Here is a 57233-nt window from a genome sequence, read left to right as displayed (position 1 = left end):
CCACGGTGCGGGACAGCCCGAACAGCCGGGAGACCGCCTGGTCCAGGCGCATCCCGTCGAGGCCGTCGGGGACGGGCAGCGACCGGCGTTCTCCGGCGGGACGCAGTTGGCCGGCGTCGTGCGTGGAGGTCACGACCGGCCTCCGGCGTCGTCGCCGGCGGACAGCCGGCTGTCGGCGTCGTCGCCGGCGGACAGCCGGCTGCCGTCGCGCTGCCGGCCGGTGAACTCCAGCAGGATGGCCAGACCGACGCCGGTCATCAGCGCGCTGTCGGCGAGATTGAACACCGGCCAGACCTGGCCGTGCGGGTCGAAGAGGCTGACCATGTCGACGACGTGCCCGACGAAGGGGCCGGGCGCCCGGAATATCCGGTCGATGAGGTTCCCCAGCGCCCCGCCGAGCACGAGCCCCAGCGAGAGCGCCCACGGGATCGAGCCGAGCCGGCGCGCCATCCACCCGATCCAGCCGATCACCGCGACGGTGACCAGCGGAAAGATCCAGGTGTAATCGGAGCCCAGACTGAACGCCGCGCCGCTGTTGCGGGTGAGGGTCAGATAGACCGCGCCACCGAGCAGCCGTAGCGGTTCGCGGTCCTCCAGCGTGACCAGCGCGAGATGCTTGGTGCCCAGATCGGCCGCGACCGCGAGCAACGCGGTCGCCATCAGAACCTGGATGCTGCGACGCCGCCGGCCCCCGGCCACCGGCTCGCCGGCCGGATCCGCCGCCGCGGCGGGCCGCGGCGCGGTCATCTGCTCCCCATCGGCGCTCAGCTGCCTATCCCTCCGCCTCGTGCGGCGGTGTCGGCGAGCTTCGCCCTCGCCCCGGCGCGGGCGCGTGTGACGCGCCCGCCCCGGAAGGCTCGCCCGCGCCTACCGCCGCTCCTCCAGTTGCTTGCACGAGACACACAGTGTCGCGGACGGGAACGCCGCGAGGCGTTCGACGGGGATCGGGGTGCCGCACCGCTCGCACCAGCCGTAGTTGCCCTCGTCGAGCCGCTCCAGCGCCCGTTCGACCTGCGTGATCCGCTCCAGGATGCTGTTGGCGAGGGAGATCTCCTGCTCGCGTTCGAACGTCTTGGTGCCGGTGTCGGCCTGGTCGTCGCCCGCCGAGTCCGTCAACCGGTCCCGCTGCAGCTCGGTGATCTCGCTCAGCGTCTGATCGTACTCGGTGCGCAGTTCGTCACGACGGGCCGCCAGCGCGGCCCGGATCTTCTCGGTCTCCGCGGCGCTGCGGCTGGTCTTGGCGGCCACCGGCTTGCGTCCGGCGGTCTTCGTCTCGGCTGACTTGGCCATCGTCGCTCCCTTGGCCGCGGTCCCCGCGGCGATCGGCGGTGCCTGATCCGGTGCCTGCACCAGGGCCCGGCGGTCCTTCGGGGCTGCCACGTCGCTGAACGTGGCGGAGCTCGTGGGGGCCGTGACGGGCGACCGGGAAGTGCCGGGATACCCCGCTGTCCGGCCGGCCGAACCTCGGCTGACCGCTCCGGCCGCCGATGTCGCGGTCGCGCCGACCCCGTCGGGGCGGCTCACCGCGACCCTCCCCCGTCGACGTGCCCGATCGACACGCCGGCGTCCGCTGCCGCCTTGCGCGCGTCGTGCGCCCGCTCGGCCATAGCGTCCCCCACTTGCAAAACGGGCGCGCGGCGGGACGCCGCGCACTCCGGAGATTGGCAAGAATACGGAACGTGAGCACGTCCCACAACATGCCGCACCGGTGCTACCCATGCCGGTACGGAATAATCCTTAAACCGGGCAAAAGGACGCTAGCAGATCATTCGTCCCGCTCGTCGCCGTACTCGTCGAACCAACGGGCCAACCGTCCCCGCCGGCTGACGGCCCGCAGTCGACGCTCGGCGACGTCGCGTACCGCCGCGGTCGCCACGATCAACAGGCTGTCCCCCACTTTCAGCCGGGTGTCCGGAACGGGCACGAAACCCGCGCCGTCGCGCAGCACCAGCGTCACCGACGCGCCCACCGGCAGCCGCAGCTCGTCCACGTGCACACCGGCCAGCCGCGACCCCTCCGGCACCTCCAGCTGCAACAGATCCGCCTGCATCCGCTCCAGCGGCGCCGTCTCGACCCGGATCTCCGCCGGCTCGGCGGGCGCGGTCACCCGCAACCGCCGCGCGACCGGCCCCAGGGTGCCGGTCTGCAGCAGCGTGAAGATCACGACCAGCACGAAGACCGCGTCGAAGAGCCGGCCCGCGCCGGGCAGGCCCGCGGAGAGCGGAATCGTGGCGAGCACGATCGGCACCGCACCGCGCAGCCCCGCCCAGGAGAGGAAGACCTGCTCGCGCGGCCGGACCCGGAACGGCAGCGCCGAGACCGCCACCGACAGCGGGCGGGCCAGGAACAACAGCGCCAGCCCCGCGACGATCGCCGGAAGCACGGCGGCGTCCAGCCGGCTCGGCGAGACCAGCAGTCCGAGCAGGACGAAGAGCCCGATCTGCGCCAGCCAGGCGAGCCCGTCGGCGAACCCGAGGATGGCCTGGCGGTGCGGCAGCCGGGCGTTGCCGAGCACGACGCCGGCGACGTAGACCGCGAGGAACCCGGAGGCGTGCAGCACCGCACCGGCGGCGTACGCCAGGACCGTGAAGCCGACGGCCGCGATCGGATACAGCCCCGCCGACGGCAGGGCCGCACGCCGCAGCGTCCACCGGCCCGCGACGCCGACTCCGAACCCGACCGCCGCGCCCGCCGCGAGCTCGTACCCGAGCAGCAGCGCCTCCTGCCACCACGGGTGCGCGCCCGGGCCGTGCGTGGCGAGCAGGACGACCAGCAGCACGACGGGGGCGTCGTTGAGGCCGGACTCCGCCTCCAACGCCGCCACCAGCCGGGGCGGCAGGCGCAACCGGCGCAGGGTCGCGAAGACCGCGGCGGCGTCGGTGGAGGAGAGCACGGCTCCATAGAGGAGGGCGAGACGCCAGTCCAGGCCGAGCAGGAGATGCACCGCCACGCCGACGACCGCGATGCTCACCACCACGCCGACGGTGGCCAACGCCGCGGCGAGCCCGAGCACGGGGCGCAGGGTGCTCCACCGGGCGGTCAGGCCCCCCTCCGCGATGATCACGATCAATGCGCAGAAGCCGAGGGTACGGGTCAGTTCGGCGTCATCGAACCGGATGCCGAGCCCGGACTCGCCGATGGCGACGCCGAGCGCCAGGTAGACCAGCAGGCTCGGCACACCGAGCCGGGTGGAGAGCCGCACCGCCCCGACCGCGACGAGCAGCACCGCCGACCCGAGCAGCAGTGCGATGTCCAGCGACCCGGTCATCGCCGGCCCGGCTCGTCGACCCTCACCGCGCCGATCCGGCGCGCAGGCGACGCAGTCGGGCGTCGAGCGCCGCCCCCGCGGGCGCGACGCCGAAGAGCTTATCCCGGCTGGCCGCGCCGGCCCGCAGCTCCACGGCGCCGGGACGGAGCTCCAGCGCGTCGGCGAGCGCGCGACGGGCGGCCTCGGTGGCGCGGCCGTCGACCGCGGGCGCGGTCACCGCGATGATCAGAGCGGACCCGTACGGCCCCTCGTAGCTGCCGCCGACCCTGGTTCGCGACGCGCCGGGCTTGACGCGCACGGCAACCGTGGCCGGCGCGTCGGATCCCGGCGTCTGAGCCGCGGGATCGACGCCGCGGCGGCTGGGGCGAGGCACGGGGGGTCGCCCGCGATCAGCCGCGGCGGGCGTCGGAGAGAAGCGCGTGGTCGGGCTCGCAGCGGCCGCACGGGGTGAACCCCAGCTCGACCGCCTCACGCACCGGCAGCGGCTCGCTCTCCCGGTCGCGCAGGTGGGCGCAGCCGGCGAGATGGTAACGGGGGCGCGCGTCGACGACGAGCACCTCGGTGAGCAGTCGGGCGACCCGCGCCGCGTCGACCGGGCTCACCTGCTGCGGCGGCGGCTCGTCCGCGGGCTCCGCGTCGACGAGCACATCGGACGCCCCGGCCTGCCCGGACCGCGGCTCCACCGGATCGGCGAACCCCGGCGGGGCCGCGCCGAACGCCGTGGCCGTCGGGCGGGCGCCCGGCTCGCCGATCCGGGCCGCCCGATGACGCCGGTCGGTGTCATCCTCGTCGCCGGCACGCAGGTCCGGCTCGTCGTCGCCCGGCGCCGGTCCGGCGCGTCCGGCGGCCGCCTGGCGGGCACCCACCACCAGCGCGACGGCGGCGAAGAGGCTCGCCGCGATCGAGCTGATCAGCAACGCGCTCGAACCGCTGGCCAGGCCGAGCACCAGCAGCGTGACGGCGACGAGGATGAGCAGCAGACTCGCGACAATCACGGCTCACCCCCGCCGCATCGGCTTCCTGTCGTCTTCCGTGACCGCGCGGGGTCAGCGGCCGGCTTCGAGCGCGCCGGAGCGGCCGCCGTAGGAGCCGGCGAGCCCCGCCGTGGCCAGGCCGCCGGAGCCGGAGACCGCACGGTTGCCCTCGGCCCGGGTCATCTCCGCCTCGAGGCCCTGCCCACGACCGTCGAGGTCGCGCAGCTGGCTCTCCAGGTAGGCCTTCAGCCGCGTCCGGTACTCCCGCTCGAACTGCTTGAGCTCCTCGATGTGCTTCTGCAGCGCCGTCCGCTTGGCGTCCAGGCCGCCCATCGCCTCCTGGTGCCGCTGGCGGGCGTCGCGCTCCAGCGCGTCGGCCTTGGCCCGCGCCTCACGCGTGACCTCCTCGGCCTTGGAGCGCGCGTCGGACAGGAGCTTGTCCGCCTCGCGCCGGGCGTCCGACACGTGGTCGTCGGCCGTGCGCTGCGCCATCATCAGCACCCGCAGGGCCTGCTGCTCGCCGTCGCCGCCGGCCGCGACCACGGCGCCGCCCTGGGACCGCACCTGCTCCAGCTCGGCCTGCATCGCACGGGCCGCCTGCTCCGCCGCCGCCTTGTCGCGCTGCGCCCGGTCGAGCTGGGTCTTCATGTCGTTGAGCTCGGCGGCCAGTCGAGGGTCGGCGCCGGGAGCGGCTGGAGCGCCGCCACGGCCGCCGCGCTCCACCTGGGCACGCAGCTCGTTGTTCTCCTCGATCAGACGGGCGAGCTCACGCTCGACCTCGTCCAGGAAGGCGTCGACCTCCTCCTCGTCATACCCCCGCTTGCCGATCGGAGGCTTTTTGAAGGCGACGTTGTGGACGTCGGCCGGGGTAAGCGGCATCGAAACTCCTCGGGTCAGTTGCGGCCGCGTAGCGCGCTGGTCAGAACAAGCTGATCAGCCGCTTCACCACGAACTCCATCAGCACGAACAGGATAACCAGGAGCACAAGGGAGGCCAGGTCGAAGCTCACGGTACCAATTCGCAGTGGTGGGATCACACGCCTCAACGCCTTGAGGGGCGGATCAGTGACGCTCCACACCGATTCCATTCCTGCGGCAGCCCCCCGGCCGGGTTGCCACCGGCGACTGTACTGCAGGACAGCACCCAGCACGAAACGCGCCAACAGCGCCAGGAAGAAGACGTAGAGCAGCAGGTACAGCACCTGGAACAGGATCGACAACACGGCAGACGGCGTCCCTCGTTCAGACTAGCTCAGACTGAAAAAACCGCCCTCAGCGATCTTGGCCTTGTCCTCGGCGGTGACCTGGACGTTGGCCGGTGAGAGCAGGAACACCCTGTTGGTCACGCGCTCGATCGTACCGCGCAGCCCGAACGCCAGACCGGCCGCGAAATCGACCAGTCGGCGGGCGTCCGCCTCGTCCATCTCGGTGAGATTGATGATGACCGGGACACCGTCGCGGAAGTGCTCGCCGATGGTGCGGGCCTCGCGGTAGGTCGTGGGATGCAGCGTGGTGATCTGGTACCGCTGCTCGTCGTCGGCCACGGGGGCGCGCTCGCGCAGCTGCACCTGCGGCGCGAGCGCGAGGTTGTCCCGGGTGGAGTACGTGAGCGCCGACGACGGCTCGGGAGCGCTCGGCCGCGTGATCGAGCGCACGCTGGAGCGCTCGGGCGGCTCCGCGTCGCCACGGTCCACGTCGGCTGCGCGGCCGCTCAGCCGGTCCGAGTGGCGCAGCCGCTCCGACGAGCGGACCCGGGTGAGGACCGGTCCGTCATCCGGCTCGTCCTCATCGTCACCGAAATCGTCCGCGTACCGGCTGTCCCGGTACCGCGACTCACGGTAACCACCCTTGTCGTACGCACCGTCGTCGTACGCCCGGTCGTCCTCGTCCTCGACGAGGCCGAGCCAGACCCCCGCCTTGCGCAGTGCACCCATCGCCGCGCCCCTCCGTCCGCCGTGCGGCACGCCCCCCGTGCCGTGCCACTGTCACGCGCGTGAACACCGCAATGCCCACCGGCCTGAAGACTTCTCCCCCCGGCCCGGCCGCCAAACGACCGGAACCGTGACCCCCGACCAGGGAAGCGCCGCCTCAAACAACACGGATGTAGTTTGGTGTCCCGGCCGTCAGGCTACCGCAGCGTGCTACGCATTCCGAGCAATGCGCTGCCGACGCGCACATGTGTCGCGCCGTGCGCGATCGCCGCCTCGAGATCGGCGCTCATGCCCGCGGAGAGCAGCGTGGCGCCGGGGAAATCGGCGCGCACCCGCGCCGCGATCGCCGCCAGCCGGTCGAAGGCCGACTCCGGCGGCCACCCCAGCGGCGCGACCGCCATGAGCCCGGCCAGCCGCAACGCGTCGGTCCCGGCCACCGCCTCGGCCACCGGCCACAGGCCACGGTCGGGGTCGGCGGCGTCCGGCAGGGCCCCGCCGCGCGCCGGGTCTCCGTCGATGCTCACCTGCACCAGCACGTCCAACGGCGGCCGCGACGCCGGTCGGTGCCGCCGCGCCGCCTCGGCGAGCGCGGCCGCGAGCCGCACGCTGTCGACCGACTGGACCACGTCGGCGTAGCCGACCACCGACCGGGACTTGTTGCGCTGGAGCTGGCCGACGAAGTGCCACCGCACCGTCGCCCCGGCCGCCGCGACCGCGGCCGCCTTGGCGGCCGCCTCCTGGTCGCGGTTCTCCCCCACGTCGGTCACGCCGAGCCCGGCGAGCAACGCGACGTCGCTCGCCGGGTACGTCTTGGTCACCGCGATCAGCGCCACCGACGCGGGATCGCGGCCGGCCGCCGCACACGCGTCGGCGACGCGGGCGCGCACGCCGGCCAGATTGTCCGCCAGCTCCGCGCGTCGCCGTTCCGACGGATCCGTCGATGCCCCGATCATCTCCGCGACGCTCAGGAGCCGTTCTTCAGGAAGTCCGGCACGTCGACGTCGTCGAAGAGAACACGGCGCGGCTGGTTGCTGGTCGCCGGGGGCGTCGTGGGCGTCGACGGGGTCGCGGGCACGGCCGGCTGCTGGGGGGCCGGCGGCGGCGCGACCTTGCGGGCGGGCTCGGCCGGCTTGTACGCCGGCGCCCCACCGTCGAAGCCCGCCGCGATGACCGTCACCCGCACCTCGTCGCCGAGCGCGTCGTCGATGACCGCACCGAAGATGATGTTGGCGTCCGGGTGCGCCGCGTCGGTGACCAGCTGCGCCGCGTCGTTGATCTCGAACAGGCCGAGGTCGGAGCCGCCGGCGATGGAGAGCAGCACGCCGCGCGCGCCGTCCATGCTCTGCTCGAGCAGCGGGCTGGAGATCGCCGCCTCGGCGGCCTCGACCGCGCGGTTGTCGCCACGGGCGCTACCGATGCCCATCAGCGCGCTGCCGGCGCCGCTCATCACGCTCTTGACGTCCGCGAAGTCCAGGTTGATCAGACCCGGCGTCGTGATCAGGTCGGTGATGCCCTGGACACCGGAGAGGAGGACCTGGTCGGCCTGCCGGAAGGCGTCCATCATGCTGATGCCGCGGTCACCGAGGGCCAGCAGCCGGTCGTTGGGGATCACGATCAGCGTGTCGCACTGGTTGCGCAGCTCGTCGATCCCGGACTCGGCCTGCACCTGCCGGCGCTTGCCCTCGAAGGAGAAGGGCCGGGTCACGACGCCGATGGTCAGCGCGCCGAGCTTGCGGGCGATGTTGGCGACCACCGGGGCGCCACCGGTGCCCGTGCCGCCGCCCTCGCCACAGGTCACGAAGACCATGTCGGCGCCCTTGAGGACCTCTTCGATCTCGTCGCGGTGATCCTCCGCCGCGCTCTTGCCGACGTCCGGGTTGGCCCCGGCGCCGAGCCCGCGAGTCAGTTCACGGCCCACGTCGAGCTTGACGTCGGCGTCGCTCATCAGCAGCGCCTGCGCGTCGGTGTTGATCGCGATGAACTCGACGCCCTTCAGGCCGACCTCGATCATGCGATTGACGGCGTTGACTCCGCCGCCACCGATGCCGACGACCTTGATGACCGCCAGGTAGTTGTGCGGAGGTGTCACCGGTTGCCTTCCCTTCCGAGTTCGGCGGTTGTCGACCCGTGCGACCCGGCCTGACCGCGATCGACAACCGCTCGGTACGAGAGGACGAAGGGGTAACCCTCACCCTCTACTAGAGGCTTAGAGTTATGTCAACCTCTGAAAGCCTCGGGGGCAACGTAAGCGGACCGTCCGCGCGATCCAAGAACCGACGCGGCGTGTCGGCAACTCACTGCCCACTGGCGGCCCCGGACGACCGCGCGACACGCCGGATCCGACCGCCGGGCCGCGGCGCACGGATTCCCCCGGTCAGCGGACCGTGACCACGTCCGGCGCGCTCACGTCGATCGTCCTGCCCTCGCGGGACAACAGCGCGCCGGCCACCCGCGCCTTGGTCTCGTTGTCCGAGGCATCGCCCCAGACGATCGTGCGGCCGCCCCGCAACTTCACCGTGATCCGCGCCGGCCCGGCCACCGCCACCTCCTGCAGCTGGCTCCGCAGCTCCGGCGTCAGCGCGCCGAGCACCTGCAGCGCCGCACGCGTCGCCGGATCGTCGCGGCCCGGCGCGACCACCCGCGCCAACGGCAGCTCGGCCGGCCGCTCCGCCAGCGTCCGGAACGGCACGCCCGCGGCGTCGACCACGACGAAGCCCTGCCGCTGCGGCACCACCGCCACGGGGGTGCGTTCCACCACCTGCACCAGCACGGTGCGCGGCCAGTCGCGTACCACGGTGACCCGCTCCACCGGCGCCAGCGCCGCGACGCGCTCACGCACGGCGGCGACGTCGACCCGCGCCAGCGACACACCGTCGGGCACCGCGGCCGCGTTGCGCACCTCGACCGCGGTCAGGATCTGGCCTCCGGTCACCCGCACCTCGCGAACCCCGAAGACGGCGGTGCCGAAGACGATCCAGGCGACCAGCCCGGCGAACGCCAGCACCCCGCCGACGACCGCCCACGGCATCGCGGCCCGCAGCCGCCGCTGCCGGGCACGACGCATGAACCGCCGCACCGAGGGCGGCACGGCGTCGGTGCCGGCGCGTACCAGCCGCCAGCGACGGGCGCCGTGCGCCTCCGAGCCGCCGCGGCCACCGCGACCCGTCGGACCCGTCGTCCCCGACGCCGACGCGCGGCCACCGGGTCCGCCGGGTCCGACCCGGGCAGGCGTCATCCGGCATCCAGCGTCGCCGCGCCCGGACGCGTCGTCTCCGCCCCCACCGCCCCGTCGGCGAGCGCGGCCAGCAGCTCGTCGCCCATCAGCGAGATCGGCGGCGCGCCCATCGTCACGACCACGTCTCCCTCGCGCGCCCGGCGGACGACCTCGCCGGGCACGTCCTCCCAGGACGGCACGAAGATCTTGCGGTCCGCCGGCAGCGGGACCGCCGCGGTCAGCGCGACCCCACCCTCTCCCGGCTGCCGCATCTCCCCCGGCCCGAAGACCTCCAGGATCACCACCTCGTCGGCGATGGCGAGCGCCGCGGCGAGCTCCGCCTCCAGGTCGCGGGTCCGGTAGACCCGGTACGGCTGGAACACCACGATCAGCCGCCCGTCGCCGGCGACCTCCCGCAGCGTCTGCAACGCCGCGGTCATCGAGGTGGGGTGGTAGGCGTACTCGTCGTAGACCTGGATGCCGGCGACCGTCCCCTTGCGCTCGAACCGCCGCCGCACCCCGGGGAACGAGGCGAGCGCGGTCACCGCGGCCTGCAGCGGCAGGCCCAGCTTGAGGGCGGCGAGCACGGCGGCCGCGCTGTTGAGCCCGAGGTGACGTCCGGGCAACGGCAGGAAGATCTCCCCCAGCGACTCGCCGTCCAGCTCGGCCAGGTAGCGCACGCCGTGCCCGGAGGAGACGACCTCCGACATCCGCAGGTCGGCGTCGTGCGCCGTCCCGTACGTGTAGACGGTGCGCCCCTCGGCGCGCAGCGTCTCGGCCATCGCACGGGTGCCCGGGTTGTCGGCGCAGGTGACCACGAAACCGTCCGGGTCGGTGAGCCGGGCGAACTCGGCGAACGCCGCCGACAGCCCGGCGAGGTCGCCGTACGTGTTGAGGTGGTCGGCGTCGATGTTCGTGATGATCGACACGTGCGGCCGGTAGAGCAGGAAGGACCGGTCGCTCTCGTCGGCCTCGGCGACGAAGAACTCGCCGCTGCCGTGGTGGGCGTTCGAGCCCACCTCGGAGATCTCCCCGCCGATCACGAAGGACGGGTCCTGCCCGGCCTGCTGCAGGATGAGCGTGGCCATGGACGTCGTCGTGGTCTTGCCATGGGTGCCGGCCACCGCGATGGTCTGCCGCCCGGTCATGGCGGCGGCGAGCGCCTCGGAGCGGTGCAGCACCCGCAGGCCACGGCGGCGGGCCTCGGCCAGCTCGACGTGGTCGGCCGGGATCGCGGTGGAGTAGACGACCGTGTCCACGCCGTCCAGGTTGGACGGTTCGTGGCTCATGTGGATGGTGCCGCCGAGCGCCCGCAGCCCGGCCAACGCCGGCCATTCCCGCAGCTCGCTGCCGGAGACCGGGATGCCCCGGGTCAACAGCAGCCGGGCGAGCCCGCTCATGCCGACGCCACCGACGCCGATCAGGTGGACCGTGCCCAGCTCCTCGGCGGACACCGTCCCGACCGGCGCGAACTCCGCGGTGTTCACAGGATCACCTTTCCGTTGCCCGCCGCCCGGCACGCCCGGGGCGCCCGTGCGGCACTTTCCTGGCCGGGCCGCGTCATCGCGACACCGCCTCGTACACGAAGTCCAACAGTGCCTCGTCGCCGTCACGCCGCCCGTACGCCGCCGCGGCGCCCGCCATCGCGCCGAGCCGCTGCGGATCGCGCACCAGCGGGATCAGGTGCTGCTCGATCCAGCCCGGCGAGATCTCGGCGTCCTCGATGAGCAGCCCGCCACCGGCCTCCACCACGGGCAACGCGTTGCGCTTCTGCTCCTGGTTGCTGTGCGGGTACGGCACGTAGACCGCGGGCAGCCCGACCGCGGCGACCTCGGCGCAGGTCATCGCGCCGCCGCGGCAGAGCATCACGTCCGCCGCGGCGTACCCGAGCTCCATCTCCGATAGGTACGGCAGCGTGACGTACGGCACCGGCAGATCGCTGGGGACCGAGACGGGCTCGTTGCGGGCACCGATCACGTGCAGCACCTGCACGCCGGCGCGGGCCAGCTCCTTCGCCGCCCCGGCGACCGCGAGGTTGATCGAGCGGGCCCCCTGGGAGCCGCCGGAGACGAAGACGGTCGGCAGGTCGGGGTGCAGGCCGAAGTAGGTCCGGGCCTGGGCGCGCAGCGCCGCGCGGTCGAGGTGGGCGATCGACTGCCGCAGCGGCACACCGACGACGCGCGCGTCGCGCAGCGACTCCGCCTGACCGGGCTGGTGCGGAAAACCGACCGCCACATGCTTGGTGAACTTCATCCCCAGCCGATTGGCAACGCCGGGCGGCACGTTGACCTCGTGGATGACGATCGGCAGCTCGCGGCGCCAGGCGGCCAGGTAGGCCGGCACGGAGACGTACCCGCCGAAGCCGACGACCACGTCGGCGCGGACCTCGTCGATCACCTTGCCCGCCGCGCGCGCCGCCTTCCACATCCGGTCCGGGGTGCGCATCAGGTTCATGTTGACCGATCGGGGCAGCTGGTGCGCCGGGATCTGCCGCAGGTCGTAGCCGCGCGGCGGGATCAGCTCCGCCTCCAGCCCCTTCGCGGTCCCGACGCAGGTGATCCGTACGCCCGGATCGTGTCGGCGCAGGCAGTCCGCGAAGGCCAGCAACGGGTAGACGTGTCCGCCCGTGCCACCTCCTGCCAGCACGACCGACCGTAGCGGACCCATCAGCGTCTCCTCTCGCTCTCTGCCGTCGCGGCACGCGGGCGCGGGCGCCCGGGGTGGACGGCGCCGGTGAGGACGCCGCCGTCAGTCGCGCCGCTTCGCCGACCCGCGCTCGGCTCCGCGCGCCGGCGCGGCGGCGGGCTCCTCGCGCCGACGGTTGTCGGGATGCGGCGGCAACGGGGCCCAGAGTAGTCGGACCCACCGGGCCGGGGGACGCGCGTGTAGGGCGCGGGCCGCATCGGGCTCGGCGCGGGCGAAGGAGGCGAGCATGCCGACCGCCGCCATCGTCACCACCAGGGCGCTTCCGCCGTCGGAGATGAACGGCAGCGGCAGACCGGTGATCGGGAGGAGTCCGACCACGCCGCCGATGTTGATCGCGGCCTGGCCGACCAGCCACGCGGTCACCCCGGCGGCGGCGAGCCGGCGGAAGGGGTCGTCGACCCGGCGGGCGATCCGCAGCCCGGTGTAGGCCAGCACGGCGAAGAGCGCGAGCACCACGGCGCAGCCGACCACCCCGAGCTCCTCGGCGAGGATCGCGAAGATGAAGTCGTTGTGCGCCTCCGGCACGTAGCCCCACTTCAGCCGGCTCGTGCCCAGGCCGACGCCGAACCACCCGCCGTTGCCGATCGCGTACCGCGCCTGCAGCGCCTGGTAGCAGCCGGCCGCCTCGCAGTCCTCGCCGGGGGTGAGGAACGAGGTGAGCCGGGCGAGCCGGTAGTTCTCGTCCTCGGTGGACCCGGATCCCGCGCCCAGCGACGCGGCGGCGATCAGCAGGCCGATGCCGACCAGGCCGACCGCCGACAGCGTGCCGAAGACCTGCAGCCGCACCCCGGCGGCCCAGAGCAGCCCGACCAGCAGCGCGAGCAGGCAGAGCATGGTGCCGAGGTCGTTGTAGCCGACCAGCAGGAAGAACAGGAAGACCACCGGGAACAGCGGCATCGACAGCTCGCGCCACCAGCCCAGCGAATCCCCCTTGCGGGCCAGCACGTCGGCGCCCCAGATCACCAGGGCGAGCTTGGCGACCTCGCCGGGCTGCAGGCCGATCGGGCCGAACGTCAGCGACAGCAGACCGCCGCCGAGCGGGCCGACCTGCACGTGGTCGGTCTTCAACATCGAGGCGGCCACGGTGAACAGCCCGAGCACCACCAGCAGCCCGACCGCCAGCCACAGCAGCGGACGGGCGATCGCGCGGTAGGTGCGCAGCGGCAGCCGCTGGCACACCCAGAACACGACCAGCCCGATGACCGCGTACACCGCCTGCTTGCTCAGCTGCGCGAAGACGCTGCCGTCGTTGACGTAGGCCTGGACGCTGCTGGCGGAGAAGACCATCGTCAGCCCGATCAGCAGCAGCAGACCGGCGCTGGAGATCAGCAGATAGTACGAGGCCAGCGGGCGCGCCAGCAGGCCGCGCAGCGCCGCGAGCCCACCGGTGACGTCGAACCCCCGCGCCACCGCCGCGGACGTCGTCGCCGCGCCGCCGCGATCGGCGCCCCGATCAGGGGCCGCGCGGTCCGCGCCGGCCGGGGTACGCCCGCCGTCCGCCCCCACGGCACGCTCAGACCCCGCGGCACGCTCCGTCCCCCCGGCACGCTCCGCCGCCGTCACCCCGTCGACCCCGCCCTCGGCCACCCTCCCATCATCGACGCTCCCGGGACCCCACCCGCGCAGCACCCCCGGCGTGTCCCCGCCGATCTTGCAGTTGTGGTGGGGCGGCTAACCGACGGCGGTGAGGAACTCGCTGTAGAAGAGGCCGAGGCCGATCGCGACGCCGATGCCGGCGATGATCCAGAAGCGCACGACGATGTTGACCTCGCTCCAGCCGGCCAACTCGAAGTGGTGCTGCAGTGGCGACATCCGGAAGACCCGCTTGCCGGTGGTCTTGAACGAGATGATCTGGATGACCACCGACATCGTGATGATGACGAAGAGACCGCCGATGATCGGCAGCAGCAGCATCGTGCGGGTCGACATGGCCATGCCGCCGATCAGACCGCCGAGCCCCAGCGCCCCGGTGTCCCCCATGAAGATCCTCGCGGGCGAGGTGTTCCACCAGAGGAAGCCGACGCAGGCCCCGGCGGCGGCGCCGGCGATCAGGGCGATCTCCAGCGGGTCCCGCACGGAGTAGCAGTAGGCGCCGCCCCGGCTGTAGTTGAGGTCACCGCACCAGTGGCGGTACTGCCAGAACGCGATCAGGCCGTACGCGGCGAGCACCATGACGGAGGCCCCGGTGGCGAGCCCGTCCAGCCCGTCGGTGAGGTTCACGGCGTTCGTCGTGGCCATCACCACCGCGATGAAGATGATCACGGAGGCGACCTTGCCGACGTCGAGCCAGGAGATGTCCCGGATGAACGAGATGGTCGTGCTGCCGACGGTCTGGCCGTTGGTGCTCGGGAAGTAGAGCGCCACCACCCCGAAGAGGGCGCCGACCAGCATCTGCCCGACGAGCTTGCCGCGGGCGCTCAGCCCCAGGCTGTTGCGCTTGCGGACCTTGAGGAAGTCGTCGATGAAGCCGACCGCGCCGGCGAAGACCATCAGGCCGAGCAGCACCAGCGCGGTGATCGTCGGCCCGATCTGCGCGATCTGCGCCTCGGGGAGCGTGGTCAGCGCGAGGTGCCCGGCCACGTACGCGATGACGGTGGCGATGATGAACACCACGCCGCCCATCGTCGGCGTGCCCTTCTTGCCCTGGTGGGTCGCGGGCCCGACGGCCCGGATCGGCTGGCCGGCCTTCAACGCGGTGAAGACCCGGATGCCGACCGGGGTGAGGAACAGCGAGACGATGAAGGCCACCGCCGCGGCAACGATGACCGCCCTCACGCGATGCCCTCCGCGTCGGCGCGCAGCGCGTCCGCGACGTCCCAGGTGCGGTACCGCGAGCCCTTCACCAGGACGACGTCACCGGCGCGGAGCTCGCCGCGCAGCGCGTCGATCGCCGCCTCCTGATCGGTCACCAGCACCGATTCTCCTCCCCATGTCCGTTCCGCCCGCGCGCCGTCGTGGATCGGGGCGGCGGGCTCGCCGACCACGATGAGCCGGTCGACGCCGAGCTGGGCGGCGAGCCGCCCGACCTCTTCGTGCCCTTCCCGCTCGAACTCGCCGAGCTCGGCCTGGTAGCCGAGCACCGCCAGCGTGCGGCGGCCCTGCCCCATCGCGACCAGCGCGCGCAGCGCGGCCGCGGTGGAGGCGGGGTTGGCGTTGTACGAGTCGTCGATGACCGTGACGCCGTCGGCACGGTCGAAGACGTCCATCCGCCGGCTCGACACCAGCCGCAGCTCACCGAGCGCGGTCGCCAGCTCCGGCAGCGGCATCCCGAGCCGCAGCGCGACCGAGGCCGCGGCGAGGGTGTTGCCGACCTGGTGCCGCCCGGACACCCCGAGCCGTACGGCGGCTCTCTCCTCTTCGCCGGCGACCGCGGGGCTCGCCGGCCCACTTTCCGCGCCCGCGGTCCGCTCCCGGGCGACCACCAGCGTGTACGCCGCGCGGCCCCGCTCGTCGAGCGTCACGTCCGCCGCGCGCACCTGCGCGTCGTCGGCCTCGCCGACGAGCACCACGCCGGCGGCGGTGCGCCCGGCCATCCCGCGTACCCGCGGGTCGTCGGCGTTGAGCACCGCGACGCCGTCGGCCGGCAGCGCCTCGACCAGCTCGCCCTTGGCCACCGCGATCCCCTCGACCGAGCCGAACTCGCCGATGTGCGCGACGCCGACGTTGAGCACGACGCCGATGCGCGGCGGCGCCACCTGGCACAGGTAACGGATGTGTCCCGGCCCCCGCGCCCCCATCTCCAGCACCAGGAACCGGGTCTCCGCGGTGGCCTGCAGCACCGTGTACGGGTGCCCGAGCTCGTTGTTGAACGAGCCGGCGGGGGCGACCGTCGGTCCGAGCCGGGCGGCGAGCTGCGCGATCAGGTCCTTGGTGGTGGTCTTGCCGGACGAGCCGGTCAGCCCGATCACGGTCAGTCCCGGCAGCCGGTCCAGCACCGCGCGGGCGAGCTTCGCCATCGCCGCGAGCGCGTCGGCGACGAGCACCATGGGCACGCCGGGCACCTCGCGGGTGCCCAGCGCGGCCACCGCGCCGTCCGCGACCGCCCCCGCGGCGTAGTCGTGGCCGTCGACCTTCTCTCCCGGGAAGGCGACGAACAGCCCGCCGGGGCCTACCTTGCGGGAGTCGAACTCGACGGCGCCGGTCACCCGGGCGTCCGGGTCGGCGGCGACGAGCCGCCCGTCGACGGCGGCGGCGATCTCGGCCAGCGTCAGCGGGATCATCGCTGTCCCACCAGGTCATCGAAGCGGGCGGCGAGCGCGGCGGCCAACTCGACCCGGTCGTCGAACGGAGTCAGCTCCCCGGCGATCTCCTGCCCCCGTTCGTGCCCCTTGCCGAGCAGCGCGACGACGTCGGCGGGGCCGGCCATCCGGACCGCCTCGTCGATCGCGGCCCGCCGTCCGGCGACCTCCACGATCCGTGCCCCCGTTCCCGCCTCTTCGGCGCCGCGCCGCACCTCGGCCCGGATCAGCGCCGGGTCCTCGGTGCGCGGGTTGTCATCGGTGATCACCACAACGTCCGCGCCGCGCGCGGCGCCGGCCCCCATGATCGGCCGCTTGCCGCGGTCGCGGTCGCCGCCCGCACCGATCACGCAGATCAACCGCCCCCCGCGGGCCGCGGTCAGCTCCCGCAGCGCGGCGAGCGCGGCCACGATCGCGTCGGGCTTGTGCGCGTAGTCGACCACGCCGAGCACCGGGCCCGGCGCATCGATCCGCTGCAGCCGGCCGGGCACCCCGGCGCAGGCGGCGACGCCGGCGGCCGCGGTCGCGGGGTCGACGCCGACCGCGACCAGCGCCGTGATCGCCAGGAGCGCGTTGGCGATGTTGTGCCGCCCCGGCAGCGCGACCCCGGCCTCGACGGCCACCCCGGCGGGCCCGATCGCGGTGAACCGCTGCGCGTAGCCCGTCCCGGTCGCGTCGGCGGCCCGCCAGGTCGCGTCCGGGTCTCCGGCGGCGGAGTACGTCACCGTGGCGGCCTTGCGCAGCGGGGTGAGCGCCGGGTCGTCGGCGTTGAGCACCTCCACGGCGCAGCGCCCGTCGAAGAGCTTGGCCTTCGCCGCGAAGTACTCGGCCGCGTCGGCGTGGAAGTCCAGGTGGTCCTGGCCGAAATTGGTGAACCCGCCGACCGCGAACCGGACCCCGCCGACCCGCCCCATCGCCAGCGCGTGGCTGGAGACCTCCATGACGACGGCGGTGACGCCGCGCTCGCGGGCCGCGGCGAGCATCGCGTGCAGGTCGGTCGCCTCGGGGGTGGTCCGGACGCTGTCGAGGACCACGTCGCCGAGGCGGGTCTCGACCGTCCCGATCAGCCCGGTGACGTGTCCGGCGGCCCGCAGCCCGGACTCGACGAGGTAGGCGGTGGAGGTCTTGCCGGCGGTACCGGTGATGCCGATGACGATCAGGTCCCGGGTGGGGTCGCCGTAGACGGCCGACGCGACCGCGCCGAGCACCGCCCGCGGGTCCGGCACGACCAGCGCCGGCAGCCCGGCCTCGCCGGCGGCCGCCGCGCCCGCCGGGTCGGTGAGCACGGCGACGGCGCCCGCGGCGGCGGCGTCGGCGACGAACGCGGCGCCGTGCCGCCGGGCGCCGGGAAGCGCCGCGTAGAGATCACCGGGGCGCACCTCGCCGCTGGCGTGGGTCACCCCTGTGACCTGCACGGACGCGGTGTCGGGGGCCGGATCGACCGCCAGCAGACCGGCGATGTCGGTGAGCCGGATCGGGGACGCGGTGCGGGGACGCGGATTGCCGGGCACGGCGTCAGACCCTACCCCGTCACGCCGCGCGCATGGCACGGCCCGCCCCGGTCGTCTTCCTTTCACGGGCCGTTCCCCCGTCCCCGCCCGGCGGTGCCTATCGATGCACCACGAACGCGGGCGCCTTGCTGCCCGACGGCGGCACCCGGTAGTGACGCAGCGTGTACGCCATCATCTCCCGGAACGCCGGCGCGGCGACCGCCCCGCCCGTGCCGTTAGGGGTGTGCGCGAAGACCGCGATCACGTACCGCGGGTTGTCCGCCGGCGCCATACCGATGAACGACGCGACCTCCTCCGAGGTGTACCGCCCGTTGACGATCCGCTTGCCGGTGCCGGTCTTGCCGGCGATCCGGTAGCCCTCGATCGCCGCCGACAGCCCGGTCGCGTTCGGGACGGTCGTCACCGCCTCCATGATCGTCCGCGTCGCCGCCGCGCTGCTCGCGCTGATCACCTGCCGGGTCTTCGGCGCCGGCGTCGAGCTGCTCCTGCCGTTGTGGTCGACGATCTCCTTGATCAGGTGCGGCTGCACCCACACTCCGTCGTTGGCGATCGCCCCGAAGGCCGCGGCCATCTGCAGCGGGGTGACGTCGACGCTGTGGCCGATCGGCACCGACCCGTACGCCGACCCGCTCCACTCCTTCGGCGGCAGCAACCGTCCCGAGGCCTCGCCCAGCACCCCGACCCCGGTCCGCTCGCCCAGGCCGAACCGGCGCTGGTAGTCGTAAATCCGCTGCGGACCGAGCAGGGCGCCGATCTTGATCGTGCCGACGTTGGACGAGTACGCCATCAGCCCGGGCAGCGTCATCCGGGTGCCGGGATCCACGTGGTGGGTGTCGGCGAAGACTGTGTCGCCCTTGCGGATCGCCGGCCCGATCGTGACCGTCGAGTCCGGCTTGATCAGCCCCTCCTCCAGCGCGGCGGCGAAGATCAACGCCTTGTGCACCGAACCGGGGTCGACGACGTAGCTGGTCGCCGCGTCCTCCCGGTCGACCGGGTCGAACTTGAGGGGGTCAGCGGCGTCGTAGGTGGGGTAGCTCGCCTGCGCCAGCACCTCACCGCTGCGGGGGTCGAGCACGATCGCTGCGGCGGTCTTGGCCTTACGCTGCTTCATCGCCTGGGACAGGATCCGCTGCACCTCGTACTGCAGGTCCCGGTCGATGGTCAGCACGAGGGAGCTTCCGGGCTTCGGCTCGGTGACCCTGCTGTAGCCACCGGGGATCTCGGTCGCCAGGTCGCCCTGGCCGATCTCGAACACCTTCTCACCGTTGATCCCGCGCAGCACGTCGTCGTAGCGCGCCTCGAGCCCCTCCAGGCCGTTCATGTCCTGGCCAACGAAGCCGATGAGGTTCGCGGCCAGGTCGTGACCCGGGGCCTCGCGCCGCTCGTCGCGGTCGATGCCGATACCGGGAAGCTCCAGCTCCAGGATCTTGTGGGCCACGTCGATGTCGACACCGCGCGCCAGGAACTCGAACTGCGACCAGCGGCCGTCCGGCCGCTTCTGCTTCACGAGGCGCTTGATCAGGTCCGACCGCGGGATGCCGAGCAGCGGCGAGAGCAGCGTGGCGGCGCGGCCCGGGTCCTTGACGCTCTCGGGGTCGGCATAGACGTACCGCGCCTCCACGCTGTGCGCCAGAACCGCCTCGTTGCGGTCGTAGATGGAGCCGCGCGCCGCGGGCAGCACGACGGGCGGGCTGAGCCGGTCCTGCAGGCCCCCGTCGGCGTACGCCGGGGTGGTGACCAGCTGCAGCGCGATGAGCCGGATCCCGATGACGGCGAACAGCGCGAGGGTCAGCAGGGTGGCCAACCGCAGCCGGCGGCGCGGGTCGGCCAGCCGGGGCGGGCGCGGCGTTCGCGGCCCGCGCGGCGGACGCGGTGGTTTGCGCCCGGCCGGCGCCGGGCCCCTGCCGCGGGACGCGGCGGTCGGGCGGGCGTCGTCGGGGCGTCGGCGCGGCGGCAGGACCGACGCCGCGTTGTCGCGGCTGCGGCCGGGGCGGCCCGACACGCGCGGTTCGTCGGCGGGCGGGCGCGCCGGCTGGGCCGCGCGCTGCCGCGGGTCGCGGCGGCCGGAGCGCGACGGCGCCGGTTCGCCGCCGTCCAGCACGTGCAGGGCGGGGCGGAACGGGTCGGTGTCGCGGGCCGGCCGGGGATTGCGGCGCAGCTCGGCGGCCTCCCGGACGGTGCGGCCGCGCGGCGTGTACGCCCGGGCGTCGGCGATTCCGCCGAGGCCCGTGGACCGGCCGGCGTCCTCGCCGGTCGCACGTGACGAACCGCGCCGGGACGTGGAGCCGTCCCGGCGCGGTTCGGTGGAGCGCGGCGTCACCGGCTACCGCCCGGCGTCCGGCTGGCTGGCGGCGGACGGCCGGCCGGTGGCGGGCTGCGGCACGCCGATCACCCGACCGTCGGGGAGCCGGATGAAGGCCGGCGGGCCCGACTCGACCAGCCCGAGCTTGCGCGCCTGGGCCGCCAGGTTGCCGGGCGCCTCGTGCTGGGCGATCTCGTTCTCCAGCTGCTGCTGACGAATGTCCAGCGAGGCCTGCTGCTCCTTGAGCGTGCCCAACCGGAACGCATTCTCGTTGATCTTCGTGTTGACCATCAGAATGCCCAGCACCCCGCCGACGACCACGACGAGGACCAGCGCCACGAACGGCGCCCGCGGGACCGCCACCGGCAGCGGCGGAGCCACCTTCAGCCGCGGCGCGGACGCGCTGCGCGCGGTCGTCGCGGCGCCGGCCTCCTCGGCCGAGCTGTCCCAGACCTGCAACGACTCCTGCGGCTGCAGCGCGGCGCTGCCCTGCGTCGGGTACTCGCGCGCCCCCCGCGCACGAGCGTCCCGAGCGGTCTGCGCCGCCGCCAGCGTGCTGCCCCGGGTCGCCCGCTGCGCCACGGTCCGGCCCCCCGACCGTGGTGTGCGCTGCCCCGCGGCGCGAACGCCGACGTCGTGCCGGCGATCGCGCTTCTCGATGTTCATGTCCCCTCCCCCTCGTCCGTGCCGGGTGTGTCGCCCCGACGTCCCGGCCGAACTGTCGCGTCCTGTGTGGACGGCTGGTGTAGCACCGTGGTACGACGGAACCGTTCGCGGTCGGTCCCGCCCCTTGTCGCCTTGGACGATCCGCCCGGCCCGGCGTCACGCCGGCCCGGCGAACCCTCCTCGATCCGCTCCGCCGCCCGCAGCCGCACCGACGCCGCCCGCGGGTTCGCGGAAATTTCCGCCTCGCTCGCCAGCTCCGCGCCGCGACTGAGCAGTCGCAGCGTCGGACCCGTGCCGGGCAGCTCGACCGGCAGGTCGAGCGGACCCGTGCTGCGTGCCCGCGCCGCGAGCGCCTGCTTGGTGAGCCGGTCCTCCAGCGACTGGTAGGAGAGCACCACCATGCGGCCGCCCGGGGCGAGCGCGTCGAGCGCGGCCGGCAGCGCTGCCTCCAGCGCCGCCAGTTCGCGGTTTACCTCGATCCGTAAAGCCTGAAACGTTCTCTTTGCCGGGTGACCGCCGGTTCGCCGTGCGGGTGCCGGAATCGACTCCCTGACCAGCTCCGCCAGTCGCGCCGACGACGTGAGCCGGCCCCGCTCGCGCTCCCGCACGATCGCCCCGGCGATGCGGCCGGCGAACTTCTCCTCGCCGTACACCCGCAGCACCCGGGCCAGCTCCCCGGCCGAGTAGCTGTTGACGATCTCCTCGGCGGTCACGCCCCGCGTCTGGTCCATCCGCATGTCCAGCGGCGCGTCCTGCGCGTACGCGAACCCGCGATCGGGCGCGTCGAGCTGGAGCGACGAGACACCGAGATCGAACAGAATCCCATCGATCAGCGGATGGCCGAGCCGGTCGAGCACCTCGGGCAGCTCGTCGTAGACCGCGTGCACGAGGTGGACCCGATCGGCGTACGGCGCGAGCCGGGCCCGCGCGTGCGCCAGCGCCTCGGTGTCCCGATCCAGTCCGATGAGGACGGTTCCCGGGTTCGCGGCGAGCACCGCCTCGGCGTGCCCGCCCAGCCCCAGGGTCGCGTCCACGTGGACCGTCTGCCGGTCGCCGCGGGTCAGCGCGGGGGCGAGCAGCTCGAGACACCGCTCGAGCAGCACCGGTACGTGCGTACCGCGAAGCTCCCCCATGTCGACCCCCAGTGAACCGCCGTCGAAATACCTTGCGCCCGCTACCCGCTACGCCACCTGTCGTACCGCCAGATCCCCATCCGCTCTCACCACACCGACCGCGATGGCCGGCACCGGTATCCGCGCTTGGCGCCGGGGAAGAGGCGCCAGGTGCGGGAGCGGGTGGAGATCTCGCAGTACGTCGGGCGGTCGGCGCCGAAGTGGCTCTTCGCGAAAGCCACGTCCCCTCCGGCAACGCCTGCCATCAGGGAGAACTCGGCATTCCCACGCCCTACAGTCCGCCGGGCAGCACCCCCTCCTCGATGTCGGCGAAGTCGTCTTCGCTCTCCGCGAGGTAGGTCTCCCAGGACTGCTTGTCCCAGATCTCCACCCGGCTGCTCGCACCGATCACCACGAGTTCCCGACTCAGTCCCGCGTATTCGCGCAGGTGGGACGGAATGGTGACCCGCCCCTGCTTGTCCGGTATCTCGTCGTGCGCGCTGGCGAAAAACACCCGGCTGTACGCCCGAGCCGCCTTGTGTGTCATCGGTTGCTCGCGCAACTGATCCGCGATCCGCTGGAATTCCGGTGTCGGAAAGACATACAGGCAGCGCTCCTGCCCTTTTGTGATCACGACACCTCCCGCCAACTCGTCCCGGAACTTCGCCGGAAGGATCAACCGACCCTTGTCGTCGAGACGCGGAGTGTGCGTGCCGAGAAACACGTCCCACCCCCTCGCCCCCGAGCGGTGTTCGCGACCCCGCTCCCCCCTTGGGCCGGCGGACCCTCCCGGCCCCGCCAATGCGCTCCACTCTACTCCACTTCCCTCCACCTGCAACCGGATTCGCGGCGATAGCGGGTGCAGATGAGTTGCAAAACTGCACGTCAAATGGGGTGGCGTGAAGTGGAGGGAGTGAACGCGTCGCGGGCGGTCCGCTTTCCGACAATGATCAACTGGAGTGGCGAGCGCCACGGCTTAGCCCCGGAATCGGGGAATTCGGGGTGATCGGGCCGCCCGGAAAGCACCGCGGGGAGGAAAGTGGAGGGAAAACGCGAGCCCGAACCGTCCGCTCCTCGCACCCGGCGGAAACGCGCGCGGGGCGCGACGTGTCCACCACGTCGCGCCCCGCGGGCCGAACCGGGTCCGCCCCGGCGTCGCCTCAGACGGCGAGCCGGCGCACCACGTACCGGTTGCTCCAGATCGTGCGCTTGCCGACCGTCTGGCCCGGTCGCGGCGCGTCGTACATGTAGTTGCCGCCCGCATAGATCGCGACGTGGTAGCCGCGGTTGCCGTCGAGGAAGACGAGAAGGTCGCCGGGGCGCTTCTGCGACTTCGACACCGCCTGCCCGTAGCGCTGCTGGGCGTTCGCGTCGTGCGGCAACGTGCGCCCCACCGTCCTGCGGAAGACGTACTGGGTCAGGCCGGAGCAGTCGAAGGCGTTCGGGCCGGCCGCGCCATAGCGGTACGGCTTGCCGCTCAACCTCCGCGCCTCGCTGATCACCTGCGCCGCGCGGTCGCGCACGGCGACCTTGACGGTTGGCGACGGCCCGGCCTTGTAGACGGGGGCGAGGCCGTTGAAGACGACCCGGTACGTGGTGGTGGCGACGACGCGGTGGGCGTAGCGGGCCTCTCCGCGGTGGTCCAGCCGGATGGTCTTGCCGTTGGACCAGCGCGAGCCCGCGTGGACCTGCAGCGTGGCCGTGCCGCCGCGGACGGGCTGACCGGTGCGCGGATCGGAGAACCGGGCGAGCAGGGACACGTTCCGTCCCCACGCGACGGTCCGGGCGTTCGGTGTCACCTGCATCCGCGGCGCGACCGACAGCGACGGCGCGGCCGCGGCGACCGGGGCGGCCGCGGCAGCGGGGGCCGCTGTGGCAGCCGGGGCGGCCACCAGCTGGCCGGCGCACAGGCAGGCGCCGAGGGTGAGCGCGAGGCTGGCCTTGCCGGTGCGGCGTCGACTCCGGATGGAAGCGTGATGATGCACGGGTAGAAATCCCTTCGGGCACGCCTGCGAGGTGAGCTGTCGGGTTCGGACGCGAAAGGTCGCCCGGCCGCGCGTACGCGGCTTCACCCCGAGGCCGCGCCGTGGACCGCGGGGGCGGTCGGCGTCGGCCGGAGATGGTTCCCCCATCCCTGCCCTGGATGCCCTGCGATTCATCGCAGTGCTGTGACCTCGGTGCGGGCAGGGTTCGGCGTACACCGGCGGTCACATCCGGTGCGCGGTTGCGCACCGGTCCTACCGTTCTAGCCGATCACGCCTTATACGCAGTGTGACGAACAATGTCCGGAACGAAGTTCACCTGGCGGCTTTTGTCCGATTGGTTACTAGTCATCCGATAAATCGCGACGGAGCGTGCGACCGTCGCATCAGGACGTGACGATGGCCGGTGACCTTTGGCACAGAACTTTTCCGCGCCCGGCGGTGCCCGACCGGTCGATCTCCCCCGCGCGGTCCCCGCAGCTCAGCCGGTTCGTACCGTCGACAACCCACCGATCGGCCGGCATCACCACGGAGCCCCACCGCCGCGTCCCCCTCCCATCGCGCGGCAGCGCGGCGCACGCCGATTTCCTGCGCACCCGGTCCGGTAACCTCGTCGCGTGACGGACGCGAAGATGCCCCTGCGGGCGAAGGTGGCCAGCTCCGTGTCGCGTACCGCCGCGGCGCTGTCCCGCGCCGCCGGACGCGGCGACGGTTCGGTGATCGGCGGCTGGATCGGCCTCAAGATCGACCCCGACCTGCTCGCCCATCTGTCGACCGGCCGCGCCATCGCTCTGGTGTCGGGCACCAACGGCAAGACCACCACGACGCGGCTGACCACCGCCGCCGTCGGCGTGCTCGGGCCGGTCGCGACCAACTCCTTCGGCGCCAACATGCCGACCGGGCACACCTCCGCGCTGGCCAAGGCCGGCACCACCCCGTACGCCGTGCTGGAGGTCGACGAGCACTACCTGCCGCAGGTGCTCGAGGCGACCGAGCCCCGGGTGGTCGCGCTGCTGAACCTCTCCCGCGACCAGCTCGACCGCGCCAAGGAAGTCGCCATGATGGCGCAGCTGTGGCGCGCCGCGCTGGTCAAGCACCCCGACGTGCACGTGGTCGCGAACGCCGACGACCCGATGGTGGTCTGGGCGACCGTCGACCACACCGCGGTCACCTGGTTCAGCGCCGGTCAACGCTGGCACGACGACTCCTGGGTCTGCCCCGAGTGCGGGTCCCCGATCGAACGCGCCGACGAGCAGTGGTGGTGCACCGGCTGCCCGCTGCGCCGCCCGGAGGCCCAGTGGGTGGTCGAGGACGACGGCGTCGTCGACCCGACGGGCGCGTGGCACAAGATCGTGCTGCAGCTCCCCGGCCGGGTCAACCTCGGCAACGCCGCGACGGCGCTCGCGGTGGCCGCGCAGTTCGGCGTCCGACCGACCGACGCGGTCTCGCGGCTCGGCGGGGTCGCCTCGGTCGCCGGCCGGTACGCTCAGGTCGTACGCGACGGCCGCAACATCCGGCTGCTGCTCGCCAAGAACCCCGCCAGCTGGCTGGAGGCGTTCGACATGGCCGACGAGGCGCCCACGCTGCTCTCCATCAACGCCCGGGACCCCGACGGGCTGGACACCTCCTGGCTCTTCGACGTCGACTTCGCCCCGCTGCGCGGCCGGCAGGTGCTGATCACCGGTGACCGCGCGTACGACCTGGCGGTCCGGCTGGACGTCAACGGCGTGCCGTTCCAGCACGTGCGGACGTTCACCGAGGCGGTCGCGGCGGTGCCGGTCGGCCGGCTTGAGGTGATCGCCAACTACACGGCGTTCCAGGACATCCGAGCGGAGTTGGACCGTGTCAACTGACCCCTATTCCATGGCGCAGGACCCCTACTCCGTGTCGCCGCACGGCGAGGGCCCCTACCGCACATCGCCGTACGGCGAGCCGGTCCCCGCGGGCACGACGAGCGCGCTGCGCATCGTCTGGATCTACCCGGACCTGCTCTCCACCTACGGCGACCGCGGGAACATGCTGATCCTCGGCCGGCGCGCGCAGCAGCGCGGAATGCCGGTCGAGCTGATCGAGGTCCGCTCCGACCAGCCGCTGCCCACCACCGCCGACATCTACCTCCTCGGCGGCGGCGAGGACGGCCCGCAGGCGCTCGCCGCGCAGCGGCTGATCGCGGACGGGGGCCTGCACCGCGCCGTCGCCCAGGGCTCCGTGGTGTTCGCCGTCTGCGCCGGTTACCAGCTGCTGGGCAGCTCGTTCGTCGCCAAGGGCACCACCTGCGCCGGCCTGCAGCTGCTCGACCTGCACTCCGACCGCGGGCCGTCCCGCGCCGTCGGCGAGCTCGCCGGCGAGATCGACCCGCGGCTCGGCCTGCCGCCGCTGACCGGCTTCGAGAACCACGGCGGGCGCACCCACCTCGGGCCCGACGCCGCGCCGCTGGCCCGGGTCACGACCGGCATCGGCAACGACGGCGCCACCGAGGGGGCCTGGCGGGGCAAGCTGCTCGGGACGTACTCGCACGGTCCCGCGCTGGCCCGCAACCCCGCCCTGGCCGACCTGCTGCTGCGCTGGGCGACCGGCACGAGCGCGCTGCCCCCGCTCGACGACACCTGGTCCGACCGGCTCCGGGCCGAACGGCTCGCCGCGACGCGCGCCGCGTGACGGTCGGCACCACCTCGCCCTCCCCCACCCCGCCGGCCCGGCGGCCCCACCGGGCCCGGGGGCTGATCCGACCGGCGGTGCTGGGACTGGCGGTCGCGGCGCTCGCGCTCGTCGCCGCGCTGCTCCCCCTGGAGCGGCTCGGCTCGGCGGTGGCGACGGTCGGGCCGGCCGGTCCGGTCGTCGCCGTGACCGTCGGGGCGGTGCTGCTGGCCGCCCTGGTGCCCCGCACCGCGATCTCACTCGGCAGCGGCGCCCTCTTCGGCGCGCTCGCCGGCGGCGTCTATGCGCTGCTCGCGGCCGTGCTCGCCGGGGTCGTCACGTTCGTCGCCGGGCGCTGGGCCGGACACGGCCGCCTGGCCGCAAGCGCCGGCGGCCGGCTCGCCCGGGTCGACAACTGGCTCGCCCGGCGCGGGGTGCTCGCCGTGGTCGTGGTCCGGCTGCTGCCGGTCGCGCCGTTCGGGCTGGTCGGCTACGCGTACGGCGCGACATCGGTGCGCGCCCGGCACTACCTGATCGGCACGCTGCTCGGGGCCACCCCGTCCGCGTTCAGCTACGCCGCTATCGGGGCCGCGGCGGTCCGCCCCGGCCACCTCGACCTGCTCACGTTCCTCCCCGCCGCCCTAGGCGCCCTCATCAGCACCGCCGCCACCCTCCACTGGCGCCTGACAGCCCGCCCCGGCCCCCACTGATCCCCGCGATCTTGCAGTTGTGGCCCTTCATATGCTCGGGTTCACCCGTTATTTCCGGGCCACAACTGCAAGATCGGCGGAGTTTCAGAGGACGACGCTGACCATCCGGGCGGGGATGACGATGACCTTGCGGGGGTCGCGGCCGGCCAGCTGGTCGGCGACGGCGGCCAGGGCGGCCTCGCGGACCTGCGCCTCGGTGGCGTCCGCGGGGACCTCCACCCGGCCCCGGACCTTGCCGTTGACCTGCACCGGATAGGTGACGGACTCGGCGCGCAGCAGCGCCGGGTCGGCCACCGGGAAGTCCGCGTACGCCAGCGAATCGGCATGCCCCAGCCGCTGCCACAGCTCCTCCGCGACGTGCGGAGCGAACGGCGCCAGCATCAGCACCAGCGGCTCGGCCACCTCACGCGGGGTCGCCGACAGCTGGGTCAGCCCGTTGGTCAGCTCGATCAACTTGGCGATCGCGGTGTTGAAGCGCAGCGCGTCCATGTCGCCGCGCACCCCGTCGATCACCCGGTGCAGCAGCCGCCGCGTCTTCTCGTCCGCCGGGGCGTCCACCACCCGCAGCTCGCCGGTGTGCTCGTCGATCATCGCGCGCCACACCCGCTGCAGGAACCGGTACGAGCCGACGACCGCCCGCGTCTCCCACGGGCGGGAGACCTCCAGCGGACCCATCGACATCTCGTAGACCCGGAAGGTGTCCGCCCCGTACGCTGCGCACATCTCGTCCGGCGTGACCACGTTCCGCAGTGACTTGCCCATCTTGCCGTACTCGCGGTTCACCTCGGTCTCGCCGCGGAAGAACCGGCCGTCGCGCTCGACGACCTCCTCGGCGGGCACGTACGCGCCGCGCGGGTCGGTGTAGGCGTACGCCTGGATGTAGCCCTGGTTGAACAGGCGCCGGAACGGCTCCTTGCTCGACACGTGGCCCAGGTCGTACAGCACCTTGTGCCAGAAGCGCGCGTACAGCAGGTGCAGCACCGCGTGCTCGACGCCGCCGACGTACAGGTCGGCGCCGCCGGCGTCGGTCGGGGTGCGCGGTCCCAGCCAGTACTCCTCGTTCGCGCGGTCGGCGAACGTCTGCGCGTTGGTCGGGTCCAGGTAGCGCAGCTCGTACCAGCACGAGCCCGCCCACTGCGGCATCGTGTTGGTCTCCCGGGTGTAGCGCTTCGGGCCGTCACCCAGGTCCAGCTCCACCTCCACCCACTCGCGGTTCCGCGACAGCGGGGTCTCCGGCGAGCTGTCGGCGTCCTCCGGATCGAACGTCTTCGGCGAGAAGTCCGCGACCTCCGGCAGCTCCAGCGGCAGCATCTCCTCCGGCAGCGCGATCGGCAGACCGGTGGAGTCGTACACGATCGGGAACGGCTCGCCCCAGTAACGCTGCCGGCTGAACAGCCAGTCCCGCAGCCGGTACGTCACCGCGCCGGTGCCGTGGCCGTTGGACTCCAGCCACTCGATGATCCGCGCCTTCGCCTCGGCGATGTCCAGCCCGTCCAGGAACCCGCTGTTGACCGCCGGACCCTCGCCGGTGTACGCCTTGCCGTCGAAGCCCTCCGGCGGCTGCACCGTACGGATCACCGGCAGGTCGAAGACCTCCGCGAACGCCCAGTCACGCTCGTCCTGGCCCGGCACCGCCATGATCGCCCCGGTGCCGTACCCGGCCAGCACGTAGTCGGCGATGAAGACCGGCAGGCGGGCGCCGTTGACCGGGTTGGTGGCGAAGGCGCCGACGAAGACGCCGGTCTTCTCCTTCGCCTCGGCCTGCCGCTCCACGTCGGTCTTGCCGGCCGCGAACTTGCGGTACGCCTCGACGGCCTCGCGCGGGGTGGCGTGCCCGCCGGTCCAGGCCGGCCGGGTCCCCTCCGGCCAGGCGGCCGGGATCATCGCGTCGACCAGCTCGTGCTCCGGCGCCAGCACCATGTACGTCGCACCGAACAGCGTGTCCGGGCGGGTGGTGAAGACCCGGATCGCGCCGGCCTCGGTCGGAAAGCTGATGTGCGCGCCCGAGGAGCGGCCGATCCAGTTGCGCTGCATCAGCTTGATCGGCTCGGGCCAGTCCAGCAGGTCCAGGTCGGCCAGCAGCCGGTCGCCGTACGCGGTGATCCGCATCATCCACTGCCGCAGGTTGCGCTTGAAGACCGGGAAGTTACCCCGCTCCGAGCGCCCGTCGGCGGTGATCTCCTCGTTGGCCAGCACCGTCCCCAGCCCGGGGCACCAGTTGACGGGCGCCTCGGAGATGTAGGCCAGCCGGTAGTCGTCGACGATGCCGCGCCGCTCCACCTCCGACAGCTCCGCCCAGGCGCGGCCGTCCGGCGTGCCCCGCTGCCCGCTGGCGAACTCCGCGATCAGCTCCGCGATCGGCCGCGCCCGGCCCGCGTCGGTGTCGTACCAGGAGTTGAAGATCTGCAGGAAGATCCACTGGGTCCAGCGGTAGAACTCCACGTCGGTGGTCGCCACCGACCGGCGTTGGTCGTGCCCCAGGCCCAGCATCCGCAGCTGCTGCCGGTAGCGCTCGATGTTCTGCTCGGTCGTGGTGCGCGGGTGCTGCCCGGTCTGCACGGCGTACTGCTCCGCCGGCAGGCCGAACGAGTCGAAGCCCATCGTGTGCAGGACGTTGCGGCCCGCCATCCGCTGGTAGCGGCCGAAGCAGTCGGTGCCGATGAAGCCCAGGGGGTGGCCGACGTGCAGGCCGGCGCCGGACGGATACGGGAACATGTCCATCAGGTAGAGCTTCTCGGCGTTGAACCGCGGGTGCGCCGGGTCGGCCAGCGGGCCGGCCGGGTTCGGCGCGTGGAACGTGCCCCGCTCGTCCCAGCGCTGCTGCCAGCGCGCCTCGATCTCGCCGGCCAGGGTGGCCGTGTACCGGAAGGGCGGGATGTCCGCCGTCGTCTCGGCTGTCTCAGTCATGGTCGCCACCTCGCGTCGTAAGGTCCAGGGCCCGGGTCGGTCCGCCCGCCGGCGCGGCGCGGCGGGCATAAGGGCGCGGAGGGCATAAAAAAGCCCCTCCGCAGGAGGGGTCGCCGTGCTGCCGTCCGGCCGGTGGAGCTGCCGGGACTGTCAGCACGGCCAACTAAGAAGCAGGAAGGCCCTGGCCATGACGGCAGTCTAACCCGCCGGTGACCCCGTGTCGCACCCGCCGTGCCGTAACGGACACCGCCGGCACCCGAGACTCCCTCGGCTAAACATCGCACCTTGGCTAGCCTGGGGGATGCGGGTGGTCCGGGCCCAAAGCACGGCCAAAATCCGCGAACTGCGGCATGCACGGACACGTATAGGTAGGCAGCCGCAGCAGGATGAGGAGGAGGCCCGTGACACAGGAAACCTGGGACGACCTGGGCGCACCGATGTCGAGCGACGAGTTCCGCGCCGCCAGCGACGCCATCGTCGCCAATATCGAACAGGTCATCGAGGGCAAGACCGCCACCGTTCGGCTCGCGCTCGCCGTGCTGCTCGCCGAGGGGCATCTGCTCATCGAGGACGTTCCGGGCGTGGGCAAGACGAAGCTGGCCAAGGCGCTCGCGCGGTCGATCGACTGTTCGGTACGGCGCATCCAGTTCACCCCCGACCTGCTGCCCAGCGACGTCACCGGGGTCAGCGTCTACAACCAGGAGACGCACGACTTCGAGTTCAAGCCCGGGGCCGTCTTCGCGAACCTCGTCGTCGGCGACGAGATCAACCGGGCCTCCCCGAAGACGCAGTCCGCGCTGCTGGAGTGCATGGAGGAACGTCAGGTCACCGTCGACGGCACGACGTACGAGCTGCGCACGCCGTTCATGGTGATCGCCACGCAGAACCCGATCGAGATGGAGGGCACCTACCCGCTGCCCGAGGCGCAGCGCGACCGGTTCACCGCGCGGATCGCGATGGGCTATCCCGACCCGGCCGCCGAGCTCGCCATGCTCGACGTGCACGGGGCGAGCGACCCGCTGCAGGCGCTGCCGCCGGTCGCCGACGCCGCCACCGTCCGCCGGCTGATCGGCACGGTACGCGACGTACACGTCTCCGACCCGGTCAAGCAGTACGCCGTCGACCTCGTCACCGCCACCCGGGAGACCCCCGACCTGCGGCTGGGCGCGTCGCCCCGGTCCACCCTGCAGCTGCTGCGCACCGCCCGCGCCGTCGCCGCGCTCGAGGGACGCGACTACGTCCTCCCCGACGACCTGCAGGTGCTCGCCGTTCCGGTGCTGGCGCACCGGGTCATCCCCACCGCCGACGCCCAGCTCGCCCGCCGCACCACCGACGCGATCATCGCGGAGCTGGTGCACCGGCTCCCGCTGCCGCACGACCGGCAGCGCGCCCCGTACGACCCGCCGCCCTACAACGGCAACGGCCACGGGTTCACCCCGCACGAGCCGCGGAGGGGGTGACCGTGCGCGAGGCGCTGCGCGGCCTGACCATCCGGGGACGGTCCTTCCTGGCCTCCGCCGTCGCGGCCGGGATCTCGGCGGTCGTCCTCGGCGAGAAGGACCTGCTGCGGGTCGCGTTCCTGCTCGCGGTGCTGCCGCTGCTGGCGGTCGCGTACGTGGGGCGCAGCCGGTACCGGCTCGCCTGCAGCCGTTCGCTGGAGCCGCACCGGGTCCCGGTCGGCACCAGCGCCCGCGTGGTGCTGCGGCTGCAGAACCTGTCCCGGCTGCCCACCGGCACCCTGCTGCTGGAGGACCGGCTCCCCTACGCGCTGGGCAGCCGGCCCCGCGTGGTGCTGGAGCGGCTCGGCGCCCAGCAGGCCAGCTCGGTCGCGTACACGGTCCGCGCCGACGTGCGCGGCCGGTACGAGATCGGCCCCCTGGTCGTCCGGCTGACCGACCCGTTCGGCTTCTGCGAGCTGACCCGCGCCTTCCCCAGCGTCGACCGGCTCACCGTGGTACCGCAGGTGGTCCCGCTGCCCACGGTCCCGCTCGGCGGCGAGTACGCCGGCAGCGGCGAGAGCCGCGCCCGATCGGTGGCGGTGCACGGCGAGGACGACGCCGCGACCCGGGAGTACCGGCGCGGCGACGACCTGCGCCGGGTGCACTGGAAGTCGACGGCCCGCACCGGCGAGCTGATGGTGCGGCGCGAGGAGCAGCCCTGGGAGAGCCGCGCGACGGTTGTGCTGGACACCCGCGGGTACGCCCACCGGGGCGAGGGTCCGACGGCGAGCTTCGAGTGGGCGGTCTCGGCCGTCGCCAGCATCTCCGTGCACCTGCACCGGGCCGGCTACAAGCTGCGCCTGGTCACCGACGCCACCGTCGACACCGGCCCGGTCGACGCCGGCGGCGACGGCGTCCTGCTCGACCGGCTCGCCGATGTCCGCCCGGCGCAGCGCACCGACATCGCCGCGCTCGTCGACGGCGTACGCCGGCAGACCGACGGCGGCCTGGTGATCGCCGTGCTGGGCGCGCTGACCAGCGCGGAGGCCGAGCTCCTGGCCGGCCTGCGGATCAACGGCACGACCTGCGTCGGCTTCCTCATCGACAGCTCCGCGTGGCTCACCCTGCCGCCCGGCGCCCGCACCGAGGCGGACCGCGCGCACGGCGCCGCCGCGCTCGCGCTGCTCAACAGCGGTTGGCGGGTCGTCGGCGTCACGCACGGCAGCGACCTGCCGGCGTTGTGGCCGCAGGTGGGGCGGGGCTTCCAGGGCTTCGCGTGGCGGGCCGCGATGGCCGAGACGGTGGCCGGGGGTGTGCGATGACCCGACGCCGTCACCTCGGGGTGGTCGCCGGCCTGGCGACGCTGCTCGCCGCCACGCCGCTGTCGGCCATCTTCGAGCGCTGGACCTGGCTGCTGCAGTGCACGATCGCGATCGCGCTGGTCACCGGCGCGGCGACGCTGGCGCGGGCGCTGCGCGCCCCGCTCTGGGCGCAGCTGCTCGGGATGATCGGCGGGCTGCTGCTCACGTTGACCTGGCTGTTCCCCAGCGGCCAGGAGTATCTGGTGGCGGTGCCGTCACCGCAGACGTTCGGGCACTTCAGCGCGCTGATGACGCAGTCCGCGCAGGACGTGCGCGCGTACGGCGTGCCCGTGCCGGACCTGGATCCGCTGCTGTTCATCACCGTCATGGGGGTGGGCGCGGTCGCGATCCTCGTCGACCTGCTCAGCGTCGGGCTGGGGCGTCCGGCGCTGGCCGGGCTGCCGATGCTCGCCATCTACTCGGTGCCGGTGGCGGTCTACGTCGACAGCGTCTCGCCGGTGCCGTTCGTCATCGGCGCGCTCGGGTTCCTCTGGCTGCTGGTGGCCGACAACGTCGACCGGGTGCGCCGCTTCGGGCGGCGGTTCACCGGCGACGGGCGCGACGTCGACGTCTGGGAGGCCTCGCCGCTCGCCGCGGCGGGACGGCGGCTGTCGGTGGTCGGCGTCGTGCTGGCCATCCTGCTGCCGGTCGCCGTGCCGGGCATGACCAGCGGGCTCTTCGACACGTTCGCCTCCGGGACGGACAGGGCGGGCGGGTCGGGCCGGGGCACCGGCAACGGCCGGGTGAACCTGTTCGCGGCGCTGAGCGGCCAACTCAACCAGTCGGAGGTGCGGGAGCTGGTCACGGTCACCACGAGCGACCCGCAGCCGGCGTACCTGCGCTTCGGGGTGGCCGACACGCTGCAACGCGACGGGTTCGCCAGCCGCCCACCGAACGGGATCCCGATGCGGGACGTCGTGGAGCCCCGCTCGCCGAAGGGGCCCGGGGTGAGCAACGAGAGGTACGAGGCCACGGTGCAGGTCTCGCGCGACTTCGACATGCCGATGCTGCCGGTCTTCCCGGTGCCGACCGGAGCGCGCGACCTCGACGGACGATGGTTCTACGACCGGGACGCGCAGATCGTCTTCACCGACCGCGGCCGCAACCGCGACCGCAGCTTCTCGTTCGACTTCGTCCGCACCTCCTACTCCCCGGCGGCGCTGCGCCGGGCGCTGCCGCTCGCGGAGAACGACCCGATGCGGAAGCAGTTCACGGGGACACCGGTCGAACCGGTGGTGAGTCGGCTGGTCCAGCGGCTAACCGCCGATAAGCGGACGGAATACGACCGGGTTCGAGCGATCTACGACTACTTCTCCCGCGACAACGGGTTCTCCTACAGCCTGCGCACGGAGGGCGGCACCAGCGGCCGGGACATCGTCGACTTCCTGAACACCAAGGTCGGCTTCTGTCAGCAGTACGCCGCCGCGATGGCGTGGCTCGTGCGGGCGGCCGACATCCCCGCCCGGGTCGCCTTCGGCTTCACCAACGGCACGGTGCAGCAGGACGGCGCGATGGTCATGACCAACCGGAACCTGCACGCCTGGACCGAGGTGTACTTCAACGGCTTCGGCTGGGTGCCGTTCGACGCCACGCCGGCGGCGAGCGTGCCCGGCTCCACCCGGACGGCGTGGGCGCCCGACACCGACCGTCCGGAGCCGGTCGTCCCCTCGGCGGCACCGGGCGCGCCGACGGGCGCCGACCCCTCCGCCGGGCCGACCGGCGCGGACGACCCGGCGCGCGACGTCGACGACGGTCTCGCCATCCCGGGCGGTCCCGCCGCGCCGAGCGGTCCGACCTGGCCATGGTGGACGGCCGCGGGAGTCCTGCTGACGCTCGCGCTGCTGGCCGTCCCGGCGCTGCACCGGTCGCTGGTGCGGCGTCGACGCGCCGCCCGCGTCGCCGCGGCGTCGGTCGCGCCACCGGGCGTCGCCGGCGCTGTGGCGGACGCGCCGCCGGGCGCGGCGTGGGTCGTGGTGACGGGCGCGGACGCGGACCGGGCCCGGAGCGACGCGCACGCGGCGTGGGACGAGTTGATCGACACTCTGGTCGACTACCGGGTGCCGGTCGATCCGACGGAGACGCCGCGGGCGACGGCCGACCGGCTCGTCGGGGCGGAACGGGTGCGCGACGAGTCGGCGGAGGCGCTCCGGCTGCTCGGGCGGGCCGAGGAGCGTGCCCGCTACGCGCGGGACCCGGTCCAGGCCGCGGCGTTGCCGGAGGCGCTGCGCACGGTGCGCCGGGCGGTCGCGGCCGGCGCCGACCGCCGTACCCGATGGACGGCCGCGGTCCTGCCCCCCTCGGTCATGCTGCGGTGGCGCTCCCGCACCCTGGACCGCTTCGCCAGCGCCGTCGCGGCCCTAGGCCGCTACCGCAACGCCCTCGTCCGCTGGAGCCCCCGCCGCCTCCTCGCCAACCGCGCCTCGCGCTGACCCGAAAGATCCGCGTGATCAGGGAGAAACTTCGGTGAGTCCCGGGCGTGTCCCGGTCACCGTCCCTGATCACGCGGATCTTGCCGGCATCACGCGGATCTTGGGCGTTAGCGGTGGCCTTCGGGGCGCTGGCGCCAGCGCTCCTCGAGGCGGTCGACGAACGACATCTTGCGGCCGCCGCCACGGGTGCGGCGGGTGGCGGTGCCGCCGACGACGCGCAGGTCGGGCTGCTGGGCGCGGCGGTGCGAGTGCATCGCGAACGCGGCGGCGCTGAGCATGACGACGAAGCCGGCGACTCCCAGCAACGACGTCTTGCTCGCCACCCCGTAGACGAGCAGGACAAGTCCCGCGACGCCGACAGCGGCAGCGACGAGCAGGCGACGCCGCGCGTGGAAACGCGGGTCGCTGGCGCGCACAGCCGAGGCGAATTTGGGGTCCTCGGCAAGCGACCGTTCGATCTGCTCGAACAGCCGCTGCTCGTGCTCCGAGAGCGGCACGGCACTCCTCCCCGGTCACGTTGGCCGGCGCGGTCGGACCGGCAGACCGTGGCAGCCGATCGGCTGCTTAACCGCAAGTCTACGAGGGGGTTCGCGGGTCGGAAAGCGGGTCGACCCCCGGCCGGGGCCGATTTTCCGTCCGGCGCAGGTCATCGCCCCCCAACAGACTAGCCGGACGCACGACCGATCGCCCGAAACGCGCCGCGGCGGCGTCGGCCGCGGCCTCCGCTTCCCGCCACCCGTGCTCGGGCGCGCCGAGCGCGAGCTGCCGCGGCAGCGTGCCCGCTGGCGCCAGCCCCTCGACCCGTACGCCCACCAACCGGATCGGCTCGGTGGCCCCACCGGGCGCGCGCGCCCCGGGCTGCAACGCCGTGAACAGCGCCCAGGACGTCTCGAAGATCTCCCGCGCCACGTCCGTCGCCCCGTCCACGGTGCGGGAGCGGTTGACGGTGCGGAAGTCGGCGAGCCGCACCTTGATCGACACGGTGCGCCCCGCGTGCCCCGCGGCGCGCAGCCGCGCCCCGACCTTCTGCGCGAGCGACAGCATCGCCCGCCGCAGCGCCACCGGGTCCACCACGTCGTCGTCGAACGTCACCTCGGCGCCGATGGACTTCTCGGCCTGCTCCGGGTTCACCCGCCGCGGGTCGCGCCCCCGCGACAGCTCGTGCAGGTGCGCCGCCGCGGCCTCGCCGAGCGCACCGCGCAGCATGCCGATCGGCGCCGCCGCGACGTCGCCGACGGTCGACAGGCCGAGCCGGTGCAGCTTCTCCGCCGCCCGCTCCCCCACCCCCCAGAGCGCGCCGACCGGCAGCGGATGCAGGAACTCCAGCACCCGGTCCGCGGGGACGACGAGCAGCCCGTCGGGCTTGGCCCGGCTGGAGCCGAGCTTCGCCACGAACTTCGACGGCCCGACCCCGACCGAGCAGGTGAGCCGCTGCTCCTCGAAGATCCGCTGGCGGATCATCCGCGCGATCCGCGCCGGCCGCCCGAGCAGCCGGCGCGCGCCGGCGACGTCGAGGAACGCCTCGTCCAGCGAGAGCGGCTCGACCAGCGGGGTGACGTCGCGGAAGATCTGCATCACCGCGCGGGAGGCCGCCGAGTATTGCGCGAAGTCGGGCGGCAGGAAGACCGCCCCCGGGCAGAGAGCACGGGCCCGCATCGTCGGCATCGCGCTGCGCACGCCGTAGGCCCGGGCCTCGTAGCTGGCGGAGCTGACCACGCCACGCGGGCCGACGCCCCCGACCACGACCGGGCGGCCGCGCAACTCCGGCCGACGCCGCACCTCGACCGAGGCGAAGAACGCGTCCATGTCCACGTGCAGGATCGGGCAGTCGGTGTCGTCGGCGTCCGCGCCGAAGCGCGGATCGCCACCGCGCGGCACCGCAGAACTCCGACCCATGCCCGCGAGACTAGCCCGCGGGTACGACATTTCCCCTGGTGACGCCGCTACCGGCGGAGCACGAACAGCGGGATCATCATCTCCGCGGCGGTGTAGGAGCCGTGGTACGCGACCAGCTTCGCCTCCGCCGGATGGTCGCTGCGGGTGGCCAGCACCACCGACGAGCCGTGGCAGGCCACCACCACGTCACCGACCCGACCCAGGTGCGCCTCCGGCACCGGCCCGAACCAGCCGGCCGCCACCGCCTCCTCCCGGCTCGCCACCCAGGCCGCATCGCCGAGCACACCCCGCCAGACGGCGATCACGTCGTCGACCGCGCCCGGCACGGTGTGCAGGTAGCGCACCCGCGCCTCCCCGGCCACCACGCGTACACCGTTGCGCAGCCGCGGGTCGGCGTCGAGGTCGAACCGGTCCTCGGCCGGCACGTTGAGCTGCCCGTGATCGGCGGTGACCAGCAGCGCCCCGTCGGCCGGCAGCCCGTCGCGCAGCCGGGCCAGCAACCGGTCCACATCGGAGGCCGCGGCCCGCCACGACACCGAGTCCACACCGGCGGCGTGCCCCTCCCGGTCCAGGTCGGGGTGGTAGCCGGAGACCAGCGTCGGCCCGTCGCCGTGGCACAACGCGGCGAGCATCTCCGCGGCGAGGGCGTCCACTCCGGTCGCGCCCCGGAATGCGCCGCCACGGTTGGCGGCCACCGTCAGGCCGCTGCCCTCGTACTCGGGGCGGGTCACCGCGGTCACCGCGACGCCGGCCGCCCGGGCCCGCTCCAGCTGCGTCGGCACCGGCTGCCACCGGGCCGGTTGCGGGTCGTCACCCCAGGCGATGTGCGTGAGCACCCGGTCGGTGCCGGGCACGTTGACCCGGAACCCGAGGACCCCGTGCGCGCCGGGCGGCGCGCCGGCGCCGAGGCTCACCAGGCTGGTCGGGGTGGTCGAGGGGAACCCGCTGGTCAGCTGCCGGGCGCCGGGGGTCAGCTCGGCCAGGGTCGGGGCGTACGGGGCCGCGACCGGGAGCTGGTGCCAGCCGAGCCCGTCGACGAGCAGCACCGCGATGCGGCGTACTCCGGCCAGCTCGCCGGCCAGCCCGAGCGCGTCCACCGCGCCGGGCACGCCGAGCGCGGCGAGCGCGCTGGGCAGCACGTCGGCCAGGCTCGCCGCGCCGTAGCGGGGCCGGACCGGATCGAACGGCCCGGTTCCGGGCAGCGTCACGACGCCGGGCGGCGGGCGAAGAGGTGCAGCTGCGCGGCCATGTCCCGGTAGGGCGGGTGCGCCGCGGCGGTCAGCTCCAGCTCCAGCAGCGCCGCGGGATCGGCGTCGGCGACCACCGCGGGGATCAGGTCGGCCAGCACGCGTACCCCGTGGATCTGCTCCACCTCGAGCCCGGCGGCGCGCAGCAGCGCCGCGGCGCCCTCGGCGTCGTAGCGCCGGCGCAGCGTGTCGCGCGGCCCCGCGCAGCCTTCCGGGTCGGCGAGGATCGTCGCGGCGAGATCGAGGTGGCCGTTCATGGCCCGGCTGAGCACCGCGGCGGCCCGGCCGGCGACCAGGACGCTGGCCGCGCCGCCCGGCCGCAGCGCGGTGGCGACCGCCCCCACCACCTCGGCCGGATCGTCGACCACCTCGAGCACGGCGTGGCAGAGCACCAGGTCGGCGCTGGACGGCTCGACGAGCCCGGCGAGCGCGTCGCCGTCACCCTGCACGGCGCGCACCCGGTCGGCGACCCCGGCCTCGGCGGCGCGGCGGGTCAGCGCGGCGAGCGCGTCCGGGCTGGCGTCGACGACCGTCACCCGGTGCCCGGCCTCGGCCAACGGCACCGCGAACCCGCCGGTGCCGCCGCCGACGTCGAGCACGGTGAGGGCGCGGTCGCCGAGCCGGTCGAGTTCGCGGCGCAGCACCGCCCAGACCGCGGCCGTGCGGGGGCCGGCATGAGGGCTGGTGGTCGACGTTGGCCGGCCGATCGCCGGGGCGTTCTGGCTTCGCTCCACCCCGCCGAGCCTAGGGCACCCCTGCGGTCGCGTCATCGCCCGCTACAGGTGCGGCCGCCGCCGGACCGATGAAGACAGTCGCCCCCACCTGCATCGACCCGGCTGGGTGAGTGACGGTCCCCCGTCACGTGCCGGGCGCCGGGGCGCACGCGAGGGCATGGCCGATCGGGAGCACGCACCGCCGACCGGCGCCGAGCCGTCGATCGCAGAAAACCCGATGGCGTACGCCCTGGGCGTCCTCCAGCGAGACGGTGGTCTCCCCCGGATCCAGCTCCGGCAGGTACGACAGCGAGCGGCCCGCCGCCCGAGCGAACGCCTTCGCCGCGACCAGGTCCGACGCGGTGAACGGGACATGCATCACGTACCGCCCCGGCTGGTCACTCATCCGCCGGCCGCCTCCCGCATCGACGGTGCCTGCTGCGACTGCCACCGTCGCAGCGCGTCCTTGATCCGCAGGTTCTGCTCATGGGTACGGGCCAGCTCGACATACAGCCCTTCCAGGTCGGCGGCGACCCGCTCCAGGAAATCCCCCACCTCCGCCGGATCCAGCCCGCGCCGACCGAACCGGGTGAGGGCGAACCGCCGCTGCCGCACCTGCCACGGCCGCAACGGCGCGTACGTGGCCGAGCGGTAGGCGGAACCGCGTCGACCTGGACCGCTGCCGACCGAGCGTGGGAAGATCTTGGGGCCTACCAGGAGTCCCCCATGCCTCGCATCTCAGATCGCCAGCGGATCGCGCAGGATATCCGCGACAAGATCGCGTCCGGCGAGCTTGGCCCCGGAGCCAAGCTTCCATCCCTGCGCGAGCTGACGACGCACTACGGCGTCTCCGCCGAGCCGGTGCGCTCTGCCCTGTTGATCCTGCAATCCGAGGGCCTACTCGAAGGCCACCAGGGCAAAGGCGTCTACGTCACGAGCAACGCGAAGACGTCGGAGTCGTAGCAGCCAACAAGGATCCAAGTCGGGGCTGGAGAGGGCCGCCCGCACGCGCCGAGCAGCTTCGCGTGCGCCTCGGCCACGCGTCCGGGTCGGGGTGCGGACTGACCGTCGTGGCCATCCGGATGCACGATGTCGACATCGACTCCGGCACATACGCCCGGAGCCGACCGCCCCAGGCCGGGAAGTGTGTATGCCCAAGCAGCAATACCAGGTGCTCGCAGACGCCCTGCGAGCAAAGATCGAGTCGGGCGAGTGGGCCCCAGGGACGAAGCTGCCCAGCCGCTCGCAACTCTGCAAGGACTACGGCGTCTCGGACACGGTAGTCGGCAAGGCCATGATGATCCTCCGCGCGACCGGGCTGACCGAGACACTCGAAGGCGTCGGCGTTTTCGTAGCCGACCGCAGTTGAGCGACCAGGGCTGATCTTTCGGCACCAAGCGTTTCCCCTCGCCGGGCACCGCGACAAGATCGCCTCGGAAAGCCTGCGGAAGTCAGTGGCACCACTGAGGAGTGGGTGTGTCGTTCCGCCAGGGCCTATCCATATAAGTGCAGTGGGTGGATATGCAGCTGTTGGGGGGTAACGGACCGTTATCGCCGAAGGCGTGCGGCACCGTTCTGCACCAACAGGGTTCGCGCTCGCCTGCGTTCATCACTGAGGGCGACCGTCCGGTCCGAAGTGGGCCGGGGCAGTTGGGCGGGACGGGCGCGAGGTTGCAGGTAGGCGCGTCGGGTTACCCATGTCGGCGTGCTCAACCGGCAACACGCTCAGTTATTTATGGATGCCGTTTCGCGCTTTCGCTCCGGCGAACTCCGTGTCCCGTTGCCAACTTGTGACCTTCCGCAGGGTGACGACGGCTGATGATCTTGCGACCCTTTTTGTTCTGAATGCTTCGGCGGTAAACGCACTACCCGTTACTGCGAATGCCACCGCCTCTGCCGCGATTGCGGGATCGGGGGTGCGCGGCCCCCTCGTGCGCGCCTACATTTCCTGCACCGCTTACGCGGATGATCAGCTTATATCGACGGAGGTGGAAGGCGGCGAAGGCGCGTCACAGCTAGAGCACGCGATCTCGGCGATGTGGTCCGGAGAGTGAGCATGAGACTGTTGGCCGGCGCTTTGGCCCGTATGCACGTCGCTGTGTACGGGTTCGTTCTCGTGGTGATCCTCGAGTCGATCAACTTCTTTGACCGCGGGATGCCCTGGCGCGGCGAATGGAACTGGACCGTCGACTGGATCGGCTCCGTCTTTCCCATCCTGGGGCCGCTGCTCGCCGGGGTCTTCGCTGTCGACGCTGGACTCGCCCGCCGGCGCACGCAGCTGCCGCAGCCCGAGGGTCTGCCGCGCCCGGGCCGGCAGTTTCTGAGAACGTGGGCGGTCGGCGTGGCTGGTATCGCAATCGCGTACGCCGTGGTCGCCGCCGCGTTTCTGATGACGACCGGGACCGCGGCTCACGTGCCGAAGGGCCCCGGCGTGGCGATGCTCGCCGTGCAGGTCCTCGTCTTGGCGCTGTACGCCCTTCTTGGCACGTCCGTCGGACGGGTGGTCCGCCCAGCACTGGGTGGCCCACTGGCCGCAGCGTTGGCTGTCGTGGCGTTCTGGATGCTCGCCCGGAATGAACAGGCCGTCGCCCTGCTGGGCAGCGGATCCGCGACAGCAAGTCTGCTGGGTCTTCAGTACTCGCTGACCTACCTGGCCATCCAGGCGGCAGCGCTGCTGAGCGTCCTGGGTCTGATCGCCGCGGCGCACCTCACCACCGCTGCCGTGTTGCGTCGCTCTGCATTGGTGCTCGTTGCGGTGCTGGTCGGTGCGGCACTGGTCTCCCCGCCCAAGTATCTGAAGTTCGACGATGTTCAGGTTTCCGCGTCGGTTTGTCAGCAGGCTCGCGTCAGCGTCTGCGTCTACCCGGAGCACCGGCGATTCCTTCCGAGCCTGAGCGCAGGTGTCGTGCGGATCCACGACGAGGCCAGTCGCCTGGGGATAAGCGTTGTACTGACAAACGTCTACGTTGAACGACGACCGCACGAGGTCGCGACATCGTCCCGGGATGGGCGGGGTCGGCTCGACCTGCGCCCAGACCTGTTCGGCTCCGACGACATTCCTCTGGTAGACGTCGCCTGGTCTGTCGTCACACCATGGCACTGCCCGCAGCTGTACGCGGACACGCCCCCACCGCCGGAGTTCGGCTCGGCACTGGAGATCGTTGTCACCGAACTGTCCGCAGACGCCGAGGACGCAGCGAGCGTCGGCGTGACGTACGGGATGACGCCTGCGCAAGCCCGCACAGCCCTACTTGCCTTCCACACGTGCGACTTCAGCTGACACGGAACGGCATGAGGATCATCGTCAGTGCGTGGCTGAACGTGCACGACGCCTGGCGCGGCGTCGCTGTGCTCGCCGCCGCAGCCGCCGTGTCGCTGGCGTCGACGGGTGCGGTTCTCCTGGAGTTCGTGACGCCGTTCTCCACGCCAGTGCCGGTGGCGGTGGGCGTCCTGGCCGTCCTGTCCGCGTCGATCTACGCGTACCGCGGTGCGTCCGCCGACTAATCCACCGCCCCACGCCGTTCCCGCCGGGGCTACCGTCTCGGGTTCACTTTCTTCGGCAACCGCCCCGGCTTCAGCCCCGGTAGCTGGCACCGTCCGGCGGATTGGTGGGTCTGCTGCCGACCTGAGTCAGCGGAAGTCGCGGGAGGCGGGGCTGACCGGCGCGGTGATCGCGTCGAGCCGGTCGGCGGTCAGGTTGAGCACCCCCTCGTGCTTCTCCAGCCGGCCCCGCACCACCAGCGCCGCGCTGGTCCGCGCGACCGTCCGGTACCGCTGCCACAGCCCCGGCGAGCAGCTCACGTTGAGCATCCCGGTCTCGTCCTCCAGATTCAGGAACGTCACCCCGCCGGCGGTCGCCGGGCGCTGCCGGTGCGTCACGATGCCGCCGACCCGGATCCGCCGGCCGTGCTCCACCCGCCCCAGCTGCGCGATCGGCACCGCGCCGAGCGAGTCGAGCCGGTCCCGGATGAACCGCGCCGGATGCGTCTCCGGCGACAGCCCGGTCGCCCACACGTCGGCGACCAGCTTGTCCACCTCGTCCAGCCCGGGCAGGGTGGGCGCGGTCGTCGCGGCGATCGTGCCGGGCAGCCGGTCCGGACGCTCCTGCGCGGCCGCCCCCGCCGCCCACAGCGCCTCCCGCCGGCTCAGCCCGAAACACGCGAAGGCGTCCGCGGTGGCCAGCGCCTCCAGCTGCGCCGCGGTCAGACCCACGCGCCGCGCCAGCTCCGGCATGCTCCGGTACGGCCCGTTCGCGGCCCGCTCGGCGGCGATCCGCTCGGCCACGTCGTCGCCGAGCGTGCGCACGGCGGAGAGCCCGAGCCGCACCGCCGGACCGCCCAGCCCCCACCGGTGCGGCGGCTCACCGGGGGCGCTCCCCCACCGGGTGTCCGGTGTCGACTCCAGCATCGCCTTCGCGCCGCTGGCGTTGATGTCCGGCCGCCGCACCTCCACCCCGTGCCGGCGGGCGTCGTCGACCAGGGTCTGCGGCGAGTAGAAGCCCATCGGCTGGGCGTTGAGCAGCGCGGCCAGGAACGGCGCCGGGTGGTAGCGCTTGAGCCAGGAGCTGGCGTAGACCAGGTAGGCGAAGCTCATCGCGTGGCTCTCCGGGAAGCCGTAGCTGGCGAATGACGACAGCTTGAGATAGACGTCGTCGGCGAGCTCGCCGGTGATGCCCCGCGCGGCCATCCCGGCGTAGAGCCGGTCCTTGATCTGGTCCATCCGTTCCATCGAGCGCTTCGACCCCATCGCGCGGCGCAGCTCGTCGGCGCCGCCGGCGTCGAAGCCGGCCAGGTCGATCGCCAGCTGCATCAGCTGCTCCTGGAAGAGCGGCACCCCCAGCGTCTTCTCCAGCGCGTTGCGCATCAGCGGGTGCGGGTACGTCACCGGCTCCAGGCCGTTCTTGCGCCGGATGTACGGGTGCACCGAGCCGCCCTGGATCGGGCCGGGCCGGATCAGCGCCACCTCGACCACCAGGTCGTAGAAGCACTCGGGCTTGAGCCGCGGCAGCGTCGCCATCTGCGCCCGGCTCTCCACCTGGAACACCCCGACGGAGTCCGCCCGCTGCAACATCGCGTACACCTCGGGGTCGTCCAGCGACATGCCACCCAGGTCCAGTTCGGACTCGATCATGTCGTACGCGTAGTGCAGCGCCGAGAGCATGCCGAGGCCGAGCAGGTCGAACTTGACCAGCCCGGCGCTGGCGCAGTCGTCCTTGTCCCACTGCAGCACGGTGCGCCCGGCCATCCGCCCCCACTCCACCGGGCACACCTCGATCACCGGGCGGTCGCAGATCACCATCCCGCCGGAGTGGATGCCCAGGTGCCGGGGGAAGGTCTGCAGTTCGTTGGCGTACTCGACGACGTGCTCCGGGATGCCCTCCACGTCCACCGCGGCGACCGACCCCCACCGGTCGATCTGCTTGCTCCACGCGTCCTGCTGTCCCGGCGAGAAGCCGAACGCCTTGGCGATGTCACGCACCGCCGAGCGCGGCCGATACGAGATGACGTTGGCGACCTGGGCGGTGTGCTCCCGGCCGTACGTCGCGTAGACGTGCTGGATGACCTCCTCGCGGCGGTCGGACTCGATGTCGACGTCGATGTCGGGCGGTCCGTCCCGCTCCGGGGCGAGGAAGCGCTCGAAGAGCAGGTTGTGCCGCACCGCGTCCACGTTGGTGATGCGCAGCGCGTAGCAGACCGCCGAGTTGGCCGCCGAGCCGCGGCCCTGGCAGTAGATGTCGTGCTGCCGGCAGAACTGGACGATGTCGTAGACCACCAGGAAGTAGCCGGGGAAGCCCAGCTCCTCGATCATCCGCAGCTCGTGGTCGAGCTGCTCGTACGCACGCGGGTGCGCCGCGGGCGGCCCGTAGCGCTCCAGCGCCCCGCGCATGGTCAGCTCGCGCAGCCAGCTCATCTCGGTGTGCCCGGCCGGCACGTCGTACGCCGGCAGCCTCGGCGCGACCAGGTGCAGGTCGAACGCGAGCTGCGCGCCGAACTCGGCCGCCCGGGCGACCGCTCCCGGGTAGGCGGCGAACCGGGCGGCCATCTCGGCGCCGCTGCGCAGGTGGGCGGTGGCCGCGGCGGGCAGCCACCCGTCGATCTCGTCGAGGCTGCGCCGCGCCCGCACCGCGGCGACCGCCGTGGCGAGCCGGCGGCGCCCCGGGTTGGCGTAGTGGACGTTGTTGGTGGCGACCGTGGGCAGGCCGTGCCGGCGGGCCAGCTCGTCGAGCGCGTCGTTGCGGTCGCCGTCGTACGGGTCGCCGTGGTCGGTCAGCTCGACGGCCACGTTCTCCGCCCCGAACAGCGCGGTCAGCCGGTCCAGCTCCCGCGCCGCCGCCTCGATCCCGTCGGTGAGCAGCGCCGACGGCACCATGCCCTTGCGGCAGCCGGTCAGCACCAGCACGTGGTCGCGCAGCTCGGCGGCGATCTCCGCCAGCTCGCCGTAGACGGGCCGTCCCTTCTCGCCGCCGCGCAGGTGCGCCCGGCCGATGGTCCGGGCCATCCGGGCGTACCCCTCGGGCCCGTGCGCCAGCACCAGCAGGTGCCGGCCGTGCGGGTCCGGCGCGCCGGTGCGGGGGGCGGCCCGGTCGGCGTCGGCGGCGCCGAGGGACAGCTCCGCGCCGAAGATGGTGGGCAGCCCCAGCGCGCGGGCCGCGTCGGCGAACCGGACCACCCCGTAGAACCCGTCGTGGTCGGTCACCGCCAACGCGGTCAACCCCAGCCGGGCCGCCTCCTCGGCCAGCTCCTCGGGGTGGCTGGCGCCGTCGAGGAAGCTGAAGTTGCTGTGGCAGTGCAGCTCGGCGTACGGCACGCCGGCCGGCTGGCGCGAACCGCCAACCGGCGGTTCGTACGTCGGCCGCTTCTGCGTCCAGGCCGGCGCGTCACCGCCGTCGCCGTCGACGGCGAGCGGATCCACCACGTGCAGGTGCGCGCCGCGTCCGGTGTCGCCCTCGGCGGCGGGCCGGCCGGAGAGCACCCGTTCCAGCTCCGACCAGGACATCTTCGGGTTGTGAAAGCTCATCGGCGCGCCCCGCTAGTCATAGATCGCCTCCACCGCCCACTGGCCGCCGGCGAGCGAGAGCAGCAGCGCGGTCCCGTCGGCGAGGCCGACCTGGAAGCGGGCCCGCCGCCGCGCCTCGGCCGGCGCCCACCAGCGCTCGTCGACCGGCCACGGCCCGGCCCAGCCAACGATCTCCACCGGCGGCCGGGTGCCGATCGCGAGGCGCGCCGGCGCCGCGCTGACCTCCAGGCGGGCGGTCACCGCGACCGGTTCGCCGGCGGCGTCGTAGACGGCCGCCGACAGCGGCTCGGGCAGCACCAGCGCGGGCGCCGGCGACGGCAGCCGACCGGGCCAGGGCGGCGCGTCGGGGCTCGCCGCCGGGCCCGGCCGGGTCGGCACCCGCTCGTCGCCCCACGGCACCAGCCGGACCTGGTCCACGGGGGAACGCCCGCCGCCGAGCACCGCGGTCACCACCGACTCCGGGCCGAGGATGCCCTGCACCCGGCTCAGCGCGCGGTGCGCGCGCTCGCGCTCCTCGCCGGTCTCGCCCCACAGCCCCGGCTGCAGGCCGACGTGCGCGAGCACCCCGTCGGGGACCAGACGCAGCCGGATGATCCCCGACGTCGGCCGGGGCGGCGCGGCGCGCCCGCCGGGCCGGGGCCGCCCCTGGCCGGCCAGCCACCCGTCGAGCTGCCAGCGCACCCGGTCGGCGATCGCCGCCGCGGTCAGCAGCCCGTCGTGCCGCCACACCCGGTGCAGCTCCTGGCCGTGCTCGGTCACCGCCTCGATGCCGAGCCGGGTGCAGGCCAGGCCGTGCCGGGCGAGCGTGTCGTGCAGCCGCTCGGCGAGCGACCGGGCCGCGAACGCGGCCACGTCGACCCGGTCGAGCGGCTCGTCGTAGGTGTCGGTCACGTCGAGGTCGGCCGGAGGCCGCCGCGCCGCGAGCGGCCGGTGGTCACGGCCGGCCGCGAGCCGGTGGGCCAGCGCCGCGTCGAACCCGAACCGGGCCAGCACGTCGCCGGCCGGCAGCGCCGCGAAGTCCCCGAGCGTCCGCACCCCGAGCCGGCGCAGCAGGTCGGTCAGGGCGGGCCGGCCCAGCGCCGCGACGGGCAGGTCGGCGAGGAACGGCGGCGTGCCGCCGGGCTCGATGATCCGCCCGGCCCGGGCGGCCAGCCCCGCGGCGAACACCCCGTCGGCGATCCCGACCTGGCTCTCCACCCCGCAGCTCTGGGCGACGTGTTCGACGATCTGCTCAGCGGCCCGCTCCTCACCGCCGAAGTAGCGTCCCGGGCCGCGTGCGGCGAGCGCGCAGGCGCCCGGCCGGACCACCTCCACCCCGGCGGCGACCTCCTCGACGGCGGCGACGACCGGCTCGAACGCCCGCGCGTCCCGGCCCGGATCGTGGTCGACGGCGGTCAGCTGCGGGCAGCGGCTCTGCGCCTCCCGTTTACGCAGCCCCCGGCGCACCCCCTCGGCGCGCGCCGCCTCGGAACAGGCGACCACCCGGTTGGCGTGCAACACCGCGACCGGGGTGGTGGCCGGCACGCCGTCGACGATCTCGGCAGCGATCACCGGCCAGTCGGGGCACCAGACGAGCAGGGTGCGGACCGGGCCGGTCACGCGGTCCCGCCGACCAGGGTCAGGGCCGCGCGGCGCGACGCCGGACGCGGACCGCCGGTACGCACCGGGTGCGGCGCGCCGCCGGCACGGGTCGCCCCGTCACCGGGCATCCAGACCTTGACCTCCTTCGGACGGGCCGCCGCCCCGCGGCCCCGCGCGCAGATGGTGACCTCGCGGCGGCGCAGCCGGCCCCGACCCTGCCCGAGCCCTTCCCACATGCCCCGCATGACCTGCAGGGTGACGTCGGCGCCCTCCCACGGCCCGTACGGGACGAGCACGCTGCCGCGCTGGCGGGCCCGGGCGGCCAGCCGGGTGGCGACCGACGGGGCGAGCCCCGGCGGGACCGCGGCGACCACGACGTCGACCCCGTCGATCAGGGCGGCCACCACGGTCGCCCACTCGGGGCCGGGATGCGGCACCAGGGCCAGCCGGTCGAGCGCGATGCCGGCGTCGGCGGCGGCGACCGCGCCGAAGGTGGGCACCCCGACGACGGCGCACCAGGATCCGGCGCGGGACGCCTCGGCGAGCAACGCGAGCACCAGCGAGCTGCCGCCGCCACGGGCCGGACGGCCGCTGCTCACCGCGACGGTCGTGCCCCGGCGCAGTCCGCGGTTCGGCAGCAGCGCGGTCAGCTCGGGAACCACCGGCAGCAGCCGGTGCCCGCCGGCCGGATCGGGCTCGCTGGCCGGCCTGACCAGTCCGGCCGCGACGGCGGACAGCGCCGTGGCCCCGACTACCATCCGGCCCGCCATCTATCTCGCCCCCGTGTTGCTCATGCGCTGTTCTTCGCTCGTATTCGGCCCCAACATTGGGACAAATTGGACTACTGATGAAAAAGACGCCCCCGGACGGGCGGATGACTCTCCGGACGTCGCGCCGCGCGACCGACACGGGACGGGGCGGCGCGCCGGGCGCCACCCCGCGGGAAACTCAGGCGGCCAGGCCGTCGAGGACGGGCTGGTGCGCCAGCCCGAGGGCGACCTCGACCAGCGCGACGAACTGCTCCGCCGCGCGCAACAGGTCATCGGCCTCCCGCGCGCTCACCACGCGGGGGATGCCCGCCTCGGCGGCGGCCCGCTTGCTCGCGCCGGCGGCGAAGTAGGTCGCCCACTCGTCCAACTCGGGCGCGACCATCAACAGCAGGATCCAGACGTTGGTGACGCGGTGGCGCCGGGTGGGCGCCGGCCGGGCGCGGGCGGCGAGCATCGCGGCGGCGGCCCGCAGGGCCGCCAGGTGCGCGGCGGCGTAACGCAGCCCGTCGGGGCGGGTCACCGCCGCCTCCGCCAACCCCTGCCGGGCGAGCGCGAGCAGCTGGGCGGGCGTCCGCTGCGGCAGCACGTGGGCCGGGACGGTGGGGGCCTGGGTCGGGCTCGTCGGCATGGGACTGTCTCCTCCGCGTCGCCAATTCGGGGGGCGCGGCGGTCGGACCGGGGTCCGACCGCCGCCGCCGGGGTCGAAGAAGCCCGCGCGCGGAGGAAGACGCGGCGGTGCTCGCCGGCCGGGTGTGATGCTTCCCCACACCCACCCGGCCGGCTGCGCCGGCGGGTCCGTCGTCCGCCGCCCGGGGGTCGAGGGCGGCGGACGGCGGTCCTGCCTGTGGGCTGCGGACCCGCGAATGTCCGACAGCCCCGTGCGGTTCGCGAAACCGCACCGCCGGGAGCCGCGTCGCGAATCGCCACTCCCGGTCCGCTAGCACGAACGTTCGAGTCAATCGAACACCCGTACTAACTACTGCTGACAGTACACCTCGCCACCGACAAAAACGCAACGTCATCGGCGGCGAGTTGTGAAACCGGCTCCGAAGTAAGGGGCGATCGGCACCCGGCGCGTGACACGTAGGCGGTAGCCTCAGCGCCGTGACGACAACGCGCCCCGCGCTCGGCGTCGCGATGGTGGTCGGGTCGGGCGTGCTGTTCGCGGTCAACGGCACCGTGTCGAAACTCGTCCTGCGCGCCGGCCTCGAAGCCCCCCAGCTCACCCTGGTACGCGCCGCCGGCGCCTTCGCCGGGCTGCTCGTGCTGAGCGCGCTGCTGCGCCCCGGAGCACGCCGGCTCCGGGTCACCCGTCGCGAGCTGCCGCTGCTGATCGCGTACGGCCTGACGGGCTTCTTCCTCGTCCCCATGCTCTACTTCGTGGCGATCTCGCGGATGCCGGTCGGGATCGCGCTGCTGTTCGAATACACCGCCCCGCTGCTCGTCGCGCTCTGGGCCCGCTTCGGCCAGCGGCAGCGCGTCCGGCCGCGACTCTGGGCCGGGCTGGCGCTCAGCCTCGTCGGTCTCGGCTGCGTCGCCGAGATCTGGGGCGACCTCAAGCTGGACGGACTCGGCGTGCTCGCCGGGCTCGGCGCGGCGGTCATGCTCGCCTTCTACTACGTGCTCGGCGAACGCGGCGTGCAGCGCCGCGACACGCTGTCGCTGACCACCTGGGCGTTCGGCGCCTCGGCCGTGGCCGGGCTGCTCGTCCGGGCCGCCACCGCCGGGACCGGCGGCTGGGAACCGCTGGCCGGGCGGACCAGCGCCGGCCTCCCCGTCGCGCTGCTCTGCGCGTACGTCGTGGCGCTCGGCTCGATCGCGCCCTACCTGCTGGTCGCCGCGGCGCTGCGACACCTGCCCGCGACCAGCGTCGGGATCATCGGCATGGTCGAGCCGGTGCTCGCGGCGGCGGTCGCCTGGCTCGCGCTCGGCGCCGGCGAGGCGCTCAACGCCGCCCAGCTCGCCGGCGGCGCCCTGGTGCTGGTCGGCGTGGCGCTGGCGGAGACCGCGCGGGTGGCCGCACCCCCGCCCGCGCCGCCCGCGCCCGACGTGATCGCGCCCGCGGCGCGGGCGGCCGTGCGCTGAGCCGCCGCGCGCGGCGGAGGCCGTGCGCTGAGCCGCCGCGCCCCGGTGCGCTGCGCCGCCGCGCCCCCGTGCGCTGATCCGCCGCGCCGAGCAAGATAGGGGCATGCAGCCACACCCGAACGTGCAGGCGGTGCAGGACGCGCTCGACAACGCCGGCGCACGGGACGCCGCCGGCGGCCCGTGCCGGGTGCGGTTACTGCCCGAGGCGGTGCACACGGCCGCGGCCGCGGCGGCGGCGCTCGAGGTCGAGGTGGGGCAGATCGCCAACTCCCTGATCTTCGACGCGGACGGCGAGCCGCTGCTGGTGCTCACCTCCGGGGCGCACCGGGTCGACACCGCGCGGGTGGCCGCGACGCTCGGCGTCCGCGCCGTCACGCGGGCCACCCCGGAGTTCGTCCGGGCGCACACCGGGCAGCCGATCGGCGGCGTCGCCCCGCTCGGGCACCCCAAGCCGGTGCGCACGCTGGTCGACACCGCGCTCGACGGGTACGACGAGATCTGGGCCGCGGGCGGCGTACCCCAGTCGATCTTCGCGACCACCTACTCCGAGCTGTTGCGGATCACCGCGGGCACCCCCGCCGAGGTGGCGTGAGCGGGGAACCCGGCCTCGTCACGCTGCACGTCTGGCGGGTGCCCCGGCGGGCGCTCCCGCGCGCGCTGACCCGGATGGCGGTCGATCCGCGGCGGCTGCGCCGCCTGCCGGGGGTGCGCTTCGGCAAGCTGCTCGGCACCGGGACGGGCACCGGCTTCGGCCCGACCGACGTCGACCCGACCCGATGGGCGGCGCTGATCGCGTGGGACGACGCCACCACCGCGGCGGACTTCGACGAGACCGCGGTCGGCCGGGCGTGGCGGCGGATCGCGACCGCGGGTGCCCGCCTCGATCTCCGGCCGCTGGCCAGCCGCGGCCGGTGGGCCGGCATCGAGCCGTTCGGCGCCCCGACCGGCGGGCCGACGCAGCGGCCGGTGCTGGCGCTGACCCGGGCGCGGCTGCGGGCCCGCCGCGCCCCCACGTTCTGGCGCGCGGTGCCGCCGGTCGCGGCCGCGCTGCACGCCGCGCCGGGGCTGCTCGCCCGGTTCGGCGTCGGCGAGGCGCCGATCGGATGGCAGGGCACGGTGAGCGTGTGGCGCACCGCCTCGGACCTGGCCCGGTTCGCGTACCGTCAGCCGGAGCACCGGGCGGCGATCGCCCGTACCCCGACGGAACGGTGGTACGCGGAGGAGCTGTTCGCGCGCTTCGAGGTGCGGGACGTCGCCGGTGACCGGGCGGTGCTCGGGTGGGTGGGGCGCGACGGTGGGTGGGGCGCGACGGTGGGTCGAACATGAGGAGCGGGGCGGCATGAGGTTGGTGCCATGGCAGCCGGACGATCTCGTTCGGCGGTTGGATGACGTGGTGGCCGTCTACGGGCAGGCGATGGGGTACCGCGCCGAGCTCCTGGAGTCGCGGCGGGGCTACATCGCGACCCACGTGCGCCGTCCCGGCTTCCGCGCGGTGGCGACGCTGACCACCGACGGACACCTGGCCGGCTTCGGCTACGGCTACACGTCGGCGGCCGGGCAGTGGTGGCACGACCAGGTCCGCACCGCGCTGGACGACAGCGCCCGGCGGCGGTGGCTCGGCGACTGCTTCGAGGTGGTCGAGCTGCACGTACGCCCGCCGGCGCAGGGGCACGGGATCGGCGACCGGCAGCTGCGGGCGCTGCTGACCATGGCGGCCGGCACCACCACGCTGCTGTCCACCCCGGAAGCCGACGAGCAGACCTCCCGCGCCTGGCGGCTCTACCGGCGCTACGGCTTCACCGACATCCTGCGGGACTTCCGCTTCCCCGGCGACGAGCGGGCCTTCGCCGTGCTCGGCCGGGATCTGCCGCTGCCGCCACCCGAGCGATGAGCCGACGGCGACTGCCGATCGTCTGGGCGGTGCTGGGCGCGACCGTGCTCGCGCAGATCGCGTACCCGCTCACCGAGGGCGCCGCGCGGGCCCACCTCACCGTGCTCACCGTGCTCCTCGGCTACCTGTTGTCGGTGGGGCACGCGCTGCTCACCCGCGGGCCCCGCGTCGCCGCCGCGCTCGTCGCGGTCACCACCGGCGGCGGCCTGACCGTCGAGGCGCTCGGGGTGGCCACCGGGGTGCCGTTCGGCGGCTACGACTACTCGGGCGACCTCGGCCCGATGCTGCTCGGCGTGCCGCTGATCATCCCGCTGGCCTGGACCTGGATGGCCTGGCCGGCGTGGCTGGCCGCGCTGCGGCTCGCCCGCGGCGCCCCGGCCCGGATCGGGCTCGCCGGGCTCGGGCTGGCGACCTGGGACGTCTTCCTCGACCCACAGATGGTCTCCGCGGGCTACTGGAGCTGGCACGAGCCGACGCCGGCGCTGCCCGGCGTGCCCGGCATCCCGGTCGGCAACTACCTCGGCTGGCTGGTCGTCGCGCTCGCGATGATGGCGCTGCTGTCGCTCACGGGCGGCCCCGCGACGCCGGCCGGGGACGCCGACCTGCCGATGTACGGGCTCTACCTGTGGACGTACGCCTCCAGCGTGCTGGCCCACGCGGTCTTCTTCGACCTGCCGGCCTCGGCGGCCTGGGGCGCGCTGGCCATGGCCCCGGTCGCGCTGACGCTGGCCGTCACGCTGGCCCGCGCCCGCCGGAGCGCCCCGGCGTGAGCTGGCTGCTCGCCGCGGCCGTCGCCGCGCTCACGGTGCACACCGCGCTCAACGCCCGCACGCTGCGCCGGCCGCCGAGCACACCGCCGTCCACGGTGGACGAGCCGGTCTCCGTGCTGCTGCCGCTGCGCGACGAGGCCGACCGGCTCGCCCCCGGGCTGCGCTCGCTGCTGGCCCAACGCGGACTGTCCCGGATGGAGCTGGTCGTGCTCGACGACGGGTCCACCGACGGCACCGCCGCGCTGGTCCGCGCGCTCGCCGGCGACGACCCGCGGCTGCGGCTGCTGACCGGCGTCGCGCCGCCGCCGGGCTGGCTGGGCAAGCCGCACGCCTGCCACCAGCTCGCCGCCGCGGCCGACCCGGCCAGCACCGTCCTGGTCTTCGTCGACGCCGACGTGGTGCTCGCCCCGCACGCCGTCGCCGGCGCCGTCGCCGCACTGCGCGCCGCCCGCGCGCAGCTGCTCTGCCCGTACCCGCGGATCGTCGCCGGCTCGCCCGGCGAGCGGCTGGTGCAGCCGCTGCTGCAGTGGTCGTGGCTGACGTTCCTGCCGCTGCGCGCGATGGAACGCTCGCCGCGGCCGTCGCTGGCCGCCGCGGGCGGGCAGTTCCTGGTGCTGGACCGGGCCGGCTACGCCCGCGCCGGCGGGCACGCCGCGGTCCGCGACCGGGTGCTGGAGGACATCGAGTTGGCCCGTGCGGTCAAGCGCGCCGGCGGTCGGATCGCGCTGGCCGACGGCTCCGCCCTGGCCACCTGCCGGATGTACGCGTCCTGGCCGGAGCTCGTCGCCGGCTACACCAAGTCCCTGTGGGCCTCGTTCGGCTCGGCGACCGGCGCCGCCGCCGTCGTGCTGCTGCTGACCGGGCTGTACGTCGTGCCGCCGCTGCTGGCGGTCGGCGGCGCGCTCGCCGGGACGCCCCCGGTGGCGGCGGCCGGGCTGGCCGGTTACCTGGCCGGGGTCGCCGGCCGGGTGGTCAGCGCGCGGGCCACCGGCGGCCGGGCCTGGCCGGACGCGCTCGCCCATCCGGTGTCGGTGGCGCTCTTCGGCGCGCTGGTGGCCGGCTCCTACCGGCTGCGCCGGCGGGGACGGCTGTCCTGGCGCGGTCGTCCGGTGGTGCCGCGGTGAACCGGGTCGTCGTGGTCGGCGCCGGCGTCGGCGGGCTCGCCGCGGCGGCGCGGCTGGCCGCCACCGGCCACCGGGTCACCGTCTACGAACGCGCCGGGGTCGTCGGCGGCAAGCTCGGCCGGTACGTCCACCACACCCCGGCCGGGTCGTTCCACTTCGACACCGGGCCCAGCCTGCTGACGCTGCCGCAGGTCTTCACCGACCTGTTCGCGGCGACCGGGGGCGGCCCCGGCCCGCTGGCGCCGGTGCCGCTCGACCCGATCGTGCGGCACGTCTTTCCCGACGGGACGGTGCTGGACTCCTGCGCCGACCCGACGGCCTTCGCCGACCGGATCCGGGCCGTGTTCGGCGCTCGCGCCGCCGACGACTGGCGACGGCTGTGGCGGCGCGCGGAACGGGTGTGGCGCGCCTCCTGGCGGGACATCCTGCGCACCGGCATCGACTCGCCGCTCGCGCTGGCCCGGCTCGGCTGGCGGGTCGGCGACCTGGCCGCCATCGCCCCCGGTACGACGCTGCGCGGGCTCGGCCGGCGCCACCTGCGGGACCCGCGGCTGCGGATGCTGCTCGACCGCTACGCCACCTACACCGGCGCCGACCCCCGTCGCGCCCCGGCGGCGCTGGTCGCCGTCCCGTACGCCGAGCTCGCCTTCGGCGGCCACTATCTGCCCGGCGGGCTCGGCACGCTCGCCGACGCGCTGCTGGCCCGGTGCGCGGCGCTCGGCGTGACCGTCCACACCGGCACGCCGGTCACCGCGATCGACGCCGCCGGCGGCCGGGTCCACGGCGTGCGCCTGGCCGGCGGCGCACGCGTCCCCGCCGACGTGGTGGTGGCCAATGTGGACGCGCTCACCGTCTACCGCGACCTGCTGCCCACCCCGACGCGGCTGGCCCGGCTGACCGACCGGAGCCTCGGCGGCTTCGTGCTGCTGCTCGGGGTCCGCGGCACGACGCCCGGGCTGGCGCACCACACGGTGTTCTTCCCGCCCGACTACGACGCCGAGTTCGACGCGGTCTTCGGCGACCCCGGGCGGGGCGTGCCGGCCCGGCCGGCGGTCGACCCGACGGTCTTCGTCACCGTCGCCGACGATCCCGCCGTCCGCCCCGACGGGCACGAGGCGTGGTTCGTACTGGTCAACGCCGCCCCGCACGGCCGGTCGGCCTCGGCGGTGGACTGGCGCCGCCCCGGACTCGCCTCGGCGTACGCCGATCACGTGCTCGACGTGCTCGCCGCCCGCGGCGTCGACGTACGGGACCGGCTGCTCTTCCGGGAGGTACGCACCCCGGCCGACCTCGCGACGGCGACGGGGGCGCCCGGCGGCGCGATCTACGGCACGGCCGGCGGGCTGCTACGGCCGCCCAACCGCGGCCCGGTGCGCGGGCTGTTCCTGGTCGGCGGGGCCACCCATCCGGGCGGCGGCCTGCCGATGGTCACCCTCTCCGCCGAGATCGTCGCCGGGCAGATCGGTGCCGCCTAGCGCCTCAGCGCAGCGCCGTGCGGACCGCGGCCATCAACTGGACCAGCCCGAAGACCGCGAGCAGGATCCAGACCGCGGTGACCAGGGTGACGATCCCCGACGGCAGCTCCGGCTCGATCGCCGCCCCGGCGCCCGCGACGAGCAGCCCGATCGCCGCGACGCAGACCCGGGTCGGGCGTTCGCCCACCGTGACCGCGCCGATCTCCCGCATCCCGGCCGCCGCCGCGCGGGCCCGCACGTACTCGTGCAACCAGGACAGCACCCCGGCCGCGACCACCAGCGGCCCCGCTCCCCCGAGCAACCAGAACGCGGTCAGCCATGCGGCCTCGCCCAGCCGGTCGGCGAGCGAGTCGTAGACGTAGCCGAGCCGGGTCGGCTCTCCGGTGGTCACCGCCACGGCGCCGTCGACGCTGTCCGCGACCGCGGAGAGCACGACGAGCGACGCCCCCAGGAAAATGCCGTACGGCGGCCGGGTCACGCTCAGCGGCACGGCCAGGCAGAGCAGCAGACCGAAGACGGTGACGGCCAGCGGCTTCACGCGCAACCGGGCCAGCCCCGCCCCCAGCAGGTACGCCATCCGCAGCCAGCCGCTGACCACCGGCGTGGCCAGCCGCGGGTCGAACCCCCCGTGCAGCCGCGCCCAGGCGGTCGCGTACTCGTTCCAGTTCAGCCGCGTGCTCATCACGACTTCAACCGCGCGCCGCCGCCCGAGGTCGCGGTCTCAGACCCGCGCGCCGACATCGAGGTTCTGCCACACCTCGCGCGTCGCCGTGGAGCGGTTGAGGGTGATGAAGTGGATGCCGGGCACCCCTTCGTCGATCAGCCGCCGGCACATCTCGCTGCACTGCTCGATCCCGAGCCGGCGCACCGCCTCGGGATCGTCGGCGACCCGCTCGAACCGGGCGGCGAGCGCGGCCGGGAACGGCGCGCCGGAGAGCTGCTCGGAGCGCTCGATGGTGGCCATCCGGGTCACCGGCATCACGCCGGCGACGATCGGGGTGTCACAGCCGGCCGCCGCGACGCGGTCGCGCAACCGCAGGTAGTCGTCGGCGTCGAAGAACATCTGCGTGATGGCGAAGTCCGCGCCCGCGCGGCATTTGCGGACGAAGTAGCCGGTGTCGCTGGCCACGTCGGGCGAGCGCGGGTGCTTGTACGGGAAGGCGGCCACCCCAATGCTGAAGTCGCCGGCCTGCTTCACCAGCCGCACCAGATCCTCGGCGTAGAGCACGCCCTCGGGGTGGCGCACCCACTCCCCCATCGGGTTGCCCGGCGGATCGC

The 57233-nt window shown here is 73.9% G+C and carries 55 protein-coding genes and 1 riboswitch (2 of these 56 running past the window's edge); of the genes, 18 read left to right on the top strand and 37 right to left on the bottom strand.

The genetic code is table 11. The annotated features are described in order from the left end of the window. The 24 genes from BLW47_RS15995 to BLW47_RS15885 all read right to left on the bottom strand — a co-directional run. Positions 1-52, bottom strand: partial view of an RluA family pseudouridine synthase gene (locus BLW47_RS15995; protein WP_091558175.1) — the start only. The gene continues 827 nt to the left of window position 1, outside the view; 52 of the gene's 879 nt are visible here — the first part of the coding sequence; it begins with the start codon at positions 50-52; its stop codon lies off the left edge, out of view. Between the two features lie 77 nt (positions 53-129). After that, complete coding sequence (gene lspA, locus BLW47_RS15990; protein ID WP_091557432.1) at positions 130-747, bottom strand: signal peptidase II; 618 nt, start codon at positions 745-747, stop codon at positions 130-132. 120 nt (positions 748-867) lie between these two features. Further along, a complete protein-coding gene (locus BLW47_RS15985) occupies positions 868-1290 on the bottom strand; it encodes a TraR/DksA family transcriptional regulator (RefSeq protein WP_091558171.1) in 423 nt (140 codons plus the stop codon). A 475-nt stretch (positions 1291-1765) separates the two neighbouring features. Then, entirely contained in the window at positions 1766-3268 is a 1503-nt protein-coding gene (locus BLW47_RS15980; protein WP_091557428.1) for a potassium/proton antiporter, read from the bottom strand. Positions 3269-3290: 22 nt separating this feature from the next. Continuing rightward, positions 3291-3641, bottom strand: a complete 351-nt coding sequence (locus tag BLW47_RS15975) for a DUF167 domain-containing protein (protein WP_091557424.1) — start codon at positions 3639-3641, stop codon at positions 3291-3293. Between the two features lie 16 nt (positions 3642-3657). Then, complete coding sequence (locus tag BLW47_RS15970; protein WP_091557419.1) at positions 3658-4263, bottom strand: hypothetical protein; 606 nt, start codon at positions 4261-4263, stop codon at positions 3658-3660. Positions 4264-4314: 51 nt separating this feature from the next. Further along, positions 4315-5121 (bottom strand): DivIVA domain-containing protein, encoded by an 807-nt coding sequence (locus BLW47_RS15965; RefSeq protein WP_091557415.1) that lies wholly within the window; start codon positions 5119-5121, stop codon positions 4315-4317. A gap of 40 nt (positions 5122-5161) precedes the next feature. Then, the gene (locus tag BLW47_RS15960) at positions 5162-5464 is read right to left on the bottom strand and encodes a YggT family protein (RefSeq protein WP_091557410.1); all 303 of its coding nucleotides are present in this window, start codon (positions 5462-5464) and stop codon (positions 5162-5164) included. 24 nt (positions 5465-5488) lie between these two features. After that, complete coding sequence (locus BLW47_RS15955) at positions 5489-6175, bottom strand: cell division protein SepF (protein ID WP_091557407.1); 687 nt, start codon at positions 6173-6175, stop codon at positions 5489-5491. A 194-nt stretch (positions 6176-6369) separates the two neighbouring features. Then, entirely contained in the window at positions 6370-7125 is a 756-nt protein-coding gene (locus tag BLW47_RS15950) for a YggS family pyridoxal phosphate-dependent enzyme (RefSeq protein WP_091557403.1), read from the bottom strand. A gap of 11 nt (positions 7126-7136) precedes the next feature. Then, on the bottom strand, positions 7137-8261 hold the full coding sequence (gene ftsZ, locus BLW47_RS15945; protein WP_091557399.1) for a cell division protein FtsZ: 1125 nt from the start codon (positions 8259-8261) through the stop codon (positions 7137-7139). Positions 8262-8546: 285 nt separating this feature from the next. After that, positions 8547-9407 carry a cell division protein FtsQ/DivIB gene (locus BLW47_RS15940; RefSeq protein ID WP_091557396.1) on the bottom strand — a complete coding sequence of 287 codons (861 nt, stop codon included), beginning with the start codon at positions 9405-9407 and terminating at the stop codon, positions 8547-8549. Beyond that, positions 9404-10873 carry a UDP-N-acetylmuramate--L-alanine ligase gene (gene murC / locus BLW47_RS15935; protein ID WP_091557392.1) on the bottom strand — a complete coding sequence of 490 codons (1470 nt, stop codon included), beginning with the start codon at positions 10871-10873 and terminating at the stop codon, positions 9404-9406. The genes BLW47_RS15940 and murC overlap by 4 nt, the downstream gene beginning before the upstream one ends. A 73-nt stretch (positions 10874-10946) precedes the next feature. Beyond that, positions 10947-12053, bottom strand: coding sequence for an undecaprenyldiphospho-muramoylpentapeptide beta-N-acetylglucosaminyltransferase (murG, locus tag BLW47_RS15930; protein WP_091557389.1), 1107 nt, complete (start codon positions 12051-12053; stop codon positions 10947-10949). 81 nt (positions 12054-12134) lie between these two features. Continuing rightward, complete coding sequence (locus BLW47_RS15925) at positions 12135-13502, bottom strand: FtsW/RodA/SpoVE family cell cycle protein (protein WP_245736703.1); 1368 nt, start codon at positions 13500-13502, stop codon at positions 12135-12137. A 261-nt stretch (positions 13503-13763) separates the two neighbouring features. Continuing rightward, positions 13764-14867, bottom strand: coding sequence for a phospho-N-acetylmuramoyl-pentapeptide-transferase (gene mraY, locus BLW47_RS15920; protein ID WP_091557386.1), 1104 nt, complete (start codon positions 14865-14867; stop codon positions 13764-13766). Continuing rightward, positions 14864-16312 (bottom strand): UDP-N-acetylmuramoyl-tripeptide--D-alanyl-D-alanine ligase, encoded by a 1449-nt coding sequence (locus BLW47_RS15915; protein WP_091557384.1) that lies wholly within the window; start codon positions 16310-16312, stop codon positions 14864-14866. The genes mraY and BLW47_RS15915 overlap by 4 nt, the downstream gene beginning before the upstream one ends. Next, entirely contained in the window at positions 16309-17841 is a 1533-nt protein-coding gene (locus BLW47_RS15910) for a UDP-N-acetylmuramoyl-L-alanyl-D-glutamate--2,6-diaminopimelate ligase (RefSeq protein ID WP_091557380.1), read from the bottom strand. Before BLW47_RS15910 ends, BLW47_RS15915 begins: the two co-directional genes overlap by 4 nt. A gap of 97 nt (positions 17842-17938) precedes the next feature. After that, on the bottom strand, positions 17939-20161 hold the full coding sequence (locus BLW47_RS15905) for a peptidoglycan D,D-transpeptidase FtsI family protein (protein WP_091557376.1): 2223 nt from the start codon (positions 20159-20161) through the stop codon (positions 17939-17941). Between the two features lie 3 nt (positions 20162-20164). Next, positions 20165-20809, bottom strand: coding sequence for a cell division protein FtsL (ftsL, locus tag BLW47_RS15900; RefSeq protein ID WP_091557372.1), 645 nt, complete (start codon positions 20807-20809; stop codon positions 20165-20167). Beyond that, a complete protein-coding gene (rsmH, locus tag BLW47_RS15895; RefSeq protein WP_091557369.1) occupies positions 20806-21942 on the bottom strand; it encodes a 16S rRNA (cytosine(1402)-N(4))-methyltransferase RsmH in 1137 nt (378 codons plus the stop codon). The genes ftsL and rsmH overlap by 4 nt, the downstream gene beginning before the upstream one ends. Before the next feature lie 86 nt (positions 21943-22028). Next, the gene (locus BLW47_RS25815; RefSeq protein ID WP_281247279.1) at positions 22029-22163 is read right to left on the bottom strand and encodes a hypothetical protein; all 135 of its coding nucleotides are present in this window, start codon (positions 22161-22163) and stop codon (positions 22029-22031) included. A 50-nt stretch (positions 22164-22213) separates the two neighbouring features. After that, a complete protein-coding gene (gene mraZ / locus BLW47_RS15890) occupies positions 22214-22645 on the bottom strand; it encodes a division/cell wall cluster transcriptional repressor MraZ (protein ID WP_091557366.1) in 432 nt (143 codons plus the stop codon). A gap of 436 nt (positions 22646-23081) precedes the next feature. Continuing rightward, entirely contained in the window at positions 23082-23906 is an 825-nt protein-coding gene (locus BLW47_RS15885; protein ID WP_175543655.1) for a C40 family peptidase, read from the bottom strand. Positions 23907-23912: 6 nt separating this feature from the next. Then, positions 23913-24084, bottom strand: a riboswitch (cyclic di-AMP (ydaO/yuaA leader). A gap of 451 nt (positions 24085-24535) precedes the next feature. Between BLW47_RS15885 and BLW47_RS15875 the strand changes: the two genes are divergently transcribed. The 3 genes from BLW47_RS15875 to BLW47_RS15865 are packed head-to-tail and all read left to right on the top strand — an operon-like array spanning position 24536 to position 27250. Further along, positions 24536-25756: a MurT ligase domain-containing protein gene (locus BLW47_RS15875; protein WP_091558163.1), complete on the top strand. Its 1221-nt coding sequence runs from the start codon at positions 24536-24538 to the stop codon at positions 25754-25756. Then, the gene (locus BLW47_RS15870; protein ID WP_245736683.1) at positions 25746-26561 is read left to right on the top strand and encodes a type 1 glutamine amidotransferase; all 816 of its coding nucleotides are present in this window, start codon (positions 25746-25748) and stop codon (positions 26559-26561) included. The genes BLW47_RS15875 and BLW47_RS15870 overlap by 11 nt, the downstream gene beginning before the upstream one ends. Further along, on the top strand, positions 26558-27250 hold the full coding sequence (locus BLW47_RS15865; RefSeq protein ID WP_091557350.1) for a TVP38/TMEM64 family protein: 693 nt from the start codon (positions 26558-26560) through the stop codon (positions 27248-27250). Before BLW47_RS15870 ends, BLW47_RS15865 begins: the two co-directional genes overlap by 4 nt. Before the next feature lie 84 nt (positions 27251-27334). Here BLW47_RS15865 and leuS read toward each other — a convergent pair whose 3' ends face one another. Further along, a complete protein-coding gene (leuS, locus tag BLW47_RS15860; RefSeq protein ID WP_091558159.1) occupies positions 27335-30157 on the bottom strand; it encodes a leucine--tRNA ligase in 2823 nt (940 codons plus the stop codon). 401 nt (positions 30158-30558) lie between these two features. Between leuS and BLW47_RS15855 the strand changes: the two genes are divergently transcribed. From BLW47_RS15855 to BLW47_RS15845, 3 genes are read left to right on the top strand one after another with little or no spacing between them, the layout of a single operon-like run. Further along, the gene (locus BLW47_RS15855) at positions 30559-31617 is read left to right on the top strand and encodes an AAA family ATPase (protein WP_091557347.1); all 1059 of its coding nucleotides are present in this window, start codon (positions 30559-30561) and stop codon (positions 31615-31617) included. 2 nt (positions 31618-31619) lie between these two features. Next, a complete protein-coding gene (locus BLW47_RS15850; RefSeq protein ID WP_091558156.1) occupies positions 31620-32918 on the top strand; it encodes a DUF58 domain-containing protein in 1299 nt (432 codons plus the stop codon). Beyond that, entirely contained in the window at positions 32915-35386 is a 2472-nt protein-coding gene (locus tag BLW47_RS15845) for a transglutaminase TgpA family protein (protein WP_091557345.1), read from the top strand. Before BLW47_RS15850 ends, BLW47_RS15845 begins: the two co-directional genes overlap by 4 nt. Before the next feature lie 107 nt (positions 35387-35493). On the opposite strand, the gene BLW47_RS15840 is transcribed toward BLW47_RS15845, so the two are convergent. From BLW47_RS15840 to BLW47_RS15815, 6 genes are all read right to left on the bottom strand, one after another. Then, complete coding sequence (locus BLW47_RS15840) at positions 35494-35883, bottom strand: DUF3040 domain-containing protein (protein ID WP_091557341.1); 390 nt, start codon at positions 35881-35883, stop codon at positions 35494-35496. Positions 35884-35962: 79 nt separating this feature from the next. Beyond that, positions 35963-37282 carry a DNA polymerase IV gene (locus BLW47_RS15835; RefSeq protein WP_091557337.1) on the bottom strand — a complete coding sequence of 440 codons (1320 nt, stop codon included), beginning with the start codon at positions 37280-37282 and terminating at the stop codon, positions 35963-35965. Between the two features lie 47 nt (positions 37283-37329). Continuing rightward, positions 37330-38490, bottom strand: a complete 1161-nt coding sequence (locus BLW47_RS15830; protein WP_091557333.1) for an alkaline phosphatase family protein — start codon at positions 38488-38490, stop codon at positions 37330-37332. Next, positions 38487-39236: a methyltransferase domain-containing protein gene (locus BLW47_RS15825; RefSeq protein ID WP_245736702.1), complete on the bottom strand. Its 750-nt coding sequence runs from the start codon at positions 39234-39236 to the stop codon at positions 38487-38489. Before BLW47_RS15825 ends, BLW47_RS15830 begins: the two co-directional genes overlap by 4 nt. A gap of 151 nt (positions 39237-39387) precedes the next feature. Next, positions 39388-39648, bottom strand: a complete 261-nt coding sequence (locus tag BLW47_RS15820; protein WP_091557326.1) for a hypothetical protein — start codon at positions 39646-39648, stop codon at positions 39388-39390. Then, a complete protein-coding gene (locus BLW47_RS15815; RefSeq protein ID WP_091557322.1) occupies positions 39645-39944 on the bottom strand; it encodes a DivIVA domain-containing protein in 300 nt (99 codons plus the stop codon). The genes BLW47_RS15820 and BLW47_RS15815 overlap by 4 nt, the downstream gene beginning before the upstream one ends. A 24-nt stretch (positions 39945-39968) precedes the next feature. Here BLW47_RS15815 and BLW47_RS15810 point away from each other — a divergent pair, with 24 nt between their 5' ends. The 5 genes from BLW47_RS15810 (at position 39969) to BLW47_RS15795 (ending at position 42746) form a co-directional block, all read left to right on the top strand. After that, positions 39969-40205 (top strand): winged helix-turn-helix domain-containing protein, encoded by a 237-nt coding sequence (locus BLW47_RS15810; protein WP_091557319.1) that lies wholly within the window; start codon positions 39969-39971, stop codon positions 40203-40205. 187 nt (positions 40206-40392) lie between these two features. After that, positions 40393-40611 carry a winged helix-turn-helix domain-containing protein gene (locus BLW47_RS15805; RefSeq protein WP_091557316.1) on the top strand — a complete coding sequence of 73 codons (219 nt, stop codon included), beginning with the start codon at positions 40393-40395 and terminating at the stop codon, positions 40609-40611. A 436-nt stretch (positions 40612-41047) separates the two neighbouring features. Further along, positions 41048-41296 (top strand): hypothetical protein, encoded by a 249-nt coding sequence (locus BLW47_RS24765; protein ID WP_139307319.1) that lies wholly within the window; start codon positions 41048-41050, stop codon positions 41294-41296. 2 nt (positions 41297-41298) lie between these two features. Beyond that, positions 41299-42522, top strand: a complete 1224-nt coding sequence (locus BLW47_RS15800) for a hypothetical protein (RefSeq protein ID WP_139307318.1) — start codon at positions 41299-41301, stop codon at positions 42520-42522. A gap of 11 nt (positions 42523-42533) precedes the next feature. Next, complete coding sequence (locus BLW47_RS15795; protein ID WP_091557309.1) at positions 42534-42746, top strand: hypothetical protein; 213 nt, start codon at positions 42534-42536, stop codon at positions 42744-42746. Between the two features lie 126 nt (positions 42747-42872). On the opposite strand, the gene BLW47_RS15790 is transcribed toward BLW47_RS15795, so the two are convergent. The 4 genes from BLW47_RS15790 to BLW47_RS15775 all read right to left on the bottom strand — a co-directional run bounded on the left by BLW47_RS15790 (position 42873) and on the right by BLW47_RS15775 (position 49238). Continuing rightward, positions 42873-46259, bottom strand: a complete 3387-nt coding sequence (locus tag BLW47_RS15790; protein WP_091557306.1) for an error-prone DNA polymerase — start codon at positions 46257-46259, stop codon at positions 42873-42875. A 12-nt stretch (positions 46260-46271) separates the two neighbouring features. Then, a complete protein-coding gene (locus BLW47_RS15785; protein WP_091557303.1) occupies positions 46272-47858 on the bottom strand; it encodes a DNA polymerase Y family protein in 1587 nt (528 codons plus the stop codon). Then, positions 47855-48610: a hypothetical protein gene (locus BLW47_RS15780; RefSeq protein WP_342709369.1), complete on the bottom strand. Its 756-nt coding sequence runs from the start codon at positions 48608-48610 to the stop codon at positions 47855-47857. The genes BLW47_RS15785 and BLW47_RS15780 overlap by 4 nt, the downstream gene beginning before the upstream one ends. A 178-nt stretch (positions 48611-48788) precedes the next feature. Then, positions 48789-49238, bottom strand: coding sequence for an SAV_6107 family HEPN domain-containing protein (locus BLW47_RS15775; protein WP_091557300.1), 450 nt, complete (start codon positions 49236-49238; stop codon positions 48789-48791). Positions 49239-49714: 476 nt separating this feature from the next. Between BLW47_RS15775 and BLW47_RS15770 the strand changes: the two genes are divergently transcribed. The 7 genes from BLW47_RS15770 to BLW47_RS15740 all read left to right on the top strand — a co-directional run bounded on the left by BLW47_RS15770 (position 49715) and on the right by BLW47_RS15740 (position 55955). Continuing rightward, positions 49715-50695 carry an EamA family transporter gene (locus BLW47_RS15770; protein ID WP_217634862.1) on the top strand — a complete coding sequence of 327 codons (981 nt, stop codon included), beginning with the start codon at positions 49715-49717 and terminating at the stop codon, positions 50693-50695. A 103-nt stretch (positions 50696-50798) separates the two neighbouring features. Further along, positions 50799-51287, top strand: a complete 489-nt coding sequence (locus BLW47_RS15765; RefSeq protein WP_091557293.1) for a YbaK/EbsC family protein — start codon at positions 50799-50801, stop codon at positions 51285-51287. Then, positions 51284-52021, top strand: a complete 738-nt coding sequence (locus tag BLW47_RS15760) for a monooxygenase (protein WP_091557290.1) — start codon at positions 51284-51286, stop codon at positions 52019-52021. The genes BLW47_RS15765 and BLW47_RS15760 overlap by 4 nt, the downstream gene beginning before the upstream one ends. Positions 52022-52034: 13 nt before the next feature. After that, complete coding sequence (locus tag BLW47_RS15755) at positions 52035-52586, top strand: GNAT family N-acetyltransferase (RefSeq protein ID WP_091557286.1); 552 nt, start codon at positions 52035-52037, stop codon at positions 52584-52586. Then, positions 52583-53356 (top strand): carotenoid biosynthesis protein, encoded by a 774-nt coding sequence (locus BLW47_RS15750; RefSeq protein WP_091557282.1) that lies wholly within the window; start codon positions 52583-52585, stop codon positions 53354-53356. Before BLW47_RS15755 ends, BLW47_RS15750 begins: the two co-directional genes overlap by 4 nt. After that, complete coding sequence (locus BLW47_RS15745; RefSeq protein ID WP_091557279.1) at positions 53353-54480, top strand: glycosyltransferase family 2 protein; 1128 nt, start codon at positions 53353-53355, stop codon at positions 54478-54480. The genes BLW47_RS15750 and BLW47_RS15745 overlap by 4 nt, the downstream gene beginning before the upstream one ends. Continuing rightward, positions 54477-55955, top strand: a complete 1479-nt coding sequence (locus tag BLW47_RS15740) for a phytoene desaturase family protein (protein ID WP_091557276.1) — start codon at positions 54477-54479, stop codon at positions 55953-55955. Before BLW47_RS15745 ends, BLW47_RS15740 begins: the two co-directional genes overlap by 4 nt. A 4-nt stretch (positions 55956-55959) precedes the next feature. Here BLW47_RS15740 and BLW47_RS15735 read toward each other — a convergent pair whose 3' ends face one another. Then, positions 55960-56637 carry a CDP-alcohol phosphatidyltransferase family protein gene (locus BLW47_RS15735; RefSeq protein WP_175543654.1) on the bottom strand — a complete coding sequence of 226 codons (678 nt, stop codon included), beginning with the start codon at positions 56635-56637 and terminating at the stop codon, positions 55960-55962. Positions 56638-56676: 39 nt separating this feature from the next. Further along, positions 56677-57233 carry the 3' portion of a methylenetetrahydrofolate reductase [NAD(P)H] gene (metF, locus tag BLW47_RS15730; RefSeq protein ID WP_091557269.1) on the bottom strand. Its footprint extends 361 nt past the window's final position, so the window shows 557 of its 918 coding nt (coding positions 362-918); the start codon falls outside the window, past its right edge; it ends in the stop codon at positions 56677-56679.

Source organism: Micromonospora pattaloongensis (assembly GCF_900107255.1).
Taxonomy (GTDB): domain Bacteria; phylum Actinomycetota; class Actinomycetes; order Mycobacteriales; family Micromonosporaceae; genus Micromonospora_I; species Micromonospora_I pattaloongensis.
This window is presented reverse-complemented; position numbering and strand designations above follow the sequence as displayed.

Coding starts and splice junctions, on each gene's coding strand:
- lspA (WP_091557432.1), bottom strand. CDS start 747: ATGACCGCGCCGCGGCCCGCCGCGGCGGCGGATCCGGCCGGCGAGCCG.
- BLW47_RS15985 (WP_091558171.1), bottom strand. CDS start 1,290: ATGGCCAAGTCAGCCGAGACGAAGACCGCCGGACGCAAGCCGGTGGCC.
- BLW47_RS15980 (WP_091557428.1), bottom strand. CDS start 3,268: ATGACCGGGTCGCTGGACATCGCACTGCTGCTCGGGTCGGCGGTGCTG.
- BLW47_RS15965 (WP_091557415.1), bottom strand. CDS start 5,121: ATGCCGCTTACCCCGGCCGACGTCCACAACGTCGCCTTCAAAAAGCCT.
- BLW47_RS15955 (WP_091557407.1), bottom strand. CDS start 6,175: ATGGGTGCACTGCGCAAGGCGGGGGTCTGGCTCGGCCTCGTCGAGGAC.
- BLW47_RS15950 (WP_091557403.1), bottom strand. CDS start 7,125: ATGATCGGGGCATCGACGGATCCGTCGGAACGGCGACGCGCGGAGCTG.
- BLW47_RS15940 (WP_091557396.1), bottom strand. CDS start 9,407: ATGACGCCTGCCCGGGTCGGACCCGGCGGACCCGGTGGCCGCGCGTCG.
- murG (WP_091557389.1), bottom strand. CDS start 12,053: ATGGGTCCGCTACGGTCGGTCGTGCTGGCAGGAGGTGGCACGGGCGGA.
- BLW47_RS15915 (WP_091557384.1), bottom strand. CDS start 16,312: ATGATCCCGCTGACGCTGGCCGAGATCGCCGCCGCCGTCGACGGGCGG.
- ftsL (WP_091557372.1), bottom strand. CDS start 20,809: ATGAACATCGAGAAGCGCGATCGCCGGCACGACGTCGGCGTTCGCGCC.
- rsmH (WP_091557369.1), bottom strand. CDS start 21,942: ATGGGGGAGCTTCGCGGTACGCACGTACCGGTGCTGCTCGAGCGGTGT.
- BLW47_RS15875 (WP_091558163.1), top strand. CDS start 24,536: ATGCCCCTGCGGGCGAAGGTGGCCAGCTCCGTGTCGCGTACCGCCGCG.
- leuS (WP_091558159.1), bottom strand. CDS start 30,157: ATGACTGAGACAGCCGAGACGACGGCGGACATCCCGCCCTTCCGGTAC.
- BLW47_RS15845 (WP_091557345.1), top strand. CDS start 32,915: ATGACCCGACGCCGTCACCTCGGGGTGGTCGCCGGCCTGGCGACGCTG.
- BLW47_RS15835 (WP_091557337.1), bottom strand. CDS start 37,282: ATGGGTCGGAGTTCTGCGGTGCCGCGCGGTGGCGATCCGCGCTTCGGC.
- BLW47_RS15820 (WP_091557326.1), bottom strand. CDS start 39,648: ATGAGTGACCAGCCGGGGCGGTACGTGATGCATGTCCCGTTCACCGCG.
- BLW47_RS15810 (WP_091557319.1), top strand. CDS start 39,969: ATGCCTCGCATCTCAGATCGCCAGCGGATCGCGCAGGATATCCGCGAC.
- BLW47_RS15805 (WP_091557316.1), top strand. CDS start 40,393: ATGCCCAAGCAGCAATACCAGGTGCTCGCAGACGCCCTGCGAGCAAAG.
- BLW47_RS15800 (WP_139307318.1), top strand. CDS start 41,299: ATGAGACTGTTGGCCGGCGCTTTGGCCCGTATGCACGTCGCTGTGTAC.
- BLW47_RS15795 (WP_091557309.1), top strand. CDS start 42,534: ATGAGGATCATCGTCAGTGCGTGGCTGAACGTGCACGACGCCTGGCGC.
- BLW47_RS15790 (WP_091557306.1), bottom strand. CDS start 46,259: ATGAGCTTTCACAACCCGAAGATGTCCTGGTCGGAGCTGGAACGGGTG.
- BLW47_RS15780 (WP_342709369.1), bottom strand. CDS start 48,610: ATGGCGGGCCGGATGGTAGTCGGGGCCACGGCGCTGTCCGCCGTCGCG.
- BLW47_RS15775 (WP_091557300.1), bottom strand. CDS start 49,238: ATGCCGACGAGCCCGACCCAGGCCCCCACCGTCCCGGCCCACGTGCTG.
- BLW47_RS15765 (WP_091557293.1), top strand. CDS start 50,799: ATGCAGCCACACCCGAACGTGCAGGCGGTGCAGGACGCGCTCGACAAC.
- BLW47_RS15755 (WP_091557286.1), top strand. CDS start 52,035: ATGAGGTTGGTGCCATGGCAGCCGGACGATCTCGTTCGGCGGTTGGAT.
- BLW47_RS15750 (WP_091557282.1), top strand. CDS start 52,583: ATGAGCCGACGGCGACTGCCGATCGTCTGGGCGGTGCTGGGCGCGACC.
- BLW47_RS15735 (WP_175543654.1), bottom strand. CDS start 56,637: ATGAGCACGCGGCTGAACTGGAACGAGTACGCGACCGCCTGGGCGCGG.